The 56,785-nt window shown below is 67.7% G+C and carries 56 protein-coding genes and 3 tRNA genes (1 of these 59 cut by a window edge); 33 read left to right on the top strand and 26 right to left on the bottom strand.

Going from position 1 to position 56,785, the window contains the following annotated elements:
* Together CXY79_RS06090 and CXY79_RS06085 are read left to right on the top strand one after the other, a co-directional pair.
* A protein-coding gene (locus tag CXY79_RS06090) for a UPF0182 family protein (protein ID WP_174776120.1) crosses the window boundary here: on the top strand, window positions 1-802 show its final stretch. Its footprint begins 2,114 nt before the window's first position; the window shows 802 of its 2,916 coding nt (coding positions 2,115-2,916); its start codon lies beyond the left edge, outside the window; it ends in the stop codon at window positions 800-802.
* Window positions 803-967: 165 nt separating this feature from the next.
* Window positions 968-1,044 (top strand) — tRNA-Met (locus CXY79_RS06085).
* Between the two features lie 181 nt (window positions 1,045-1,225).
* Here the strand turns inward: CXY79_RS06085 and CXY79_RS06080 are convergent.
* The 3 genes from CXY79_RS06080 to CXY79_RS15920 form a co-directional block, all read right to left on the bottom strand.
* Window positions 1,226-1,960 (bottom strand): galactose oxidase-like domain-containing protein, encoded by a 735-nt coding sequence (locus CXY79_RS06080; protein WP_104100249.1) that lies wholly within the window; start codon window positions 1,958-1,960, stop codon window positions 1,226-1,228.
* 345 nt (window positions 1,961-2,305) lie between these two features.
* On the bottom strand, window positions 2,306-2,962 hold the full coding sequence (locus CXY79_RS06075; RefSeq protein ID WP_158250235.1) for a discoidin domain-containing protein: 657 nt from the start codon (window positions 2,960-2,962) through the stop codon (window positions 2,306-2,308).
* A 74-nt stretch (window positions 2,963-3,036) separates the two neighbouring features.
* On the bottom strand, window positions 3,037-3,432 hold the full coding sequence (locus tag CXY79_RS15920) for a discoidin domain-containing protein (RefSeq protein WP_158250234.1): 396 nt from the start codon (window positions 3,430-3,432) through the stop codon (window positions 3,037-3,039).
* Between the two features lie 404 nt (window positions 3,433-3,836).
* Between CXY79_RS15920 and CXY79_RS06065 the strand changes: the two genes are divergently transcribed.
* From CXY79_RS06065 to CXY79_RS06035, 6 genes are all read left to right on the top strand, one after another.
* A tRNA-Met gene (locus CXY79_RS06065) sits at window positions 3,837-3,913 on the top strand.
* A 215-nt stretch (window positions 3,914-4,128) separates the two neighbouring features.
* Window positions 4,129-5,091, top strand: coding sequence for a sugar ABC transporter substrate-binding protein (locus CXY79_RS06060; protein WP_104100246.1), 963 nt, complete (start codon window positions 4,129-4,131; stop codon window positions 5,089-5,091).
* Window positions 5,088-6,128, top strand: coding sequence for an ABC transporter permease (locus CXY79_RS06055; RefSeq protein ID WP_104100245.1), 1,041 nt, complete (start codon window positions 5,088-5,090; stop codon window positions 6,126-6,128). The genes CXY79_RS06060 and CXY79_RS06055 overlap by 4 nt, the downstream gene beginning before the upstream one ends.
* The gene (locus tag CXY79_RS06050; RefSeq protein WP_104100244.1) at window positions 6,125-6,919 is read left to right on the top strand and encodes an ATP-binding cassette domain-containing protein; all 795 of its coding nucleotides are present in this window, start codon (window positions 6,125-6,127) and stop codon (window positions 6,917-6,919) included. Before CXY79_RS06055 ends, CXY79_RS06050 begins: the two co-directional genes overlap by 4 nt.
* Window positions 6,920-7,443: 524 nt before the next feature.
* A complete protein-coding gene (locus CXY79_RS06040) occupies window positions 7,444-8,103 on the top strand; it encodes an HNH endonuclease signature motif containing protein (protein WP_104100242.1) in 660 nt (219 codons plus the stop codon).
* Window positions 8,104-8,221: 118 nt separating this feature from the next.
* On the top strand, window positions 8,222-8,953 hold the full coding sequence (locus tag CXY79_RS06035) for a maleylpyruvate isomerase family mycothiol-dependent enzyme (protein ID WP_104100241.1): 732 nt from the start codon (window positions 8,222-8,224) through the stop codon (window positions 8,951-8,953).
* A gap of 105 nt (window positions 8,954-9,058) precedes the next feature.
* Here CXY79_RS06035 and adhE read toward each other — a convergent pair whose 3' ends face one another.
* From adhE to CXY79_RS05995, 8 genes are all read right to left on the bottom strand, one after another.
* Window positions 9,059-11,782, bottom strand: coding sequence for a bifunctional acetaldehyde-CoA/alcohol dehydrogenase (gene adhE / locus CXY79_RS06030; RefSeq protein WP_104100240.1), 2,724 nt, complete (start codon window positions 11,780-11,782; stop codon window positions 9,059-9,061).
* Between the two features lie 264 nt (window positions 11,783-12,046).
* Complete coding sequence (locus CXY79_RS06025; protein ID WP_104100239.1) at window positions 12,047-13,192, bottom strand: cysteine desulfurase family protein; 1,146 nt, start codon at window positions 13,190-13,192, stop codon at window positions 12,047-12,049.
* An 11-nt stretch (window positions 13,193-13,203) separates the two neighbouring features.
* A complete protein-coding gene (gene nadC, locus CXY79_RS06020; RefSeq protein ID WP_104100238.1) occupies window positions 13,204-14,064 on the bottom strand; it encodes a carboxylating nicotinate-nucleotide diphosphorylase in 861 nt (286 codons plus the stop codon).
* Window positions 14,058-15,698 carry an L-aspartate oxidase gene (nadB, locus tag CXY79_RS06015; RefSeq protein ID WP_104100237.1) on the bottom strand — a complete coding sequence of 547 codons (1,641 nt, stop codon included), beginning with the start codon at window positions 15,696-15,698 and terminating at the stop codon, window positions 14,058-14,060. The genes nadC and nadB overlap by 7 nt, the downstream gene beginning before the upstream one ends.
* Window positions 15,699-15,700: 2 nt before the next feature.
* Window positions 15,701-17,011, bottom strand: coding sequence for a quinolinate synthase NadA (nadA, locus tag CXY79_RS06010; RefSeq protein ID WP_104100236.1), 1,311 nt, complete (start codon window positions 17,009-17,011; stop codon window positions 15,701-15,703).
* An 82-nt stretch (window positions 17,012-17,093) separates the two neighbouring features.
* Window positions 17,094-17,798, bottom strand: coding sequence for an NUDIX domain-containing protein (locus CXY79_RS06005; RefSeq protein ID WP_104100235.1), 705 nt, complete (start codon window positions 17,796-17,798; stop codon window positions 17,094-17,096).
* A 103-nt stretch (window positions 17,799-17,901) separates the two neighbouring features.
* The gene (locus CXY79_RS06000) at window positions 17,902-18,657 is read right to left on the bottom strand and encodes a polyprenol monophosphomannose synthase (RefSeq protein ID WP_104100234.1); all 756 of its coding nucleotides are present in this window, start codon (window positions 18,655-18,657) and stop codon (window positions 17,902-17,904) included.
* Between the two features lie 4 nt (window positions 18,658-18,661).
* Entirely contained in the window at window positions 18,662-20,197 is a 1,536-nt protein-coding gene (locus tag CXY79_RS05995) for a glycosyltransferase family 39 protein (protein ID WP_104100233.1), read from the bottom strand.
* 111 nt (window positions 20,198-20,308) lie between these two features.
* On the opposite strand from CXY79_RS05995, the gene CXY79_RS05990 reads away from it, so the two are divergent.
* On the top strand, window positions 20,309-21,184 hold the full coding sequence (locus CXY79_RS05990; RefSeq protein ID WP_104100232.1) for a carbon-nitrogen hydrolase family protein: 876 nt from the start codon (window positions 20,309-20,311) through the stop codon (window positions 21,182-21,184).
* A gap of 13 nt (window positions 21,185-21,197) precedes the next feature.
* On the opposite strand, the gene CXY79_RS05985 is transcribed toward CXY79_RS05990, so the two are convergent.
* Window positions 21,198-21,602 (bottom strand): ATP-dependent DNA ligase, encoded by a 405-nt coding sequence (locus CXY79_RS05985; RefSeq protein WP_233191304.1) that lies wholly within the window; start codon window positions 21,600-21,602, stop codon window positions 21,198-21,200.
* A 147-nt stretch (window positions 21,603-21,749) separates the two neighbouring features.
* Window positions 21,750-22,781: an alpha/beta fold hydrolase gene (locus tag CXY79_RS05980; protein WP_158250232.1), complete on the bottom strand. Its 1,032-nt coding sequence runs from the start codon at window positions 22,779-22,781 to the stop codon at window positions 21,750-21,752.
* A 163-nt stretch (window positions 22,782-22,944) separates the two neighbouring features.
* Between CXY79_RS05980 and CXY79_RS05975 the strand changes: the two genes are divergently transcribed.
* Entirely contained in the window at window positions 22,945-24,018 is a 1,074-nt protein-coding gene (locus CXY79_RS05975; protein WP_104100230.1) for an alkene reductase, read from the top strand.
* Window positions 24,019-24,058: 40 nt separating this feature from the next.
* Here CXY79_RS05975 and CXY79_RS05970 read toward each other — a convergent pair whose 3' ends face one another.
* Entirely contained in the window at window positions 24,059-25,258 is a 1,200-nt protein-coding gene (locus CXY79_RS05970) for an aminotransferase class I/II-fold pyridoxal phosphate-dependent enzyme (RefSeq protein ID WP_104100229.1), read from the bottom strand.
* Between the two features lie 78 nt (window positions 25,259-25,336).
* On the opposite strand from CXY79_RS05970, the gene CXY79_RS05965 reads away from it, so the two are divergent.
* The 7 genes from CXY79_RS05965 to CXY79_RS05935 all read left to right on the top strand — a co-directional run bounded on the left by CXY79_RS05965 (window position 25,337) and on the right by CXY79_RS05935 (window position 32,714).
* Window positions 25,337-25,912 (top strand): hypothetical protein, encoded by a 576-nt coding sequence (locus tag CXY79_RS05965; RefSeq protein ID WP_104100228.1) that lies wholly within the window; start codon window positions 25,337-25,339, stop codon window positions 25,910-25,912.
* A gap of 296 nt (window positions 25,913-26,208) precedes the next feature.
* Window positions 26,209-26,748, top strand: coding sequence for a hypothetical protein (locus tag CXY79_RS05960; RefSeq protein ID WP_146068094.1), 540 nt, complete (start codon window positions 26,209-26,211; stop codon window positions 26,746-26,748).
* 119 nt (window positions 26,749-26,867) lie between these two features.
* A complete protein-coding gene (locus tag CXY79_RS05955; protein WP_104100226.1) occupies window positions 26,868-28,448 on the top strand; it encodes a S1C family serine protease in 1,581 nt (526 codons plus the stop codon).
* 134 nt (window positions 28,449-28,582) lie between these two features.
* Window positions 28,583-29,644 carry a glycosyltransferase family 2 protein gene (locus tag CXY79_RS05950; protein WP_233191302.1) on the top strand — a complete coding sequence of 354 codons (1,062 nt, stop codon included), beginning with the start codon at window positions 28,583-28,585 and terminating at the stop codon, window positions 29,642-29,644.
* Window positions 29,641-30,453 (top strand): CDP-alcohol phosphatidyltransferase family protein, encoded by an 813-nt coding sequence (locus CXY79_RS05945; RefSeq protein WP_104100225.1) that lies wholly within the window; start codon window positions 29,641-29,643, stop codon window positions 30,451-30,453. The genes CXY79_RS05950 and CXY79_RS05945 overlap by 4 nt, the downstream gene beginning before the upstream one ends.
* Window positions 30,440-31,339: a glycosyltransferase family 2 protein gene (locus CXY79_RS05940; protein ID WP_104100224.1), complete on the top strand. Its 900-nt coding sequence runs from the start codon at window positions 30,440-30,442 to the stop codon at window positions 31,337-31,339. The genes CXY79_RS05945 and CXY79_RS05940 overlap by 14 nt, the downstream gene beginning before the upstream one ends.
* Before the next feature lie 73 nt (window positions 31,340-31,412).
* Complete coding sequence (locus CXY79_RS05935; RefSeq protein WP_104100223.1) at window positions 31,413-32,714, top strand: hypothetical protein; 1,302 nt, start codon at window positions 31,413-31,415, stop codon at window positions 32,712-32,714.
* Here CXY79_RS05935 and CXY79_RS05930 read toward each other — a convergent pair.
* The gene (locus CXY79_RS05930; RefSeq protein WP_233191299.1) at window positions 32,711-33,598 is read right to left on the bottom strand and encodes a hypothetical protein; all 888 of its coding nucleotides are present in this window, start codon (window positions 33,596-33,598) and stop codon (window positions 32,711-32,713) included. The two genes, CXY79_RS05935 and CXY79_RS05930, sit on opposite strands and share 4 nt — an antisense overlap.
* Window positions 33,599-33,688: 90 nt before the next feature.
* On the opposite strand from CXY79_RS05930, the gene CXY79_RS05925 reads away from it, so the two are divergent.
* Window positions 33,689-33,982 (top strand): helix-turn-helix domain-containing protein, encoded by a 294-nt coding sequence (locus tag CXY79_RS05925; protein WP_104100222.1) that lies wholly within the window; start codon window positions 33,689-33,691, stop codon window positions 33,980-33,982.
* On the opposite strand, the gene CXY79_RS05920 is transcribed toward CXY79_RS05925, so the two are convergent.
* The 3 genes from CXY79_RS05920 to CXY79_RS05910 are packed head-to-tail and all read right to left on the bottom strand — an operon-like array spanning window position 33,979 to window position 36,264.
* Entirely contained in the window at window positions 33,979-34,725 is a 747-nt protein-coding gene (locus tag CXY79_RS05920) for an ABC transporter ATP-binding protein (RefSeq protein WP_104100221.1), read from the bottom strand. The two genes, CXY79_RS05925 and CXY79_RS05920, sit on opposite strands and share 4 nt — an antisense overlap.
* A complete protein-coding gene (locus tag CXY79_RS05915; RefSeq protein WP_233191298.1) occupies window positions 34,725-35,525 on the bottom strand; it encodes an ABC transporter permease in 801 nt (266 codons plus the stop codon). Before CXY79_RS05915 ends, CXY79_RS05920 begins: the two co-directional genes overlap by 1 nt.
* A gap of 46 nt (window positions 35,526-35,571) precedes the next feature.
* A complete protein-coding gene (locus CXY79_RS05910) occupies window positions 35,572-36,264 on the bottom strand; it encodes an NTP transferase domain-containing protein (protein ID WP_104100219.1) in 693 nt (230 codons plus the stop codon).
* 804 nt (window positions 36,265-37,068) lie between these two features.
* On the opposite strand from CXY79_RS05910, the gene CXY79_RS16420 reads away from it, so the two are divergent.
* The 3 genes from CXY79_RS16420 (at window position 37,069) to CXY79_RS05895 (ending at window position 40,256) form a co-directional block, all read left to right on the top strand.
* Window positions 37,069-38,238 (top strand): ABC transporter ATP-binding protein, encoded by a 1,170-nt coding sequence (locus CXY79_RS16420; RefSeq protein WP_233191296.1) that lies wholly within the window; start codon window positions 37,069-37,071, stop codon window positions 38,236-38,238.
* Window positions 38,214-39,788 (top strand): PAM68 family protein, encoded by a 1,575-nt coding sequence (locus tag CXY79_RS05900; RefSeq protein WP_233191295.1) that lies wholly within the window; start codon window positions 38,214-38,216, stop codon window positions 39,786-39,788. The genes CXY79_RS16420 and CXY79_RS05900 overlap by 25 nt, the downstream gene beginning before the upstream one ends.
* Before the next feature lie 177 nt (window positions 39,789-39,965).
* A complete protein-coding gene (locus CXY79_RS05895) occupies window positions 39,966-40,256 on the top strand; it encodes a DUF3039 domain-containing protein (protein WP_104100218.1) in 291 nt (96 codons plus the stop codon).
* Between the two features lie 15 nt (window positions 40,257-40,271).
* On the opposite strand, the gene CXY79_RS05890 is transcribed toward CXY79_RS05895, so the two are convergent.
* Both CXY79_RS05890 and CXY79_RS05885 read right to left on the bottom strand, forming a co-directional pair.
* Window positions 40,272-41,594, bottom strand: a complete 1,323-nt coding sequence (locus CXY79_RS05890; RefSeq protein WP_104100217.1) for a nicotinate phosphoribosyltransferase — start codon at window positions 41,592-41,594, stop codon at window positions 40,272-40,274.
* Between the two features lie 52 nt (window positions 41,595-41,646).
* On the bottom strand, window positions 41,647-42,879 hold the full coding sequence (locus CXY79_RS05885; RefSeq protein WP_198411977.1) for a beta-ketoacyl synthase: 1,233 nt from the start codon (window positions 42,877-42,879) through the stop codon (window positions 41,647-41,649).
* A 243-nt stretch (window positions 42,880-43,122) separates the two neighbouring features.
* On the opposite strand from CXY79_RS05885, the gene murI reads away from it, so the two are divergent.
* The 4 genes from murI (at window position 43,123) to CXY79_RS05865 (ending at window position 46,316) form a co-directional block, all read left to right on the top strand.
* Entirely contained in the window at window positions 43,123-43,986 is an 864-nt protein-coding gene (gene murI / locus CXY79_RS05880) for a glutamate racemase (RefSeq protein ID WP_104100215.1), read from the top strand.
* On the top strand, window positions 43,983-44,717 hold the full coding sequence (gene rph, locus CXY79_RS05875) for a ribonuclease PH (protein WP_104100214.1): 735 nt from the start codon (window positions 43,983-43,985) through the stop codon (window positions 44,715-44,717). The genes murI and rph overlap by 4 nt, the downstream gene beginning before the upstream one ends.
* Before the next feature lie 4 nt (window positions 44,718-44,721).
* A complete protein-coding gene (gene rdgB, locus CXY79_RS05870) occupies window positions 44,722-45,312 on the top strand; it encodes an RdgB/HAM1 family non-canonical purine NTP pyrophosphatase (protein WP_104100213.1) in 591 nt (196 codons plus the stop codon).
* A gap of 92 nt (window positions 45,313-45,404) precedes the next feature.
* On the top strand, window positions 45,405-46,316 hold the full coding sequence (locus tag CXY79_RS05865; protein ID WP_104100212.1) for a cation diffusion facilitator family transporter: 912 nt from the start codon (window positions 45,405-45,407) through the stop codon (window positions 46,314-46,316).
* A 67-nt stretch (window positions 46,317-46,383) separates the two neighbouring features.
* On the opposite strand, the gene CXY79_RS05860 is transcribed toward CXY79_RS05865, so the two are convergent.
* From CXY79_RS05860 to CXY79_RS05850, 3 genes are all read right to left on the bottom strand, one after another.
* Window positions 46,384-47,163, bottom strand: coding sequence for a DedA family protein (locus CXY79_RS05860; protein WP_369827944.1), 780 nt, complete (start codon window positions 47,161-47,163; stop codon window positions 46,384-46,386).
* A 109-nt stretch (window positions 47,164-47,272) separates the two neighbouring features.
* Window positions 47,273-47,956, bottom strand: coding sequence for a DedA family protein (locus tag CXY79_RS05855; RefSeq protein WP_104100211.1), 684 nt, complete (start codon window positions 47,954-47,956; stop codon window positions 47,273-47,275).
* 1 nt (window position 47,957) lies between these two features.
* Window positions 47,958-48,039 (bottom strand) — tRNA-Leu (locus CXY79_RS05850).
* Between the two features lie 186 nt (window positions 48,040-48,225).
* Between CXY79_RS05850 and CXY79_RS05845 the strand changes: the two genes are divergently transcribed.
* The 8 genes from CXY79_RS05845 (at window position 48,226) to CXY79_RS05810 (ending at window position 53,909) form a co-directional block, all read left to right on the top strand.
* Window positions 48,226-49,458 carry a CpaF family protein gene (locus CXY79_RS05845; protein ID WP_104100210.1) on the top strand — a complete coding sequence of 411 codons (1,233 nt, stop codon included), beginning with the start codon at window positions 48,226-48,228 and terminating at the stop codon, window positions 49,456-49,458.
* Window positions 49,455-50,312, top strand: a complete 858-nt coding sequence (locus tag CXY79_RS05840; protein ID WP_104100209.1) for a type II secretion system F family protein — start codon at window positions 49,455-49,457, stop codon at window positions 50,310-50,312. Before CXY79_RS05845 ends, CXY79_RS05840 begins: the two co-directional genes overlap by 4 nt.
* Window positions 50,309-51,247, top strand: coding sequence for a type II secretion system F family protein (locus CXY79_RS05835; protein ID WP_104100208.1), 939 nt, complete (start codon window positions 50,309-50,311; stop codon window positions 51,245-51,247). Before CXY79_RS05840 ends, CXY79_RS05835 begins: the two co-directional genes overlap by 4 nt.
* A gap of 124 nt (window positions 51,248-51,371) precedes the next feature.
* The gene (locus CXY79_RS05830) at window positions 51,372-51,560 is read left to right on the top strand and encodes a hypothetical protein (RefSeq protein WP_104100207.1); all 189 of its coding nucleotides are present in this window, start codon (window positions 51,372-51,374) and stop codon (window positions 51,558-51,560) included.
* Window positions 51,561-51,566: 6 nt separating this feature from the next.
* The gene (locus CXY79_RS05825; protein WP_233191293.1) at window positions 51,567-51,977 is read left to right on the top strand and encodes a TadE family protein; all 411 of its coding nucleotides are present in this window, start codon (window positions 51,567-51,569) and stop codon (window positions 51,975-51,977) included.
* A gap of 25 nt (window positions 51,978-52,002) precedes the next feature.
* Entirely contained in the window at window positions 52,003-52,446 is a 444-nt protein-coding gene (locus CXY79_RS05820; RefSeq protein ID WP_104100206.1) for a hypothetical protein, read from the top strand.
* Complete coding sequence (locus tag CXY79_RS05815; RefSeq protein ID WP_104100205.1) at window positions 52,443-52,982, top strand: pilus assembly protein TadG-related protein; 540 nt, start codon at window positions 52,443-52,445, stop codon at window positions 52,980-52,982. Before CXY79_RS05820 ends, CXY79_RS05815 begins: the two co-directional genes overlap by 4 nt.
* A gap of 42 nt (window positions 52,983-53,024) precedes the next feature.
* Window positions 53,025-53,909: a DMT family transporter gene (locus CXY79_RS05810; protein ID WP_104100204.1), complete on the top strand. Its 885-nt coding sequence runs from the start codon at window positions 53,025-53,027 to the stop codon at window positions 53,907-53,909.
* 209 nt (window positions 53,910-54,118) lie between these two features.
* On the opposite strand, the gene CXY79_RS05805 is transcribed toward CXY79_RS05810, so the two are convergent.
* From CXY79_RS05805 to CXY79_RS05795, 3 genes are all read right to left on the bottom strand, one after another.
* Complete coding sequence (locus tag CXY79_RS05805; RefSeq protein ID WP_233191292.1) at window positions 54,119-54,775, bottom strand: pentapeptide repeat-containing protein; 657 nt, start codon at window positions 54,773-54,775, stop codon at window positions 54,119-54,121.
* A gap of 2 nt (window positions 54,776-54,777) precedes the next feature.
* Window positions 54,778-55,278, bottom strand: coding sequence for a nitroreductase family deazaflavin-dependent oxidoreductase (locus CXY79_RS05800; protein ID WP_104100203.1), 501 nt, complete (start codon window positions 55,276-55,278; stop codon window positions 54,778-54,780).
* A 68-nt stretch (window positions 55,279-55,346) separates the two neighbouring features.
* Complete coding sequence (locus CXY79_RS05795) at window positions 55,347-56,618, bottom strand: MFS transporter (protein WP_104100202.1); 1,272 nt, start codon at window positions 56,616-56,618, stop codon at window positions 55,347-55,349.
* Between the last annotated feature and the right edge of the window lie 167 nt (window positions 56,619-56,785).

Raw genomic sequence — 56,785 nt, 5'->3', positions numbered from 1 at the left:
GACGACGCCGAACGACCCGGTGTCGCCGTCGACGAACACGACCCTACAGCCGCCCTACTACCTGACCATGCAGGTTCCAGGCCAGGAGAAGCCATCCTTCTCGCTGTACACCACGTTCATCCCGGACGCGAGCGGCGCGACGAGCCGGAACGTTCTGACCGGCTACCTCGCGGTCGACGCGGATGCCGGTTCGACCGACGGGGTGCGGGCGGAAGGCTACGGGAAGCTCCGCCTGCTCAACCTGCCGGAGGACGTGACCGTGCCTGGCCCCGGCCAGGTGCAGGCCAAGTTCAACGCGGACCCGACCGTCTCACAACAGTTGAACCTGCTGAAGCAGGGCCAGTCGAAGGTGCTCAACGGGAACCTGCTCACCGTGCCTGTGGGTGGCGGCCTGCTCTACGTGCAGCCGGTTTACGTGCAGTCCACGGGTGAGACCAGCTACCCGCTGCTGCAGAAGGTGCTCGTCGCCTTCGGAGATCAGATCGCGTTCGAGGACACGCTGGACAAGGCGCTTGACGTGCTCTTCGGAGGCGACTCCGGCGCCAGCGCCGGAGACACCGATGTGCCGCCGTCCGAGACGCCCGTGGAGGGGGAGGCCCCTGCCGAGGGCGAAACCACCCCATCGACGTCGACCGGTGACCCGGCGACGGATGCTCAACTGAAGTCGCTCCTCGCCGTGGCCAAGCTGGCCGTCACCGAGAAGCAGGCGGCCCTGACGACCGGTGACTTCACCGCCTATGGAATAGCCGACAAGAAGCTGAGCGATGCGATCGCCGAAATGCTGGTGCTGCTCGACCAGTAGCGAGTCGTTCGCCGCTTCATCCGCTGCGCGGGTGCTGCGCCGTTTAGCCGGGGGCACGCCTCCCGCGGAACGGCGCGGCATCCGCGTTCCGCGGGCCGGGACGGCCGGTTCCGCAGCCCGTGTGGTCGGACCGCGCCGGAGGCTGTGGTAAATTTATCGTTGTAGCGCGGGGTGGAGCAGTTCGGTAGCTCGCTGGGCTCATAACCCAGAGGTCGTAGGTTCAAATCCTGCCCCCGCAACCAAGGGCGTTTCAGGCAATGCCACCGTGATTTTCATCACGTACACAGAAGGGCCGGTTCAGCAGAAATGCTGCACCGGTCTTTCTGCTTTAACTCACAGGAGCCAGTGAATGTCCGGACTTTTCAGAGAAAGTGTCGGGGAGGCCATCGCCCTGACTCCACATTCATCACGGCCGTAGTCCGACTACCCGATCCGGATCGTCTGGGCGACGCTCGGCACCCCGTTAACGTCCATGGCGAACAGGAGATAATGCCCGGGGACCACGACTCCCGGATCGGACGGAATCGTCAGGGATGCGACATTACCGGTTACGCCGGTGGGCGTGAGTGGGATGCGACGCTGGTCAGTGTTGATCGAGTGGGTGACCGTGCTCATGCGGATGAGGGGGAACGCTGGTGTGGGCCCGGACGTCGTTATGTGGATGGTGGAACCCCGCACCGCAGCGGTAGGCGCCGTGGTGATCGATGGACGAGGGCGGGCGGTGCCGTCGGCGTTGAACAGGTAGGGCGGGGTGAATATCTGCCCGTCCGGGTGGTTGGTCGTGCAGGTGCCGCAGAGGCCGCCAACGCCGACGAAGACCCGGGCATCAGGCAGCAGTAGCCCCACGCTGTGACACGTGCGTGGCGCAGTCATCGGCGCGAGCGCGGTGAACTTACCTGTCGCCGGGTTCCAAACCTCAGGCGCCATGGCGGCCGGTGCGTCCGAGAACTGCTTCGCGTACGCCTGACCGCCCAATGCCAGAACCTGTCCGTCGGGCAGCACGACAGAGTTCAAGAAAGCCCGTCGCGCCGCCATGTCGCCGGTTCGCGTCACCTTGACACCATTGTTGATGTCGATTGCATAGGCCCGCGCGGTCGCGTCACTGTCCTGGTACGCGGGCGAGCCACCGAGGGTGAGTATCTTGCCGACGTCGTACATGACCGCATTCCGTTCATCGCGTCACCACTGTCGGCCCGGAGACCAAGATCCTGAACAGCGCTGGTGCTGCTGGTCGTGTACATGTTCATCCGACGGCTCGGGCCGCATGGAACACCTTCCCGTCGGCCACCGCGAACAGCCACGCGTGGTTGTCGGATCGGAACACCCCTTGCGGGTCGTTCGTCAGGATCGGTGCGACAGGCGCGTTGGCCAGCCCGCGCCACCCGGCGCTAGTCGATCAGATTTCACCGTTCTTACCGCCCTGGCCGCCCGCCCAGGAACCGCCGAGAAGGAACACTTGCCTATTGCAGAGCGTGACGTTCGACTGATAGGCGCGCGGGATGTTCATGGGTGTGGCGGCTGACCACGTGTGGTCGCCGGGTCGTAGATCGTCGACGAGGCGGCGTTGCTCCCCCCGCTGATCAGGATCCTGCCGTCCGGGAGGATCGACACTCCGGGGCAGAACATGTCGTGCCCCGTATTAGCGACAGTAAGCGGGGTGACCACGCCGGTGTTCAGAGCGAGGATGGCGGTCTGGGTCTTGCCGTTGGCCCCGCCGAAGGTCGTGTTGGAGTACGAGAACCAGGTGAGCACTTTGTTGCCGGGCAGGAGGGCTGCCGCCGTGGTCCACTGTCCGCGATTGCCGGCCTCGGTCGTCGCGGTCAGGCGAACGTATCGCGCCTGAACAGCCGGGAACGTGAGGGCCTTCGCCTGGCTGTTGTCAGCCCAGATTCCGCTGGCGACCGGTGCACTCCAGCTCGTTCCGTCGGAGCTCACGGCGATGGCGTATTGGCCGATGGCGCCGTTCCGGGACGTGCCGGACCTCGGGGTGTAGGTGAAGCCGGAGACCTCGTTGATCGCCCGCACGTCGAGAACAATGCTGTGCGGAAACGGGATCAATGTGGGGGAGTACTGGGAGTGCCAGATCGTGGTGAGGTTGCCGTCGAGCATGTTCGCGGCGCCGCCGCTTTCGCGGGTTGTCTCTTGCTCGCTCGCCGTCACTATCCAGCCGGTCCGGGTGAGCGCCGTCGGCGCTGGCGCGGGTGGGGGCGGCTGGGTGGTGCCTGTTTCTGCGATCAGATGGAGTTCGGCGGCGCTGGTCCAGGGCCGCGGCTACCTGCCTCCGTGATCGCGGTCAGCCGGATGAAACGTGTCGCCACAGGGGTGAATCCCGTCGTCTTCTCCAACGCGTTCTCGGCCCAGGTTCCTGTTGCGACGGCGGCACCCCAGTTCGTGCCATCCGGGCTGGCATGGATCTCGAAACGGCCGATTCGTCCATTCGAACTGCATGTGCGCGGCAGGTACTTCAGGGCTGCGACGGTGTCGGTTTTGTACATGTCGATGGTGATCGAATGGGGCAGCGGCACCGCGGTTCCGCTCCACTCACTGTGCCAGTAGGTCGAGGCGTTGCCGTCGAGCACATTAACGGCTGCGCCGTTCTCACCTGTGGTTTCCTGGTCACTCGCGGTCACGGTCCACCCTGTGCGCGGCAGCGGAGTGGACGAGAAGCCGGGCAGCAGTCGGGTTGCGGCGCATGCGGAATACTCGTTGGGTACTGGGGGAAGGTGCAGGCACTGTCGATAGAAACCCAGATCCACCGTCAATGGAAGGGTGTGGGGAGAGCAATTCGACGAACGTCGACATCCCCGGCACAGCGTCGCGCGCGGCCGCCCAGGACGTCCGGAATCAGTTTCCGGACTTGTCGCCGAAGCCGTCGGCATAAGCGGCGGTGTCGGACAGGACTTCTGTGAGAACGGTCACGGGTGAATCTCTTTCTATCGAAAGCGGTTTCAGGAGTACCCAGAGCGTGGCCATCACCTCTGAGGTCTGACCATGCGTTTCACAACCCGAGGCTGTGGTAAGTTTGTATTTGCAGCGCGGGGTGGAGCAGTTCGGTAGCTCGCTGGGCTCATAACCCAGAGGTCGTAGGTTCAAATCCTGCCCCCGCAACCATCAGCCCCCGGAACCACACGGTTCCGGGGGCTTTTTTGTGTCAGGCACACGTGGCTGTGCGCCGAACGAATCGTCACGAAGGAGTCACTCATGCCACTGGTTCGAATCGATCTGAATCGAGCGGGCCCCCGGTCCAGTAAGTTCGATATGCATCAGGTCACCGGCGAAACCTCGCTGTTTCAGGCCGCCGCACGACAGTCGGGAACAGTTCAGATATGAAGCTCAAGATCAGCCTGCTGGCCGTTTTCGGTGTCGCGTCGCTGGCGCTGACGGGGTGCACCGCCACGGGAACGGATGCTGACGGGGGAGCGGCAGGGGAGCCGGTCACCATCGCCGTGGTCACTCACGGCACCGCGGGCGATTCCTTCTGGGACGTCGTCAAGAGCGGCGCCGAGCAGGCAGGCACCGACCTCGGAGCCACGGTCACGTATCAGGGCGACGGCGACCCGGTCAAGCAGAGCCAGCTGATCGAAGCGGCCATCGCGGCCCAGCCCGACGGGCTCATCATCTCGATGGCGAACCCCGACGGCGTGAAGAGCGCCGTCGAGAAAGCCGTTGCCGCCGGCATCCCAGTGATCACCATCAACTCGGGCCTGGAGAAGTCCGTCGAATTCGGCGCCCAGACCCACGTCGGCCAGAGCGAGTTCATCGCGGGCCAGGGAGCCGGTGAACAGCTGGCCGCCGCCGACGTGACCAACGTGATCTGCATCATCCACGAGGCCGGCAACTCGGGGCTCGAAGAACGCTGCACGGGTGCCGCCGACACGGTCGGCGCGGACGTCAGCAACGTGCAGGTCGACGTCGCCAACCTCGCGGATGCCCAGAACACCATCAAGAGCAAACTCCTGGCCGACCCGTCCATCGACGCCGTCCTCACCCTGCAGACCGGGGTCGCCGTGGCCGCGAGCCAGGCCATCGACGAGGCGAAAAGCCCAGCCACGCTGGCCACGTTCGACGTGTCCGCCGACGTGACCCGGCTCATCCAGGGCGGCAAGATACTGTTCGCGGTCGACCAGCAGCCGTACTCCCAGGGCTACCTGCCCGTGACCTTCCTCACCCTGCAGAAGCGCAACGGCGACGTCGTCGGCGGCGGGCTGCCGGTCTATTCAGGCCCGGGCTTCGTGACGAAGGACAACGCGGCCCAGGTCGCGAAGTTCGCGGAGAACGGCACGAGATGACCGTCGCTGTGGGCGCGGGGATCGATGAACGGCCGACGAGGGCGCATCCGCTGCCCACCCTGCTGCGCAGGCCTGAGGTCGGCGCACTCGTGGCGACCCTGGCGATCTTCCTCTTCTTCTCGCTCTCCACGCAGGCGTTCCTGACTCCCGCGGGCATCTCCACCTGGCTCTACTCGGCCTCCCTGTTCGGCATCATGGCCGTGGCCGTCGCCCTGCTCATGATCGGCGGGGAGTTCGACCTCTCGGCGGGCGCGATGACGGGCACCACGGGGCTCATCGTCGGCGTGGTCACCACTCAGTGGGAGCTGAACATCTGGTTCGCCCTCGTGCTGGCCCTCGCGGTGGCCCTCCTGATCGGCGCCGGGAACGCCTGGGTCGTCATGAAGACCGGCCTGCCGAGCTTCATCGTGACCCTCGCGGCCTTCTTCATCCTGCAGGGCTGCAACCTGGCGTTGACGAAACTCTTCACGGGCAGCGTCGCCATTCAGGGGATGGGGGCGGTGCCCGGGTTCGACCAGGTCAAGGTCTTCTTCGGCTCCTCGTTCCCGTTCCTGGGCATGGACGTCAAGATCTCGATCGTCTGGTGGATCGCGTTCACCGCGCTGGCCACCTGGGTGCTGCTGCGCACCCGGCCCGGCAACTGGATCTTCGCCGTCGGCGGCCAGGTCACGAGCTCCCGGCAGGTCGGCGTTCCCGTGTTCAAGGTCAAGCTCGGGCTGTTCATGACCACGGCCGGTGCCGGCTGGCTCGTCGGCATGCTTCAGCTCTTCGACGTGTCGACCGTGCAGGCCACGACCGGGGTCGGTCAGGAATTCATCTACATCATCTGTGCCGTCGTGGGCGGATGCCTGCTCACCGGCGGTTACGGATCGGCGATTGGCGCGGCCCTCGGAGCCCTGATCTACGGGATGACCCTGCAGGGCATCGTGTTCGCCCAGTGGGACAACAATTGGCTCAAGGCATTTCTCGGCGGGATGCTGCTGCTCGCCGTGCTTGTAAACCTGCTCGTTCGCCGCCAGTCCGGGGTGCGCGCATGACGCCGGCCCCGATCCGTCCGGAGCCGATTCTCGAGGTGCATGACATCGGGAAGTCCTACGGTTCGGTGCGGGCGTTGGCGGGCGTGTCGGCATCCGTCGGCGCCGGGGAAGTGCTCTGCGTGCTGGGCGACAACGGCGCGGGCAAGTCAACGTTCATCAAGATCCTCTCCGGTGCCCACCAGCACTCGGAGGGCAGCCTGCGCGTCTTCGGGGTGGAGCGCCGATTCGCGCATCCGCGGGAGGCGCTCTCCCTCGGCATCGCCACCGCCTACCAGGACCTGGCCGTGGTGCCGTTGATGCCGGTGTGGCGCAACTTCTTCCTCGGTTCCGAGCTCACCCGAGGCCGAGGCCCGCTGCGGCGCCTCGATGTCACCGGCATGCGGGCCACGACCAAAAACGAGCTCGCCCGGATGGGCATCAACCTACGCGACGTGGACCAGCCGATCGGAACGCTTTCCGGCGGGGAACGGCAATCCGTCGCCATCGCACGCGCCGTGCATTTCGGGGCGAAGGTCGTCATTCTCGACGAACCCACGTCGGCCCTGGGGGTCAAGCAGGCCGGGGTGGTGCTCTCGTACATCGCCCGGGCCAGGGACCGCGGGCTCGGCGTCGTCTTTATCACGCACAATCCGCACCACGCCTATCCGGTCGGCGACCGTTTCCTGCTGCTGCAGCGCGGCACCAGTATGGGTGATTTCGCCAAGAGTGAGATCACGATCGAAGAGATGACCGCGCTGATGGCGGGAGGGGCCGAACTTGAGGCGCTGGCCCACGAACTGGAGCGTGCGTAGGGCCTGAGATGGCCGCCCCGTCGCCGCGCGGGCGGTGGAAAGGCGCTGATTCATTCGTATACATCTACTAGACTAGTTTGCGTTATTGGTGAGTCACTCTGAATTTCAGGTTCTAGTCAGGGTAAAATTATCCCGTGACCAACCTCCTGGAACAGCCCGAAGCGGATGCCGCGCACGGCCTGTCCGCGGCGGCTCGGGCGGTCGCGGGGCTGCCGCACCGCCGGAGAACTACTCGAGCGTCTGACGCTCGTCTCCGGGCCGACCGCGGGGCGACGGACGCGGTTGGGCACGCAGCTGCGCACCGGCCGCTCCCCGGGGTGGCGAACCGCTGCCGCCCACCTTCCCCGCCACGGCCATCGGCCTGGCCGCCGGGGCGATCGGCGTCGACACGGCCGACGCGATTCTCACCGCGTTGACGCCGACGCTGCGGTACACCGACCTGGACTCGGTGCAGGCAGCCGAGAGCGAGCTGGTCGCCTCGGCCACCGGCACCAGCTCCGAGACCCCGGTGCCGGCGTCGGCGGATGAGATCCGGTTGCAGGGTGCGGTCTGGAGGGCCGTGCTCGCGCCCGACGGGTTCCGACCAGCGGCGCCACGACGTGCTCGCCGTGATCCTCGAGGTCGTCTCCCGGGCCGGGGAGGCCCCGACCATCGGCGGCGCCCCGGCCATGGTTCTGGTCAGTGTGCGGGAACAGGACCTGAACGCGGACTTCGGTCAGGGCCGCGGCGTCGGCTGGATCGACGGCGTCGAAACCCCGATCTCGATCAGCGCCGTCACGGACCTGATCAGCAACGGCGGTCAGCAGAAAGTCGTCATCACCGACGAGGGACGCATCATCGCCCTCGGCTCACCCGAACGCTGCTTCACCGCCGCGCAACGCCGGGCGATTCAGCTCCGCGACGGCACCTGCGTCATCCCGGGCTGCAAAATCCCGGCCGGGATGACCGAGATCCACCACGTGATCCCGCACTCCGAGGGCGGACCGACGCACACCGACAACGGCGTCTGTTTGTGCTGGTGGCATCACCGCTACCTCGCCGCCTCCGGCTGGGCAATCCGGATGGTCCGCGGCGCCGTGCAGATCATGGCACCACCCTGGCTGGAGACCGGGGCCCTCAAATGGCGGAATGAGACCAAGTCCCGCCCCCGGATGACGGACGCGGTCGAACGGGGAAACGGATAGGGGGTCCCTGGTCACGGTCTCGGTCTCGACAGGCTCGACCATCGTCGAGGGAACGTTGGGGAGGGTGGGTCGCCGGGTAGCGTGGGGACCATACGCGTTGACTCGAGAAAGGGGCCCCATGAGCGCACCCCACGATCCGTTTGAGCTTTCTGCACGCCGGTTGACGCTGGACCTCGCCCGGCGGGGCACGGAATTCTTCGGTCGCGAACTGCAGGGGCTCACAGACGATGAACTCGACGGGGACTCCCTGCTGCCGGGCTGGACCCGGCGCCAGGTCGTCGCGCACGTCGCGTCCAACACCCGTGCGATCGGACGGCTGGCACAGTGGGCCGACACCGGAGCCGAGACGGTGATGTTTGCCTCGATGGAGGCGCGGAATGCGGAGATCGTCGCGGGCAGCATCCTCAGTTCCGATGCGGTCCGTGAATCCTGGGCGGACTCGGCCGCCGACCTGGACCGACGCTGGCTGGCGCTGGCGGACGACCGCTGGGTCGTTCCGGTCAGGAACGGGCAGGGTGCCATGGTGCCGCTGCGGGACACGATCTGGATGCGCACCCGCGAACTCTGGATCCACGCCGTCGACCTCAACCACGGTGCCGGCTTCCGGGACCTGCCGGAGGAGGCATTCGACCGGCTTCTCGGCGAGATCGTCGGTGCCTGGGCCTCCCGGGGGGACGCGGGCCGCCGGCTCACCGCGACGGATTCGACGCACACAGGCTACGGCGATCCGGATGCCGCCGACCAGGTCACGGGGTCGCTCGCCGACCTGGCCGCCTGGGCCGCCGGCCGTGCCCGATCGGGCGTTACTTCCGATGCGGGGGAGACCCCCGTGGCAGCGCGCTGGCTCTGAACCGACTGTGACCAGGCTCGCTCCTGCCACAGGGTGGGCCGTACACGAGAACGGCCCCGCACCAACAGGTGCGGGGCCGTTCCCCAGTCAATCAGGCGGTGACGGCTACTTGCCTGCCTTGCGGGCCGACTTCTTTTCTTCGGCCGGTGCCACTGCTTCGACGGCCGCGCGAGCGGCGCGGACCTCGTTGAAAGAGGTGCCGTAGTACGCGGCCTCCATGATGGTGTGCATGTCGTCGAGCATCGGCATGCGCGGGTTGGCCGGTGCGCACTGGTCACCGTAAGCACCCATGGCCAGGCTGTCGAGGCGGCTGATGAAGTCCTCTTCCGGCACACCCTGCGCCTGGAAGGACGGCTTGATGCCGGCCAGGTCGCGCAGCTTCTCCACGGCCAGGGCGTAGGACTCGACGCCCTCCGCCGGGGTCGACGCCGGGAGGCCGAGGTGCTTCGCGATCTGCTGGAAGCGCTCCGGGGCGATGTAGCTCTCGTACTTGGGCCAGCTGGTGAGCTTGGTGGGGATGAGGCCGTTGTAACGGATCACGTGCGGCAGGTAGGTCGCGTTGACCCGGCCGTGGATCAGGTGGAGCTGCGCGCCGGTGACGTGAGCCATCGCGTGACAAATACCCAGGAACGCGTTGCCGAACGCCATCCCGGCGATCGACGAGGCGTTGTGCATCTTCTCGCGGGCCTTGATGACCTCACCGTCGGTGCTGGCGGTGGTGCCGTTGACGCTGGTCACGATGTTCTCGAAGATCAGCTTGATCGCGTGCAGGCAGAGGCCGTCGGTGAAGTCGTTCGCGTAGACGGACACGTAGGCCTCGGTGGCGTGTGTGAGAGCGTCGAAACCCGAGTCAGCAACCAGGAACGACGGCATCATGGCCGTGAGCACGGGGTCGATGATCGCGACGGTCGGCAGGAGGGCGTAGTCCGCGAGCGGGTACTTGACTCCGGTGACTTCGTCGGTGATCACGGCGAACGGGGTCATTTCCGAACCGGTGCCCGAAGTGGTGGGGATGCAGACGAGCTTGGCCAGTTCGCCGAGGTCGGGGAACTTGAACGCGCGCTTGCGCACGTCGAAGAACTTTTCCTTCATGTCGGAGAATTCGATTTCGGGGTGTTCGTACAGCAGCCACATGACCTTCGCGGCGTCCATCGGCGAGCCGCCGCCGAGGGCGATGATGGTGTCAGGCTTGAAGGCCCGCATTTCGGCGGCACCCTTTTCGACCGCTGAGACGGTCGGTTCGGGCAGCACGTTGTCGATGATCTGCAGTGCGACGCGGCCCTCGCGCCGGTTCAGGATGTCGAGGATCTTGTCGACGAAACCGAGGCGGGTCATGGTCGAGTCGGTCACGATCGTGACACGTTCGACGTTGCGCATGTCCGCCAGGTAACGGATGGCGTTCGGCTCGAAGTACGTCTTGGCGGGGACCTTGAACCACTGCAAGTTGTTGTTCCTTCTGCCGATGCGCTTGACGTTGATGAGGTTGATCGCGGAGACGTTGTTCGAGACGGAGTTGTGTCCGTACGAGCCACAGCCGAGTGTCAATGACGGGATGAACGCGTTGTAGATGTCACCGATACCACCGAGCGAGCTGGGAGCGTTGGTGATGATCCGGACCGCCTTGACGCGGGTTCCGAACTCTTCGATGATGGCCGGGTTTTCGCTGTGGATGGAGCCCGAGTGGCCGAGGCCGTCGAATTCAACCATCTGCTCGGAGAGCGAAATGCCCTCTTCAGCGTCCTTGGCATGCAGCACGGCGAGAACGGGTGCCAGCTTTTCGCGGGTCATCGGCTCGTTCGGTCCCACTCCGGCGACCTCGACCAGGATGATCGATGTGTCGGCCGGGATGGTGAATCCGGCCTGCTGGGCGATCCAGACCGGCGACTTGCCGACGACGGCGGCGTTGAGCTTGGCCTCGCCACAGTTGGTCGAGTTGGCCTGGACTCCGAAGATGTAGTCCTCGAGGAGAAGCTTCTCGGCCGGGGTGACCAGGTAGGTGTGCAGGATCTTGAACTCGGCCATGGCTTCTGCGTAGAGCGGCTCTTCGATGATGACGGCCTGCTCCGACGCGCAGATCATGCCGTAGTCGAAAGACTTGGAGAGCACGACGTCGTTGATGGCACGCTTGAGCTTGGCGCTTTTCTCGATGAAGGCGGGAACGTTGCCCGCTCCGACGCCGAGGGCGGGCTTGCCGCAGGAGTACGCGGCCCGGACCATGGCGTTGCCACCGGTGGCGAGGATGGTTGCGACGCCCGGGTGGTTCATCAGCAGGCTGGTGGCCTCGAGGGACGGCGTTTCAACCCACTGGATGCAGTTTGCCGGTGCACCGGCGAGGATGGCGGCGTCGCGCACGACGCGCGCTGCGGCCACAGAGGACTGCTGGGCGCCCGGGTGGAAACCGAAAACAATCGGGTTGCGGGTCTTCAGTGCGATGAGCGACTTGAAGATCGCGGTCGAGGTGGGGTTCGTAACGGGGGTCACACCGCAAATCACGCCGACCGGCTCAGCGATCTCAGTAATGCCGGTAATGTCGTCTCGGCTGATAACGCCGACGGTCTTAAGGTTTTGCATCGAGTTCGTAACGTGTTCGCATGCGAAAAGATTTTTAACGGCCTTATCTTCGAATACGCCACGGCCGGTTTCGGCTACGGCGTGAACGGCAAGCTCGGCGTGTTTGCTGAGAGCAGCCACCGAGGCTTTCTTAACGATGTGGTCGATTTGTTCCTGCGTGAAGTTCGCGTAATCCAGAAGCGCGACCTGAGCGGCTTTAACCAGAGAGTCAATTTGAGTGGCAAGTGACTCGGTGACTGGTTTGTCGATTATTGTCATTGTGTCCCTTTTTGGCGGCCCACCTTGGGCTTATCGCCTCTTACTTATAACCTTAGGGCGCTGGCCAGACGGCCGCACGTCGAGGGACGTGCAGTCAGCGGTCCAGGGTCGGTCACCGTCAGCAGATTAGCTGATCGGGGGCATCTTCGCCGCGAGGAACGAAACCTTCGGAAATTGTCTGACAACTCGCAGTAAGTTCGGTTTCAGGCGCGCGCGTGCACGCGCGCGTCACGCGCGCGAAGCCGGGCCTGAAGCGCCGGCAGGTCAGCCTCGGCCGAGACTGCGGACGGTGCCCACGGCGGCCTGAACGGATGCGGCCGCTTCAGACGCATCCGCTGCTGTGGTCGTCGATGCCAGCGTGAACCGCACGGCGGTCTGGGCGACCTCAGCCGGGATGCCCAGAGCGGTCAGCACGTGGGACGGTTCGTCACTGTCGGCCGCGCAGGCCGACCCGCTCGAGCAGACGATGCCGCGCTGTTCCAGCTCGAGCAACACCGCCTCGCCGCTCGTGCCCGGGAAGACGAACGAGGCGGTGCCCGGCAGACGCTCCGTCGGGTGGCCGGTGAGCCGGGCCGACGGTGTGCCGCTCAGAACCGTGGTGATGAAGGCATCCCGCAGCGCGGTGATGCGGGGCGCTGCCTCCGTGCGTTCCGCCTCGGCGAGGCGCAGTGCGGTCGCCAGCGCCAGCGCCCCGGGCACGTTCTCCGTTCCGCTGCGGCGCCCGCGCTCCTGACCGCCGCCGTGCAGCACCGGTTCGACCGCGATGCGGCGGCGCAGGAAAAGCACCCCGATGCCGGGAGGTGCGCCGAGTTTGTGGCCCGACAGGCTCAGGGCATCGACGCCGAGAGCCCCCACGTCGACCGAAAGCCAGCCGGCCGCCTGCACGGCGTCGGTGTGGAGCGGCACGCGGGCGCCCTGGGCGATGGCTGACAGTTCCGCGAGCCGCTGAACGGTGCCGACCTCGTTGTTGGCGTATTGCACCGAGACGAGGGTGGTATCCGGGCGGATCACGGCGCGGAGCTGTTCCGGATCCACCCGGCCGGAGGCATCCGGGTCCAGGAGCGTCACCTCGAAGCCGTGCAGGCGGCGCAGATAGTCGCAGGATTCGAGTACCGCCTCGTGCTCGATCGGCGTCGTGATGAGGTGACGGCCGCGTGGAGCGCCCAGGGCGATGCCCTTGATCGCGAGGTTGTCGGACTCGGTGCCGCCGGTCGTGAACACAACGTCGGCCGACCGACACCCGAGCACGCCCGCGACCATGGCCCGCGCCTCGGCCAGCGCGGCGGCCGCGGCCTCACCCACTCGGTGGTGGCTCGACGGGTTGCCGAACCGGCCCGCGAGCTGCTGCCAGAGCACCTCGAGAACTTCCCGTCGCACCGGGGTGGTCGCGGCGTTGTCGAGATAGATCATGGCCGGACCGGTCAGCCCTCGGTGAGGATGACGACGTCGAGGCCGAGGTCGAGGGAGCGCACGCTGTGCGTGATAGCCCCGACCGAGATGATGTCGACGCCGGTCTCGGCGATGCCGCGCACGGTCAGCAGAGAGACGCCGCCGCTGGCCTCCACGCGTGCTCGGCCGCCCGTGAGGCGTACGCCCTCGCGCAGGTCGTCGGGGCTGAAGTTGTCGAGCATGATCGTGTCGACGCCGGCGGCAAGCACAAGCTCGATTTGGTCGATCCGGTCCACCTCCACCTCGAGGTGCGTGGTGTGGGAGATGCGGTCGCGCACCTGCCGGAGCGCCTCGGTGAGGTTCAGGCCGCCCGCGGTTAGCACGGCCAGGTGGTTATCCTTGGCCATGATCGCGTCGGAGAGGCTGAAGCGGTGGTTGTGGCCGCCGCCGTCGCGCACCGCGGCACGTTCCAGCACACGCAGGCCCGGGGTGGTCTTGCGGGTGTCGACGATGCGGGCGCGGGTGCCGGCCGTCTCGGCCACGTAGAGCGCTGTCAGTGTGGCGATCCCGCTCATGCGCTGCACGAAGTTCAAGCCGATGCGCTCCGCCTGCAGAATGCCGCGGGCGGACCCCGACACTTCCGCCAGGGTGTCACCGGCGTCGAAGACGGTGCCGTCGGCCACGAGCATCCGAACGACGATGCGCGCGTCGGTCAGTCGGAAGGCCGCCGCGAACACGGCACCACCGCTGAAGACGCCGGATTCCCGGGCGACCAGCTGCGCGGTCGCGGCGGCGTCGGCGGGGATCAGCACCTGTGAGGTGAGGTCACCCCAGGGGGCGTCCTCCTCGAGCGCGGCGCGCACGACGGTGTCGATGGCGTTCATGGTCAGCATGCAATGGCCTCCTCGGCCTCAGTGGGGTGGTCCAGATTCAGGGTGCTCCGCATGCCGTCGGCTGTGTCCGGGGCTGTGCCGCGGGTCCAGGCGACGGTGCGGGCGAACTCGGGCCGGCCGTCGGGGTAGTCGGAGCGGTGATGTGCGCCGCGCGATTCCTCCCGGGCCAGGGCGGAAGCCACGGTGACCCGCGCCAGGTCGAGCAGGTTGGTGTCTTCATATGCCCGAACCCGCATATTAGGTGCAGTGGTTTCGTCCGGGCCCGTCGGGCGGGTGGCCCAGTCGGCCAGGGTGACGGATGCCTCGGCGAGTTTCTCCCCACTCCGCAGCACTCCCGCGCACTCCCACATCAGCTGCTGTACCGCGTCACGGTCGACGCCGGCAGGCAACCCCCCGGTGGTCGAGCCGGTCACGACCGAGACCCCCGCCGACACCCGAACCGGCAGGCGCAGCGCGCGCACGGACCGGTCGGCGAACACGGCCGCCTCGAGCAGAGAGTTGGAGGCCAACCGGTTGGCGCCGTGGGCGCCGGTGCGGGCCACTTCCCCCACGGCGAACAGGCCGGGCAGGCTGGTGCGGCCCCAGATATCCGTGAGCACCCCGCCCATCCAGTAGTGCGCCGCCGGGGCGACCGGGATCGATTCGACGGCCCAGTCCAGGTCGGCAGCACGGCAGGCCGCGGTGATGGTCGGGAAGCGTCGCTCGAGAAGTTCGCGGCCGAGACCGGTGGCGTCCAGTCGCACCGGTTCGCCGCCCTGGCTGGTCATTTCTCGGGCGATGCCTCTGGCCACGATGTCGCGCGGGGCGAGTTCCGCATCGGGGTGCAGGTCGAGCATGAAGCGGTGGCCCGACGCATTTCGCAGCACGGCGCCTTCCCCGCGCACCGCCTCGGAGACCAGCGGGGTACCGGGAACGGCGAGTGCGGTCGGGTGGAACTGGTAGAACTCGAGGTCGGCGACGGATGCCCCCGCGCGCCACGCGGCGGCCACGCCGTCGCCCGTCGCCAGAGCCGGGTTCGTGGTGTGCGGGAAGAGCTCGCCGGCACCGCCGGTCGCCAGGATCACCGTGTCGGCCAGGATCGTGCGGAGTGCTTCGTCGGGCCCGAGGAGGACAGCCCCGGTCACGCGACCGTCCTGCACGGTCAGATCAACCAGCATTGTGTGTTCCTGCACGCGCAGGCGGGCGCCCACGCCCCGCAGCGAGCGGGCGGCCCGTTCACGCACCGTCGCCACGAGGGCAGCCTCGATGGCTGCGCCCGTGGCGTCCCCGCCGGCGTGCAGCACCCGCGAGCGGGAGTGGGCAGCCTCCAGTCCGCGGGTCACCCCGGACTCGTCGCGGTCGAAGTCCACACCGAACCGGATCAGGTCCCGCACCCGAGCCGGTCCCTCGGAACAGAGCACGTGCACTGCGACCGGGTCGCAGAGTCCGGCCCCGGCTCGCAGGGTGTCCTGTACGTGTGACTTGACCGAGTCGTCGGGGAACATGGCCGCGGCGATCCCGCCCTGGGCCCAGCGGGTGTTGCTGTCGGGCAGGGCCGCTTTCGTGACGAGGGTGACCTGGTGGCCGGCATCCGTCGCACGCACCGCGGCGATGAGTCCGGCCAGCCCACTGCCGACGACGAGCACGCGGGTCACGGTCAGGCCTCGATGGAGACGGGCGGCTTGGCGGAAAGCATCCGTTCGAGGGCGACGCGGGCGTTGCCGGCAACCTCGCCCGATACCTGGATGCGATTGAGCACCTCGGGCGCGCGGTCCGCGGTGCCGACCAGCGCTTCGAGCACCCAGGCCAGGTAGCCCGAGTGGATGCGGTACATGGTGGAGCAGGGGCAGACCACCGGGTCGAGGCAGAAGATGGTGTGCTCGGGGTGCTGTGCGGCGAGCCGCTGCACCAGGTTGATCTCGGTGCCGATGGCGAACGTGGACCCGGCCGGGGCTGCCTCGATGGCCTTCTTGATGAAGTCGGTCGAGCCGTAGGAATCGGCGGCGTCGACGACGCCCATCGGGCACTCCGGGTGCACGACCACGCGCACGTCCGGGTGCGACTGGCGGGCCGCGGTGATCTGGTCCACCGTGAAGCGCTTATGCACGCTGCAGAACCCGTGCCAGAGCACGACCTGGGCGGCCTCGAGCTCCTCGGCCGTGTTGCCGCCGAGGGCCTTGCGCGGGTTCCACATCGGCATCCGCTCGAGGGGCACCCCCATCGCCTTGGCGGTGTTGCGGCCGAGGTGCTGGTCGGGGAAGAAGAGAACGCGGCTGCCGCGGGCGAAGGCCCACTCGAGCACGGTCTCGGCGTTGGAGGAGGTGCAGACGATGCCGCCGTGCTCGCCGCAGAACGCCTTCAGCGCGGCCGAGGAATTCATGTAGGTGACCGGGATCACGGGCACGCGGCCGTCGACGCCCTGCTCGCTGCCGTAGAGGTCCTCCAGCTGTTCCCAGCAATCGGTGACGGAGTCGATATCGGCCATATCGGCCATCGAGCAGCCGGCGGCGAGGTTGGGTAGTATGACCGCCTGCTCCGGCGTGGAAAGCAAGTCGGCGGTTTCGGCCATGAAGTGCACTCCGCAGAAGACGATCGCCTCGGCATCCGGACGGCTCTTCGTGGCCTGCGCCAGCTGGAAGGAGTCGCCCACGAAGTCCGCGTGCGCCAACACCTCCTCGCGCTGGTAAAAGTGCCCGAGGACCACGACCCGGTCGCCGAGCGTGGCCTTGGCGGTACGGATGCGGTCGCCGAGTTCCTCCGTCGACGCGCGACGGTAGACCTCGGGCAGCTCACCCTGCCGCGGTGACCCGGTGGGGATGACATCGCCCATCGACGACCCCGGGCCATAGCCCGGCGTGCCGGAATCAAACTCCCACGGAGCGGTGAGCAGGTCGGGGCTGCACGTGCTGCCGGTGGCAGCTCCCGTGCTGATGAGTCGAATGGTCTGGTCGACCGATGCGATGGTCATGCGGTTACTCCTTGATATTCATACAAAGCGACAGTCGGACAAGCGGTGGCCAGCAGGAGGGTGCTGGGAGGAAGAGTCAGGCTCAGCCGATGGCCGGCTCGAGCGCACCCGGAGTGGTGGCATGAACGGAATCGTTGTAGCGGTAGAGGCGGGGCGGCCGATGCGGTACGCCGGCTACGCGCTGGCCGGTGTCGACCACGGTGCCTGACCCCTCGATCGTGCGGCGGAAGTTGGCCGGGTCGAGGGCCTTCTGCAGCACGGCCTCATGCACCTCGCGCAGCTGCGCGAGCGTGAAGGTCTCGCCGAGGAACGCGTGCGCGATGCGGGAGTACTCCACCTTGGTGCGCAGGCGCCAGAGGGCGTATTCCACGATGAGGTTGTGGTCGAAGGCGAGCGGCGACAGGTGGTCGGCCGGAAACCACCGCACGTTCTCGTCCTCGACGGCCAGCGCCGCCTCACCGGACTCGACGAGCGCCCAGTAGACGACCGAGACGACCCGGCCGCCGGGGGAACGCCCCGGATCCCCGAAGGTGTAGAGCTGCTCGAGGTACTTGGGGGTCAGGCCCGTGGTCTCGCGCAGGGCGCGCGCGGCCGCGCCGGCCAGGCGCTCATCGGCCCGCAGGCCGCCGCCGGGCAACGCCCACTGACCGAGGTAGGGTTCCCGGGTGCGGCGTACAAGCGGCAGCCACAGGGTCGAGTGGCCGGATTCCGGATCCGGCCGCAGGGCGAAAATGACTGTCGACACGGCGAGGGCCGCCTCAAGCTGGGTGTTTATTCGCGCATTCACTGTTATTCACCAAGTAAAGGTCATTGTGACTCTAACTGAATGGATTCATCTTATAGTCACTCTGACCAGAAGTCACGCCCTATGGGGCGGCCTGCGGGTCCGGTCAGCGGGCACGCGGCAGGGATGTCGGTGCAGACGCGGCAACGCGGCGAGCGTTCCTGCCGGTGAGACCCCAGATCGTGACACGGGCCATCGCCTCGGCCACGATCGCGGCACTCATCTTCGAGGAACCGACGGTGCGCTCCACGAACGTGATCGGCTTCTCGACAACGCTGAGCCCGGCCCGAACCGCATGCAGCAGCATGTCGATCTGGAAGCAGTAGCCCAGGCTCTCGACGCCGGAGAGGTCCATTCGCCGGAGGGCATGCGCCGTGAAGACGCGGTAACCGCCGGTGACGTCTCGCTGGGGCAGCCGGAGCAGCACGCGCGAGTAGACCGATCCGCCCCGCGACAGCAGACGCCGGTGCCACGGCCAGTTCCGCACCATTCCGCCCGGGACCCAGCGGGAGCCCAACACCACATCCGCCGTCTCCGCGGCCTCGAGCAGGGTCGGCAGTTGCTCTGGCAGGTGCGATCCGTCAGCGTCGAGCTGCACCAGTCGGTCGAAGCCGCGGGAGAGCCCCCAGGCGAAGGCCTCGAGATAGGCGGCTCCGAGGCCGCTCTTCCGGGAGCGGTGCAGGGCGTGCACCTGGGAATCGGTGGCGGCCAGCGCGTCAGCCAACTGCCCCGTGCCGTCCGGGGAGGAATCATCGACGACCAGAACGTCGGCCGCCGGCACGCTCGCGCGCACCCGGGACACGATCGACGCGACGTTGCCCTGCTCGTTGTAGGTCGGGATGATGATCAGAGTCCGAGCCATGGGGCTACCTTGTCATTTCGATGATCTGCGTGCGGTTCAGCATGGTCGACTCGGCGACCGTGAACCCGAGTTGTTGCAGGATGCGGATGTTGTCCCCCCGCCTATTCTCACCGCTGGCCTGGTTCAGCAGCACCCAGACCCGGTTCGTGCCGGAAAGTCGGTCGGTCACCTGCTCCAGCGGCACAGCCACGTCCCACAAGTCGTTGGTGGCGTCGAACGGTACCGCGAGGGTGACGTCCCGCAGGCCCTCGAACGCGGCCGGGTAGAGCCGCAGGGCGAGACGGGGCTTGCGGGAGGGCCGCACGCTCTCGTCGAAAACGACCGCGTCTCCGGGCTGCGCGCCGGCCCGCACGACCTCGGACGCCTGGCGCAGGTCACTGCCGTAGTTCTTGCCGAACTCGCCGCGCTGGTCGAGATAGGTGGGCAGCATGAGAGCCGTGATCAGGCCCAGCGCGGCGGCCTGCGGCCAGAGCGGCCGGAGGCAGGCGATCCCCATGGCGATCGCGATCGCCGCCGCCGGCGTACCCACCGACAGGTACCGCAGCGAGTACATCGGCGTGACGAGGTGCGTGCCGATCAGGAGCGCTGCGCTCGGCACGATCAGCCAAGCCAGCATGACCGCCAGGGCCGCCCTGTTTGCTGTTGGTGCGGCCCGCCGCCCGCGCACGGCGAAGACCATCACCACCGCCAGCAGGATCAGACCCCACGCCAGAACGGCCAGCGGTACGTTGCCGAACCACTGGTGCACTGCGGCGGTGAGCACGGCGATCGGCGGGCGCCGCCCGATGAAGGCGATCTGATCGCGCTGCTGAAGGCTGGCCGCCATCACGGGGGCAGCCAGGGCGAGCCCGGAGGCCGTGGCCAGGGTCCAGGCGCGAATGCCCGCCCACCTGTCGCCCTCCGGCGGTATCAGCAGCACGGCGAGGCCGAGCACCGGGATCAGCAGCAGCACGAAGAGGAAGAAGTAGATTCCCAGGGCCAGGAGCGCGGTGTAAGCCGCCCAGAGCGCGAAGCGGGTGGCGCGATCCTGATAGCGGCTCCGCAGCAGGTGCACCAGCAGAACGGTCAGCCACACCACAACGGCCGTGGCGACGGCGGCCGAACGGGCTTCGGCGCCCATGTAGGTGACCCGGGGGAGCAGCGCGAAGACGATGGCCGCGAGCACGCCGACCCGGTGGGAGATCAGGGTGCGTGCCAGCACGAAGGTGCCGGCCGTCGCGAAGCCGACGAAGAGGGCGCTCAGCCCGCGAGTCGCCAGCTCCGAAGAGCCGAAGAGGCCGATCCAGACGTGCAGCAGCAGATAATAGGCGCCGTGCACCGCGTCGACGTTGTCCAGAAGTCGGAAGAGCCCCGGCAGGGAACGTTCCGCCGACATCACGCTGGCCGCCTCGTCGCCCCAATACGAGGGCCGCCACGATCCTGCCGCCGAGACGAGGAGGCCGAGCAGCCCGAGGATCGCTGCCAGTCCTTCGGTTCGGCGCAGGGGCAGGGTCAGCGCCTCGGGGCGAACCAGGCGGGAGACCAGCGGAGGGGGAGACACGCATATACGTTAGGCCACCCCGCTGAACCCTGGAACCCAGGACCGGTACGGACCGAGGGCTACGGATGCCGCGACCCCGGCCGACGCGTTGCCGGCGGCTAGGCTGACGCCATGATCGATCCCCTCGAGACGCGCGATCCTGCTCCCGCTGCAGCTGCAGCTGCCGGCGCTGGCTCCTGCCCTGTGGCTGCCCTGGGGGTTGCGGTGGCCCAGTTCGCCCCCGGCCGCGAGCCGGCCGTGAATCTCGCCGCCATGCGTGCCCTCGCCGAGACGGCCGTCGGCCGCGGAGCCCGGCTGGTCGTCTTCCCCGAGTACTCCTCTTTCTTCGAACCGGTCCTGGGGCCCTCTTTCGCCGCCGCGGCCGAACCTGTGGACGGCCCCTTCGTGGCCGCCCTCGCCGCGCTCGCGGTAGAACTCGGCGTGCATGTCGTGGCCGGCATGCTGGAGGCCACGGATGACCCGAGCCGCTTCTTCAACACCCTCGTCGCGGTGGATCCGGCCGGCGAACTCGTCGCGAAGTACCGCAAGCTGCACCTCTACGACGCTTTCGGCGACCGTGAATCGGACTGGGTGCGGCCTGGCGCCGTGGAGGAACCCGAGACGTTCGAGGTGGCGGGACTGCGGGTGGGACTGCAGACCTGCTACGACATCCGTTTCCCGGAGGTGACGCGCCGCCTGGTCGACGCGGGGGCCGAACTGGTGCTGGTGCCCGCCGAGTGGGTGCGGGGACCGTTGAAGGAACAGCACTGGCGCACGCTGCTGACAGCGCGCGCCCTGGAGAACACGGTCTACGTGGCGGCCGCCGACCACGCCCCGCCAGTGGGCGTCGGCAACAGCATGGTGGTCGACCCGATGGGCGTGGAACTGGTCACCATCGGCGAGACAACGGATGTCGCCGTCGCCTGGGTGCTGTCGGAGCGCCTCACAGCCGTGCGCGCCCGCAATCCATCGCTGGCCCTGCGTCGCTTCGCGGTCGTGCCCCGCTGAGCGTGCAGCCAGCTCAGAGTTCGGTGGCGATGGTGTCCTGCGAGGCGGGCGCCGCGCGCACCGTGAACTTCTGATCCGGGCGATGACCGCGGTCGGTGCGCTCCGGATGTTCGGGTTCACCCATCGCCCGCTCCTCGCCGGTGGCCACCAGACCCTGGGAACTGTTAGCGGAACGGGTGAGCTGGGCGAGCCATAGCGGGTTGATGCTCGGCGGCTGACCGCCGGAGAACTTGAAATACAGGGGAATGGCCGGGTGCAGCCACGCGGAACTGCGACCGTTTCCGGCTTCGGCGGCGTTTCGCCACGAGAGCAGGAAGCTTTCGCCCCGGCGGAGTTTCTGTACGATCACGATCTGGAGATGCGCCAATATCCGGTCGTCGAATTCGACCGTGACCCTGTCATACGTCAACGAACCCATGGGGAGCCGCTTTCAATCGGTGGGGCTGTTCAGAGGCCGGCCGCACAGGGTGACCAGATCTCAGGACTGCTCCTCAGTTTGGTCGCTATGAACTCGCTTGACAAGGGAAACAGCCGTGCCGCGGGATCGTCCAGGACACAGCGACTACTACTGCGGGAACACGCCTGACCGGGGCAGGCATCCGTTCGGCAACAGGTGAAGCAGCGTCTCATACGGTTTCTCCACGTGCGCGAAATGCCCGGTGCCCGGCACCGTGACCAGATCGAAGCCGCGGATGACCGCGCGGAGCCTGGCCGCATCCGTCGCCGCCACGAAAATGTCGGCGTCACCCTGGGTTGCGTGCACGGCGCACTCGATCCGGGCCCAGCGGTTGGCGTCGTAGGTTCCGGCGAGGTCGGATGCCACGGCGAACGCCTGCGGGCGCAGCTCGGTCGCAAGGGCCCCGATGACGCTCTCGTGCAGCAGCTCCGGTCGGCGGAACAACGGCGCCGCCAGCGTGCGCAGCAGCCCGGTGCGGTGGAGCAGGCGGATCAGACCGTGGCCGGCGCGCCCGGCCCGGGCGACGGCCCGCAGTACCGGCAGCAGGGCGCTGTACCCCGGCAGCGCGGCGAACCGGGCGACCGGGTGCCGCACGGTGTCGATCACCGAGAACGTCGTGGCCGAGACGAGGCCGACGAACGCGGTCGACCGGGTCTCGCTTGCGGCAAGTTCGAGTGCCACGAAGCCGCCGAGGGAGTGGCCGATCACGGTCCAGGAGCGGTAGCCGAGCGCCCAGGCGATCTCGGCCACCACCGCAGCGGTTGCCTCGATGGAACGAGAGGGTCCCGCCGCCGGAAGCGGCGAGTCCCCCCAGCCGGGCAGGTCGGGGATGATCAGGTCGGTCAGGCCGAGACCGGAGGCTTCGGCCGCGGCCAGCAGCGGCGTCCAGGTCGTCCAGGATCCCGCGGCGCCGTGCAGCAGGATGGTCGCGGTTTCGCTCCCGGTACGGCGGCCGTGCCGCACCGAAACCGTTGCCTGGCGCAGCCGCATGGAGCTCGTGGTCAGTCCGAAGGCCCGGGCGTCGGACGACAGAGGGAACGGGCAGTATCCGGTGCGGTCCGGGTCCTCCCGGGTCGGTGCATCCGGGGTCGGGAAGCTCCGTGGCGACGTCGTCGGCCGGGTCTCGGCGATGGTGCTCATAATGTTGGTTCGGTGCGTCGGCTCCTGTGGATTGCCCGACCGTGACGGGTGAGGGGAATGCGCGGGAGAGCAGGGCCGTTGGCCCCAGGGGGAAGCTTCTTCCCCTGTCCGAGACGGCGCACGCTTCGTCCGGCGACACCCTGACCCACAGAAAGAGCTATTCGTGAATCTTTTCTCCCCGTTGTCCCTCGGCGACCTGGAACTGCCCAACCGGCTCGTCATGGCGCCGCTGACCCGGGTTCGGTCCGGAATCGAGGGCGTTCCCGGCCCCCTCGTCGTCGAGCACTATAAGCAGCGTGCTTCGCTCGGCTTGATCGTGACCGAGGGCACCTACCCCAGCCACGCCGGTCAGGGCTTCCCCGGCCAGCCAGGGCTGGTCACCCCCGAGCAGATCGTCGGCTGGACCAACGTCGCCGACGCCGTGCACTCCGCCGGCGGGCGCCTGGTCGCCCAGGTAATGCACGCGGGCCGCGTCACCCACGAGGGCACCAACGGCGGCCACGAGGTCGTGGCTCCCAGCGCCATCGCCATCCAGGGCGATACCCGCACCTACGCGGGAAAGGCTGCCTACCCGGTACCGCACGCCCTCACACTCGACGAACTCCCCGGCGTGATCGCGGACTTCGTGCAGGCCTCCCGTAACGCCATCGCCGCGGGACTCGACGGCGTCGAGATTCACTCCGCGAACGGTTACCTCCTGCACGAGTTCCTCTCGCCGGCCTCCAACCAGCGCGACGACATCTACGGCGGCTCCCCGCAGAACCGGGCCCGTTTCGTCGTCGAGGTCGTCACCGCGGTGGCCGAGGCGATCGGCGCCGGCCGCGTCGGCATCCGGGTCTCGCCGGAGCACAACATCCAGGATGCCCTCGAAACAGATGCCGCCGACCTTATGGCCACCTATGGCGCGCTCGCCGACGCACTCGCTCCGCAGGGCCTTGCGTACCTGAGCATCCTGCACCGCGAGCCGGCCGGCGAACTGGTGCAGCAGCTGCGTGCCCGTTTCGCTGGGCCGCTCCTGGTGAACAGTGGCTTCGGCGAGGTCACCGACCGGGACGAGGCGATGGCCATCATCGCCGACGAACTGGCGGATGCGGTCGTCGTGGGCCGTGCCGTGATCGCCAACCCCGACCTCGTGTCGCGCTGGCTCAAGGACCTGCCGCTGAACACTCCCGACCCTCTTACCTTCTACGGTGCCGGAGCCGAGGGCTACACGGACTACCCGGCACTGGCGCACTAGAACCCCTGTCGGCACCTCCAAAGCGGCGGCTGCCGGGCTGCTAACGGGCGATGATGCCGGCCAGCTGGGCGGCGGCGCGCTCAAGCACGTCCACCTTTTTACAGTAGGCGAATCGCACCAGCGAGGCATACTCGGACCGGTGCCGGGCGGAGCAGAACGCGCCGATCGGAACCGCGACCACCCCGGCGAGATCGGGCAGCACCCGGCAGAACTCGGCGCCGTCAGGGTAGCCGAGCGGCGCGGCATCCGCCACGATGAAATACGACCCCTGAGGTCGACTGACCGTGAACCCCGCTTCGATCAGGCCGCTCTCGAGAACATCACGCTTGGCCTGCAGGTCGGCGGCGACACCAGCGTAGAAGGTGTCCGGCAGGTCGAGGCCCCGCGCGATCGCCGGCTGGAACGGCGCGCCGTTCACATAGGTGAGGAACTGCTTCACGGCCAGGATTGCGGTGACAAGAGCGGATGGGGCGGTAAGCCAGCCGATCTTCCAGCCGGTGGTGTTGAACGTCTTCCCACCGGAGGAGATCGTGATGGTGCGCTCGCTCGCGCCCGGAATCGTCGCGACGGGCACGTGGGCGACACCGAAGGTGAGGTGCTCGTAGACCTCGTCGGTCACGATGAGCGCGTCGTGACGGTGTGCGAGGGACACGATGAGTTCCAGGGTCTCGCGCGGCAGCACGGCCCCAGTGGGGTTGTGCGGATTGTTCACGATAATCAGTCGGGTGCGGTCCGTGATGGCGGCGCGCAGTTCGTCGGGGTCCGGCTGGAAATCGGGCGCCCGCAGGCGCACCGTGCGATGGATGCCCCCGCCCAGCGCGATCAGGCCCCCGTAGGCGTCGTAGAACGGCTCCAGCGTGACAACCTCGTCGCCGGGGTCGAGCAGTGCGAGAATGGTTGCCGCCAGCGCCTCGGTGGCACCCGCCGTCACCAGGACCTCGGTATCCGGATCGACGGACAGGCCGTAGAACCGGTGCTGATGCCGAGCGATGGCGCCTCGCAGCACGGGCAAGCCGCGCCCCGGCGGGTACTGGTTCGCACCGTCGGAGATCGCCTGGCGTGCGGCTTCGAGAACCTCGGTAGGGCCGTCCTCGTCGGGGAATCCCTGGCCGAGGTTGATGGCGCCGGTGCGCAGGGCGAGGGCACTCATCTCCGCGAAAATGCTCGCGGCGACGGTGCCGTCCGCGGCGAGCAGGCCGGCCCCACGGGCCGTGCGTCGCCAGGCCCCGGAGATTGTCATGATGTCACCTGCATGGCTCCAAACTACGACATGTGGAAAGTTCGAGCGGGGCTGCGCCGGATGCCCTAGGTTGGCCGCATGCGGACCGTGCAGCGCGACCTCCTCGTTCTGGGCCCGCTGCTGCTGCTCGGCACACTCGCGCTGACCGGTTGCACGCCCGAACCGGTGCCCCAAGCGCCCCAGGCGTCCGAGACGACCGCGCCGACGGATGCCCCCGTCTTCGCGTCCGATGAGGAAGCTCTGGCTGCGGCCACCGAAGCCTATGCGGCGTATCTTCGAACGAGCGATGAGATATCTGCCGCTGGTGGGGTGGGTTCGGAAAGAATGGAGCCGCTGGTTTCTTCAGGCCTCTTGCAGTCTGAACTGGAGGGCTTCCAAGGCTTTGTGGACGCAAACGCTCGAAGTGTCGGTGCGACGACCTTCATCGTTCACGGCATGCAGTCGGCGGCATATCTGAGACCGGAGCAAACGACCATTTCGCTCTATGTTTGCGAAAACGTGACCGGCCTCGACGTGATTGATCCGGTCGGAAATTCGTTGGTTTTAGCCTCGCGCCAACCCATCACCCCGTTCGAAGTTCAATTTAAAATGGATGCGGGCCTTCGTTTAATTCTCGAGTATCGGTCGGCTTGGCGAGGCGAGAACTTTTGTTGATAAAGCGACGAGTCTGGATTTTCGCGATAATTACAGTGGCTTCGGTGGGACTAATCCCGTTAGCTCCAAATCCAAGCTTTGCAGATCCAACTTGCGGAAAATTCGAACAGTCGACCAAAAGCTGCCCGGAGGCTAACGGGGCCATCAACAACGGCGGGGTGGACCTTTCTGCGGGGTACGAGACCGGCGGGGGACAGGGGTCCGGGAACGAAGCCGGTGGCGGAGCGGGATCCGGGGCGGGCGGGTCCGGTGGCGGCCAAGTCGGTGCAGCACCCGTCGTCGATCCGCTGGCGTTCGTGCGCGACGACTTCACGGTCAACTGCATTCCGGGGTCGCCGTGCGACCCGAACCTCGTGGTGAGGGTTAGTGATCTGGTCAACTTCCAGCCCGCGGCGCCGTCCCAGACGATGGAACCGCGCGGCTGGAGCGTGGCGGGTTTGCCCGCGAACTTCATCGCGTCGGCATCCGAGCACTCCCGTACCGGCGCCTTGCTGGGATATCCGGCGGAGGTTCATTTCACCCCGGTCGGCTACCGCTGGTCCTACGGCGACGGTGCCCAGGCAAGCACGAACTCGGGCGGCGCGACCTGGGCGGCACTGGGCCTCCCGGAATTCTCCGACACCGCCACCAGCCACGCGTTCGCCAGTCCGGGAAGCTATGCCGTGGTCGTCGCGGTGGTGTACTCGGCCGAGTATCGCTTCGCGGGCCTTGCCTGGCGGCCGGTGCAGGGTACGCTGTCGACCTCGGCCAGCCCGCTTGGCGTGATCGTGGGGGATGCCCAGACGGTGCTCGTCAACCGCGAGTGCACGACAAACCCGGCCGGTCCGGGTTGCTAACTGTGTTGATCGACCCGGCACCGCTCAAGTCGTGGCGTCGTCATTGAATGCTCCCAGGCTGCACAGATCATTCGTTCAGGTTCAGGAGTCAAGGTGGAAACGCTTGGAAGGAGCACACCATGACCGACAATCCGCAGGCACCCGGCACCACTCCCGATCCCGACGACGCAGTCCCATTCGAAGTCAATGCGGCCGGCGAGGCTTCCGCCACGGCCCAGCCCTCTGCGGATCACTCCTCCGGCGACGCCCCCGGCGACGAGAAGCCGACCGAGGTCATCCCCGACACAGTTTCCGCCTCTGAGCAGTCGCCGGCCCAGCCGACCGCGGCCCAGCCCGCCTCCGCCTCGGCCGGGCCCGCGCGCGCGCACGCTACGGATTCCTTCGGTCGCCCGGTCGCGGAAAACACCACCTCGAATCCCTACGCGCCGAATACCCAGCCGCAGTCCTCCGCCCGTCAGAACGGGTACGCCGCCGACCGGCCCGGCGGCCCGCGCACGCAGCCCCGCCGCTCGGGTAATATCGCCCTGATCGCGGCCCTCGCCATCGGCGCTCTCGTCGGAGGGGCATCCGGCGCCGGCGTCACGGCCTTCGTGGTCACCAACCAGACCGCCGGAATCCCGACCAGCCAGGCCGACGGCCCCAGCACGGTCGTGGTCAACAACACCGACAGCGTCAACCAGATCACGGCGGTCGCCGCCAAGGCCACGCCCAGTGTCGTCACCATCGCCGCCTCCGACGGCAGCTCCGGCGGAACCGGTTCCGGCGTCATCCTGTCCGAAGACGGCTACATTCTCACGAACACGCACGTCGTCACCCTCGACGGCGCCGCCGCCGACGCCAGCATTCAGGTCACCGCCAGTGACGGCAAGCTCTACGCCGCCACCATTGTCGGCACCGACCCGGTTTCCGACCTCGCCGTGATCAAGCTGGACGGTGCGAGCGGCCTGACGCCGATCAAATGGGCCGATTCCGGCAAGCTCAACGTCGGCGACAGCGCCATCGCGATCGGCGCACCGCTCGGCCTCTCCGGCAGCGTCACCGACGGCATCGTCAGTGCACTGAACCGCAGCATCTCCATCGCCTCCTCGGCTGCCCCGTCGACACCCGAGAACTCCGCACCCGACGAAGAGCAGAGCCCGTTCTTTTTCGACCTTCCCGACCAGAACGGCGGCGCGGCCCAGGCTCCCTCCACCGGCAGCATCTCACTCTCGGTCATCCAGACGGATGCCGCGATCAACCCCGGCAACTCCGGCGGAGCCCTGCTCAACGCCAAGGGCGAGCTGATCGGCATCAACGTCGCCATCGCCAGCGCGGGCGGCGACTCGGCGGCCGCCGGCAGCATCGGCGTGGGCTTCTCCATCCCGTCGAACCTGGCCAAGCGTATCTCCGACGAACTGATCGCCACCGGCACGGCCAGCCACGGTCTGCTCGGCGCCAGTGTCACCAGCGCTGCCGGCAGCCCGGAGAGCGCCACCGTCGGCGCCCTGATCAGCGAGGTCTCGGCGGGCGGTGCAGCGGAAAAGGCCGGACTCCGAAAGGGCGACATCGTCACCAACCTCAACGATCTACCCATCACCGACGCGAACGACCTCACCGCCCAGGTGCGCGCTCTCGCGGCCGGCGAGACGGCCGACCTCACCTTTGTGCGCGATGGAAAGTCGGCCACGGTATCCGTCACGGTCGGCGCACTCTCCAGCTGACCACTCGCTCCTTCCAGAGAACAACAGCTGCGCCGCCGGTGATCCACCGGCGGCGCAGCTGTCGTTTGCGGCCCCGATGCAGGCAGGAAACACCCGGCTGGTAGGCTCTTACATCCCGCCAGAAGAATGGAACTATGACCAGCCAGGATCCCTCTTCCGGAGCCGCATCCCTGCTCGGGGTTTCCTATGTGATGCCGGTGCTGAATGACGTCACCCATGTGCGCGCCGCCGTGACCAGTCTGCTCCGCCAGGACTACTCGGGGCCCTTCGAGGTCACCCTGGCCCTCGGCCCGAGCATCGACGGCACAACCGAACTGGTTGAGGAGATGGCCGCGGTCGATCCGCGCATCCGCATCGTGGCGAACGAGATCGGCTCCACTCCGGCAGGCCTCAACACGGCTATCCGTGCCTCGCAGTACGCGTTCGTCATTCGCGTCGACGCCCATTCGGTGCTGCCGCCGGACTACGCCCGCATCGCCGTGGAGACCCTTGAGAGCACCGGCGCCGACAATGTCGGCGGCGTCATGGACGCCCAGGGCGAGAGCCCGTTCCAGAAAGCCGTCGCGCGCGCTTATGGCACGAAGATCGGCCTCGGCGGCACTCCCCTGCACATCGGCGGCCCGGAGGGCCCCGCGGAAACCGTCTACCTGGGCTGTTTTCGGATGGACAGCATCGTGCGCGTCGGCCTCTTCGACGAGGGCATCAAGCGCGGCCAGGACTGGGAACTCAACCGCCGTCTGCGCGACCAGGGCGGCATCGTCTGGTTCACACCTCGGCTCCGGGTCGTCTATCGGCCCCGGCCGAGTCTGGCCCGGCTGGCCCGGCAGATGGTGTCCACCGGCCTCTGGCGAGGGGAACTCGCCCGCCGATATCCCGAGGACAACGGCATCCGTTACTTCGCCCCGCCCGTCATGGTCCTGGGTGTCACTGTCGGCACTCTGGCCGGGCTGGCCGGCCTGGTTCAGCTCCTCACCGGGGCGAACCCGTGGTTGCTGCTCGGTTTTCTGATTCCCGCCGCCTACCTGGGGCTCGTCGCCGTGGCCACGGCCCTGGTGACCCGGCCGGACGGGTTTCGTGCCGGGCTGTGGTTTCTCGTAGTCTTGCCCTGCATTCACTTCTGCTGGGGGATCGGCTTCCTGCTCGGGTTTCTGAAATTCACCACCAACATCACGGCCCATACCGGAAGGCACCAATGACGTCAGCGAATCCCGCGGCGACTCGACCCTCCTCAATCGCCGAGCTGCGCCACGTGGCCCAGCCGCCGGAAGTTCGGCTGCGGGCGAACGCCGAGCACTGGACGGCGTCGCTCTACCTGCGCGACATCTCCCCGTATCTGACCTGGATGCTTCTGAAGACCTCCATCTCGGCGAACGGCGTCACCGGCCTGATGATCCTGGTCGGCTGGTCCACGGCGGCCGCGCTGCTCATTCCCGGCATCTGGGGCGCGATGCTCGCCCTCCTGCTTGGGCAGCTGCAGATGTTGGTCGACTGCTCCGACGGCGAGGTCGCCCGCTGGCGCCGGCAGTCCTCCCCGGCCGGCGTGTTCCTCGACAAGGTTGGGCACTACACGACAGAGGCCCTCATCCCGATCGCGTTCGGGATCCGGTGCGCCTTCTACCCGTTCGAGGCCCCCGCCGACTTCCTGTGGACCACGCTCGCACTGCTGCTCGCCCTCGTCATCGTGCTGAACAAGGCCCTCAACGACATGGTGCACGTGGCCCGCGCGAACGCCGGCCTGACCAAACTCGCCGATCGCAAGCACGAGCAGACCCCGACGTCGAGCTTCATCGCCCGCGCCCGCCGCCTGGCCCGGTTCCTCCCGTTCCACCGGCTGTACCACTCGGTCGAACTGACCATGCTGATCTTCGTCGCCGCGGTCGTCGGCAGCTTCCTCGGCGAGCCGGCGGTCGACCGGTTCGTGCTGATCGTGCTCGTCCCGCTGGCCTTCCTCTCACTGGTGGGCCACTTCGTGGCCATCATGGCGTCCAAGCGTGTCCGGTCCTAGCGCTTCACCGGTCGGGCCCGCCCTGCCGACAGTGGGGGTCGTGCTGCTCACCCAGGGCACCCGTCCCGACGACCTTGCCCGCGGCATCCGCAGTCTGCTGGCCCAGCAGGGAGTTCTCCTGGACATCGTGTGCGTGGGCAATGGCTGGCAGCCGACCGGGCTGCCGGACCAGGTGAAGACGCTCGGCCTGCCCGAGAACCTGGGCATTCCGGCCGGCCGCAACCGCGGGGTCTCCCGCGTCGCGGGAGAGTTTCTCTTCTTCCTCGACGACGACGCCAGCATCCCGGACCCGCACTTTCTGCGAGATGCCATCGGCGTGCTTCGGGCGGATTCGACCATCGGCCTTCTGCAGCCCCGAGTGGTCGACCCGGCCGGGATCGTGTCGCCGAGACGCTGGATTCCGCGCATCCGCAAGGGCGAAGCCACCCACTCCAGCAACGTCTTCTCGGTCTGGGAGGGTGCCGTGCTGCTACCCCGGGCCGCCTTCGACGCCACCGGGGGCTGGGCCGAGCCGTTCTTCTACGCCCATGAGGGCATCGAGCTGGCCTGGCGTGTTTGGGACCTGGGCCTGCGCGCCTGGTACGCCGGCGAGCTGGAAGCGAATCATCCCGTGATCGCGCCCACCCGGCACGCCGACTACTACCGATTGAACGCCCGCAACCGGGTCTGGCTGGCCCGCCGCAACCTTCCGGTCCTGCTCGTGCCCGTCTACGCCGGGTCCTGGCTTCTGATCCAGGTACTGCGCTGGGCTCGAAATCCGGGCGCGCTGCGCGCCTGGCTCACCGGTTTCCGCGAGGGGTGGACCACCGACCCGGGGGAGCGGCGTCCCCTCAGGGCGCGCACGGTGTGGCGGATGACGCTGGCCGGACGGCCGCCCATCGTCTAACGATTCCGTCGTCACGTCCCCTTCGGGGGGCCAGAGGCGCTCGGTCGAGTGGCATCGTCGGTACTCTTGATGGGTGGGTATTCAACGAGACGTCAGGCTTGGGCTCAAGCTGGTCAGGGACGTCACGGCGTCCCGCAAGGCACAGCGGCTGCTGAACGGGCGGCTGTCCACGCGTGAGCCGCTGCCCCGGAATCACTTCAAGATCGCGGTCTACTTCGCCGACGGCGACGTCAATCTGTACCAGATGCGGCAGTGGTACAAGCCGCTCGCGAAGCTCGCCGAGACCTGGCCCGTCCTGGTGTTGAGCCGCAGTGGGGCAGGTGCCCTGCCGCTGATCGATGAGTCCCCGCTCCCGGTTGCCTACGTTCGCCGGGTCGTCGACCTCGAGCAGGTGCTGGCCCAGCAGGACATCCGGATCGTGTTCTACGTGAACCAGAACACCCGCAACTTCCAAATGATGCGCTACGGGGGCCGCTGGCACGTTTTCATCAACCACGGTGAGAGCGACAAAATGTACATGGTCACGAACCAGATCAAGGCCTACGACTACGCCTTCGTCGCCGGCGATGCCGCGATCGCCCGTCTCGACAAGGTGCTCTGGGACTACGACTTCGACAAGCGCGCCCTGAAGATCGGCCGCCCCCAGGCCGACTTCTACTCCGGCGCGACGCCGTTTGCCCCGGACGAGCGCCAGGTCATCCTCTACGCTCCGACCTGGGAAGGCGACCGGCCAGCCGCCGCCTACGGCTCGATCGCGTCCCACGGCGTTGCCCTGGTGACGTCACTGCTGGCCTCGGGCCGGCACCGCGTGATCTACCGCCCGCACCCCCGCAGCGGCGTGGTGAGCAGCGAGTACGGCGCGGCGAACAAGACCATCATCGCGGCCATCGCGACGGCGAATGCGCGCGATGCCTCGGCCCGGCACATCTACGACGCGAGCCCCGACCTGGGCTGGCAGTTGTCGGCAGCGGATGTCGCCATCGTCGACATCTCGGCGATGGTCTACGACCGTCTGGCCTCAGGCAAGGCCCTGATGGTGACCCGCCCGGTCGACCCGGCCGCTCAGATCGACTCAGGAGGCTATCTCTCCGACTGCGAGTGGCTGAACGTCGACGATGCGGGAAGTATCCTCGGCGTGCTCGACGATCTCACCCATGACAGCGAGGCCCATGACCGGCTCAAGATCTGGGTCGAGCGTTACTTCGGCGACACCGGTCCCGGAGTCGCCACGGAGCGTTTCCACGCCGCTGTGGCGCACCTGATGGACGAGTGGGAGCGCTTCGACACATCCCACCCGCAGGCCGTGAGCCTGGAAGTGGTCGAACCAGCCATCGACGCTCCGACGGACGAGGTCAGCGACGTCGAGAAGCTCTAGTCTGCACGGGGCGGTGTCGGCGTTGTCGGGTGCGGTGCTCCGGGCATCCGTCGCCGGGGGGACAGCCGGCCGGACAGGCCGGTCAGGGACAGCCGGGTGATCCCCGGGATGCGGCGGGCCGGCGATTCCCGAACGACGATCCGCACCCGGGGGTCCAGTTCCTCGCGGAAACCGACCGGCGGCTGGCCGAACGCGAGCCGCGACGAGTGAACGACCCGCGAGCCCAGGATGTGGTTGCCCGCACCCCCGATGATGGCGCCCACACCGAACGGCAGGGCCTTGCCGATGAAGCTGGCGCCGCCCCTGGCGGCGAACTGCCGGATGAAGCTGCTCTTCAGCCGATCGGTCAGCGGTCCCATGATGGCCCGGGGAATGCTGGTCGTGATGAGTTCGCCCCAGTAAGCGGCGCGCGGGACGCCGGAGCCGGAGACCTGGCCGGCCAGCTGGCGCACCAGGTCTGAGCCTTCGCGGCCGAGCATCATCGTCATCACCAGAGCGCGTGCCCGCTCGGGGTCCTCGACCGTGATGCCGTGCACCTCGCTCACAGACTGCGTGAACAGGGCGGTGGCCTCGAGGAACCCGGCCGTCTCCACGCCGGAGATGGCCAGGGTGACGGCGGTGCCGACCCCCGGGATGACCGCCGTCGCGCCGACCGCGGCACCCCCGGTGGTGACGGCGGCGAGGTAGCGCCGCTCCAGGATCCGGATGATCTCCACGGGCGACGCCTGTGGGGAACGGCGGCGCACGGAACGGATGTGCGCGAGCACGGCAGGACGGTGAATCGCCATCACGCGGTCGAAGCCCGTGACGATCCCGGTGGGGAGCTGGCCGCCTTTCGGCAGGCCACCCGTCTCGGAAATAATCGGCTTGGTTTTTTTGGCCATCAGAGTGCCCTCCGTCAGTGTCCCGATGAGTTTACGTGCCCCGGCTGGGTGCCACTGGCGGAAAACTCGGTGCGCGCCTATACAAGGAGAATGCCTGAGCCGAAGTCAGAAGCATCCCGAATCCTCGGTGTTCGTCTGCGTCGTCGGCGGCGCCAGCTGTCCCTCAATCAGGAGGCCGTCGCCCACCTGGCCGGCCTCAACGTGTCCAACTACGCGCGGATCGACCGGGGACTTGGCAACCCCACTTTCCATACCCTGATCCGGCTTGCCACAGTGCTCGGCATTGAGCCGGGCGATCTGATGACCGGGTTCAATTCCGCTCAACTGCCGCCCTCCCGGGACGGCCTGGAAGATCCGGATGCCGTGATGGCCTCGGCCCGTTAGGCCGGCTTGATCCCGTATTGCGAGTTGTAGAGCGCCAGCACCTCGGTGATGGGGGCATCCAGAACCAGCGCACCCTTGTCAAGGTAGAGGCCTCGGGTGCAGAAGCGCTTGAGGTCCCGCTCGTTGTGGGACACGAAGAACAGAGTTCGCCCACCGGCGAGCAGTTCCTCGATCCGCCGGTAGCACTTCTCCCGGAACGCCTTGTCGCCGACGGCGAGCACCTCGTCCACGAGCAGGATGGGCTCCTCGAGCCGGGAAATCACGGCGAACGCGATGCGCACCTTCATACCACTGGACAGGTGCTTGTAGGGCGTGTCGACGAAGTCGGCGATCTCCGCGAAGGCGATGATCTCGTCGAAGCGCGCCGCGATCTGCTTCTTCGTCATCCCGTGCAGGCCCGCGGTCAGGTAGACGTTCTCGCGCACAGTGAGGTCGTCCACGAAGCCACCCGTGATCTCGATCAGCGGGGCCACACCCTCGGTCACGCGCACCGAGCCCTCGTCGGGCAGCACGACGCCGGTGACCAGCTTCAACAGGGTCGACTTGCCCTGCCCGTTGCGACCGACCACGCCGATCGCCTCGCCGCGCTGCACCGTGAACGCAACGTTCCGCAGCGCCCAGAATTCGTTCGGGCGGATGCGCCGCCTCCGGGCGGCGAACAGGTCCTTGAACGAGCGCCGACCGCGTCGATTGCGGCGGAAACGGATGCCGACACCCGTGAGGGTGATCACCGGTGCCGACACTAGATCTCCTTCAGGACGGCGCGCTCGGTGCGCGTGAAGACAACCAGGCCGGCGACAAGAAAGAGGACCGACATCAGCGCGCTGATCAGCACGAGATTCCAATCGAGCTGCTCGGGGAAGAACGCGGCCCGGTACAGGCTGAACAGGCCGCTGAGCGGATTGAAGCCGGCCCAGAACTGCAGTTCCGTGGGCAGGTCCGCGGTGCCATAGATGATCGGCGATGCGTAGAACAGGAAGCGGAGGATGAGCTTCACGGCCCGCTCAAGGTCGCGGAAGAAGACCACGAGGGGAGCGACGATCAGCCCGATCCCTGCGGTCAGGATCGTCTGAAGCAGGATCGCGAGGGCGAAGAGGGCCGCACCCGCGCTGAGTTCAGCCCCGGAGATGAGTGCGAACAGCAGAAGCACCGGGATGGACGCCACAAACTCGATGCCCTTGGACAGCACGAGCCGGTTCACCCAGATCGTGCGGGGTATTCGGGTGGACCGAATCAGCTTCGCTTCGCGCAGGAACGCGCGCGTGCAGTCGGACACGGTGCCGTTGAACCACATCCACGGCAGCAGCGCCGACAGCAGGAAGACGATATACGGTTCGTTGCCCACCGTGCGCTGGAAAACCTGGGTGAAGACGAACCAGTAGATACCGGCCATGACCAGAGGGTCGAGAATCGACCAGAAGTAACCGAGCAGCGACGTCGAGTAGCGCACCCGCAGATCCCGCTGCGTGAGCAACCAGAGGGAATGACGGTACCTGGCGAAAGACGTGCGCTGCTCAGGGCGCACTTCCGCATATCTACTCACGCGCTCTATCGTAGGGGCGCGGCGCGCGCCCCCGCGAAAGGCGCCGCTAGACGAAGAGGTTCGCCCGTTCGAGATCCTCGGCGAAGTCGACCTCGACCGCGTAGAAATCGGAGATGTCGAGAGGCTCGACCAACAGGTTGTTCTTCTCGATCGCGAGTTCGATGCCGCGCTCGAAGTAGTCCTGGTCGGCGACCTTCGTCAGGTGGTGGACCAGTACAGCCTTGTACGCGCTGGAAATGTAGTTGATGCCCACTGCCTCGCCCAACCCGCCCTTGACAGTCTTGGAGAGTTCTTTGATGTAGCCCTCGGCGCTGGTCGTGTACTTGACCTCCTCGTCGGACACCTTGGAGGTGTTGACGGTGACGAAGGACTGGTCGCGAGCGACCATCGCGGCAGCGCGGTCGAGAATGGCCGGGTCGAAGACGACGTCACCGTTCATCCAGAGCACACCGCCGGTGGTGGACGCCTGGAGAGCGCGCAGAAGGCTCTTCGAGGTGTTGGTCTGGTCATACTCTTCGTTGTAAACGAAGGATGCCTGCGGGAAGGCCTCGATGATGTGCTCGAGCTTGTAACCGACCACGATGGTAACTTTCGCCTTCTTGCCGAAGGCGTGCGCGATGTTGTCGAACTGCTGCTGCATGATTGTTCGACCGTCGTTGAGTTCGGTGAGCGGCTTCGGAAGCGAACGTCCGAGTCTGCTGCCCATACCTGCTGCCAAAATGACTACCTGGGTGGTCACGATTGTCTCCTCAGAAAAGAATTCGAGTGACCGAGACTCCCTCAGATTCAGATCGAGTTTGTCTAGGGTTCACTTGTACGTTCACGTATAGACACACCGTTATGCCAACTCGAGAGTACCCTACGCCCTCGGTTGGGGGGAAGAGCGGACTCCTTTCCGTGTTGCTTTCGTGACCCGGGCGCCCGTGGCTGGGCAGCGCCTGACTGTGTTTCCGGGTGACCCCCGAAGCCTGCGATGTCAGACGGTCCTTGGTAGGTTAGCGAGGTGACTCCAGCGCCCCCGACATCCGAGCCCGACGAGCAGAAGGTGCCCTCTTCTGCGCTAGATTCTGCTGAAACACAGGCCACGACGCCGGCTGTTGTGCGCACCGTCCCGGTGCGCAAGGCCCCTGTCCCCAAGGCGCCGCCGCGCACGAAGGCTACCCCCCGTGTGGCCGCCGGGCGACCGAGTACGGCCCGCGAAAAAGCGGCTGCAGAGGCGAGGGAGGGCACCCCCAGGGCGCCCCTTCCGAAGAAACCCGCGGCCAGGGCCAGCCCAAAGCCCGCACCGAGACCGGCTCCGAAAAGGCCCGTCGCAGCGCCGGAGTCTGACTCTGAAGGCACGTCGCCGACGGCCGACGCCCCGACACTCGCCACTCCTCCCATCACCGCGGCTCGCACGACGTCGGCTCGCACGACGTCAGTACGGGCCACGGCCGCGCGCACGGCAGCGGCGAAATCTGAGTCCGTCGCGAAAACCGGCGCGGCCCGGTCCAGTGCGGCCAAGGCCAGCGCAGCGCGGGCTGCGGCCATCCGGGCGGCGACCTTGGCTGCGGCCGCGGCCGCCGTCGCCGAACCTGACGCGAGGTCAGTCGAACCTGTCTCTGAGCCTCTCACTACTGACTCTGAGAGTGTCGAACCTGACGCGGAGCCCGCCACGCAGGTTCTGCCGGAGTTCATCCCGTCGCCGGGCGAGGAGGCCGAGCCGGTCCTGGTCGCCGCGCTGTCCGTGCCCCGGCCATTCGCTGCCGACGCATCCGGTGCCGACGCATCCGGTGCCGACGCATCCGTGTCGGCAGGCATCGAACTGGTGCCCGTACCGGTGCAGCTGCCTGGGTCCGCCGAAACGGAGCTGCTGCCTGCCGCCGCCCCCGCTGCCGCGGAACCGCCCGTCGTGAAACGGGCCTCCCGCAAGCGCGCCCCGGTGATTGCGCCGACTGCGCTCGATCTCGCCCCGCCGGTTGTGCTCGCGGTCAGCGGTCTGCACAAGAGCTTCGGCCGGACCGTGGCGGTATCGGGCATCGACCTCGAGGTTCGCGCGGGGTCGTTCTTCGGGATCGTCGGGCCCAACGGCGCCGGCAAGACCACGACGCTCTCCATGGTCACCGGGCTGCTCCGGCCGGATGCGGGCACCGTCACGGTGAACGGCATCGACGTCTGGGGGAGCCCGATGGCCGCCAAGCGCATCATCGGCGTTCTGCCTGATCGACTGCGCCTGTTCGACCGCCTGACCGGAGCCCAGCTGCTCTATTACTCCGGGGTGCTCCGGGGTCTCGACGACGTCACCGTGCGGCAGCGCGCGGCCGACCTGGCAACCGCCTTCGGCCTCGAAGACGCGCTTAATCGCCTCGTCGCCGACTACTCGGCCGGCATGACGAAAAAGATCGCACTCGCCTGCGCGATGATCCATTCGCCGCGACTGCTCGTGCTCGATGAGCCGTTCGAGTCCGTCGACCCGGTCTCCGCCGTCAACGTCACGGAGATCCTGCAGAAATACGTCGCCAGCGGTGGAACGGTCGTGCTGTCGAGCCACGGAATGGATCTGATCCAGCGCGTCTGCGATCGTGTCGCCATCATCGTGGAGGGTGCGGTGCTGGCCTCCGGCACCATCGACGAGGTTCGCGGCGAGAAAACGCTCGAGGAACGGTTCATCGAGCTGGCCGGTGGACGCAAGGTGGCGGAGGGCATGGAGTGGTTGCACAGTTTCTCGGACTGAAAGTCCGCCTGCTCGCCAATCTGTTCCGGCGCAGCCCCTGGCAGGTCGCCGGCATCGTGATCGGCCTGCTCTACGGCCTCGCCCTGGCCGTCGGCCTCTTCGTAGTGCTCGTCGGGCTGCGCTTCACGGGAGATCCCGTCGCCATTCGCGACGGCCTGGTCGTCGCTGGATCACTCGTCGTGCTCGGCTTCCTGCTGTTCCCGCTGGTCTTCGGGATCGACGACACCATGGACCCGCGCAAATTCGCGACCATGGGCATCCCTAGCCGGAGGCTTTCGCTCGGTCTGGCGCTGTCCTCTCTGGTCGGGGTGCCCGCGTTCGTGCTCTCGGTCGTGCTGCTCGGCACGGTCGTGACCTGGTCCCGCGGCCTCTTAGTGACGGTGCTCGCCCTCGCCTCCGCCACCCTGCTGCTGGCCACCTGCATGCTCGTGTCCCGGGTGAGCACGTCGCTGGGGGCGTTCCTGCTGGCAACGCGTCGATCCCGGGAATTCACCGGAATCATCGGGGTGCTTCTTCTGGTGATGATCGCCCCCGTCGTGCTTCTGGCGCTCAACTTCGATTGGGGTCGCTACGGCCTCGACCTGATCGGCGGGCTGGCGGGCATCCTCGGCTGGACGCCCCTCGGTGCGGCCTGGGCCGTTCCCGGGGATGCCTCCACCGGGCTCTGGGGTGCGGCCGTGCTCAAGCTCTCGATGGCCGCGGCAACGACGTACCTGCTGTGGCTGGCCTGGCAGGGACTGGTGGCACGGATGCTCGTCACGCCCGGCCGCGAGGCTCAGGCCCGCCAGTACGGCGGGCTCGGGTGGTTCGACAGCATGCCGCACACTCCGATGGGTGCGATTGCGGCCCGTAGCCTCACCTACTGGCGCCGCGACTCCCGGTACTGGATGTCGGTGATCGTCATCCCGGTCATTCCTCTGATCGTCATCTTGCCGCTGTCGTTCGCGGGGTTGCCGATCTCCTACCTCGCTCTTCTGGCGGTGCCGTTGATGAGTGTGTTCCTGGGCTGGACCCTGCACAACGACGTCGCCCTGGACCACACCGCGGTCTGGCTGCACGTGGCCTCCGGCACCCGCGGATTCGAGGACCGGATGGGCCGGTTGGTTCCCGCACTCTTCGTGGGGATCCCGATGATCGCGGCGGGGTCGGCGATCAGCGTGTCGGTCTACGGCGACTGGGCGGTGATGCCGTCCATCCTGGGGGTGAGCACCAGCATCCTGCTGACCGGGCTCGGGCTCTCGAGTTATTCATCGGCGCGCTTCCCCTATCCGGCTACCAAGCCGGGAGACAGCCCTTTCGCTCAGCCTCAGGCGTCGGACACGGCGGCCGCGCTGATCCAGTCGTTCACCTTTGCGGGGTCGATCCTGCTTTCGCTCCCGGCTCTCGCCTGCGCGCTGCTCGGCGTCTTCGTCGACCCGGTCTGGAACATTCCGGCGCTCGTGCTGGGCGTCGCCAGCGGACTGATCACGCTCGTGGGCGGGGTCTTTCTGGGTTCGCTCGCGTTCGAACGGCGCGGGCCGGAGATGATCGCCTCCGCCGTGCGGGCCTAGGCGTCCTGACGTTCGCGTGGCGCGCGTGCTGCGCCGCTGCGCCGCTGCGCCGCCGGCACGCCACGCGCGGAGGGGCGCAGCTCCCGCGCGACTCGCTCGCGGTATCCTCCGGGCTCCGGCTCGCGGGCAGGATCGGCAGGCCTGCCGGTGTGCCCGCGGGTTGTTTAGACTGAGTGCATGACTGATCACTTTCGCGCGAGCATCGCAGAACCCGGAAACCCCGGCAGCGGCGGCGGCACCTCGACGCTCGACCGTGAGCTCGAGCAACTCCTCAACCAGGAGCACATCGAGCCGGGCGACCACGAGCGTTTTTCGCATTACGTGCCCAAAGACAAGATTCTCGAATCGGCTATTTCCGGCAAGCCGGTGCGCGCCCTCTGCGGCAAGAAGTGGCTGCCCGGACGCGACCCGGAGAAGTTCCCGGTCTGCCCGGCCTGCAAGGCCATCTACGAGAAGATGAAGGCCTGACCTGCCGGTTGAGCGCTACCGGTACAGGGTCGGGATGACGGGGTCGCCGCGCCCGAGGCGGAAGGCCTCGATCGGCAATTCCTGCATGACGGCTGCGTGGTGCGCGCGGGCGCGGGTCGTGCCGGCCGCCCCGAGGTAACTTTCGTCGATCACGCCGTCGGTGATCAGAGGCACCAGCAGCACGCGGTCCCGGCCCGAAGGCTCTGCGGGCGGAGTGGAGTCGGCCGGATCCTCGCCGATCAGGACGACCTCGGCGCGCGCGATCCCGGCGGAGTCGAGCCGGCGCACGGCCCGCTTTCGGCCGCCGACCGAGCTCTTCGCGGGTGAGGTCTTGGCGACGGGCACCCAGTCTCCGGCGTCGTCGCGGTGCGCGACGAGTTTGTAGACCATCCCGGCGGCGGGGGAGCCCGAACCGGTCACCACCGATGTGCCCACGCCGAAGGCGTCCACGGGCGACGCGGACAGGGCGGCGATGGAGAACTCGTCGAGGTCGCTGGTGACGGTGATGTGCGTGTTGACGGCACCGAGCGAGTCCAGTTGGCTGCGGGCCTCCGCCACCCTGGTCGGCAGGTCGCCGGAGTCGATCCGGATCGACCCGAGCGCCGGTCCGGCCACCCTGACGGCCAGTTCGATGCCCGCGGCGACGTCGAAGGTGTCCACGAGCAGAGTGGTGGCCGGTCCGAAGGCCGCGATCTGGGCACGGAAGGCGTCTTCCTCGCTGTCGTGCAGGAGAGTGAAGGAGTGGGCGGCGGTGCCCATGGTGGGCACGCCCCAGCTGCGGCCGGCCTCCAGGTTGCTGGTCGAGGCGAAACCGGCTATGTAGGCGGCCCGGGCGGCGGCGACCCCGGAGTACTCGCCAGTGCGGCGCGAACCCATTTCGGCGAGGGGGCGGCCCAGGCTGACCGAGACCATCCGTGCGGCCGCGCTGGCGACGGAGCTGTCGTAGTTGAGCACGCTGAGAATCAGGGTTTCGAGGATGACGCATTCGGCGAAGGTGCCGTCCACCGTGATCAGGGGCGAGCCCGGGAAGTAGGCCTCGCCTTCCCGGTAGCCCCAGATGGTGCCGCGGAAGGCGTAGTCGGCGAGCCAGGCGATGGTGGGCTCGCGCACCACACGGTTGTCTCTCAGCCAGGTGAGTTCGGCATCCGTGAACCGGAAGGCCCGGATGAGATCGAGCAGCCGCCCGGTGCCGGCCACGATGCCGTAGCGGCGGCCGGAGGGGAGGTGCCGGGCGAAGGCCTCGAACTGGCACTCTCGTGCGGCGGTTCCACTTTGGATCGCGGCGTCCACCATGGTGAGTTCGTACCGGTCGGTGCGGAATGCTGAGGTTTCGGTCACCCGGAAAGCTTATCCGCCCGGCCCGATACGTGTTCTTGTCGGAGCAGAAGGCCTACAGCGCCCCGAAGGCGACGATGCAGTTCTGCCCGCCGAAGCCGAACGCATTCGCCAGGGCGAACTTCACCGGCTTCTCCCGGGCGACCCGCGGCACGTAGTCGAGCGTGCAATCCGGGTCCGGGGTCGTGTAGTTGATGGTGGGCGGGATGATGCCGGTTCGGACCGACAGGGCGCAGAGCAGGCCGGAGAGGGCACCCGCGGCGCCGATCATGTGGCCGGTCATCGACTTGGGGGCGGTGACGGCGATGGAATCGGCAGCGTGCCCGAGTGCCTGGCGTATCGCCGAGGTCTCGGCCCGGTCGTTGGCTTGGGTGGACGTGCCGTGGGCGCAGATCATGTCGATGTCGCTCGGGTTCAACTTCGACTTGATGAGTGCGCGGGTCATGGCCAGGCTCGCGAACTTGCCGGTGGGTTCGGGCGCGACGATGCTGTGGCCGTCGCTGGTGAGGGCGCCGCCCAGCACCTCCGCGTAGATCTGGGCGCCGCGGGCTCGGGCGTGGGAGAGCAGCTCCATCACGAAGATGACCGCTCCCTCACCGAAGACGAGTCCGTTGCGGTCGGCGTCGAACGGCCGAGAGGCCTCGGCCGGGGAATCGTTGTTCTTGGAGGCCGCGTGCATGGCGTTCAGGCCCGCGAACATGACGGGCGTGATCGCAGCCTCGACCCCGCCGGCGATGACGACGTCGGCGTCACCCATGACGAGCATGGTGCGTGCCTCGAGGAGTGCGTAGGCCCCGCTGGCGCAGGCAAGGGCACTCGCGTTGACCGGTCCGTGGACGCCGAGGTCGATCGCGATCTCGCAGGCGGCCATGTTCAACAGGGCGGAGGGCACGAAGCGCGGCGGGATGCGCCGGGAGTCGCCGGAGTTGACGAGCTCGGTGGCTTCCTGGATCTCCGCGAAGCCGCTCACGGCGCTGTTGACGACGACCGCCGTGTCGATGCCTTCCATGGAGGCGCCGAAACCGGCGTCAGCCACCGCCTCGCGGGCTGCGGCGATCGCGAGCTGCGAGGCTCGGGATGCGCGCTTAACCTGCTTCACGGTCATCCGCTCGGCCGGAATGAAGTTCTTCACCTCGCCGGCGATCTGCGTCGGCAGACCGGCGGGATCGAATTGGGTGATCCGGGCTACGCCGCTGCGGCCGCCGGTGAGACCCGACCACGTGTCGCGCCAATTGTTGCCCAGGGGCGTCAAGGCGCCCAGCCCGGTGATTACGACTCGATCATTCACGGCGATCATCTCCTCAAACAACGAATGTGACGTCATTCTGTTGCGGCGTCCGTCGGTTGGCGGGAGCCATATTCCGAGTGTAGTTACGGCCATATTCCCCGAATGGAACGTGCTGACGCTACCGGGGCGAGACTGGGAACATGCCGTCAATCTTCCTGTCCGAGAGGTGATCTCCGGCCGCGCCGGACCGGGTGCCGCGCGTACACGGGTGGGGGTCAGGGATTCCGACTAGGCTCAACTGTCGTGACGGATGCACCGATTGGAATCTTTGATTCCGGAGTGGGCGGCCTGACTGTCGCCCGGGCAATCAAGGATCAACTGCCGAATGAATCGATCCTCTATATCGGAGACACTGCGCATTCTCCGTATGGCCCGAAGAGGATCGCGGATGTGCGCGGTTTCGCCCTTGACGTTCTCGACGACCTGATTGCCCAAGATGTGAAGATGCTGGTCATCGCCTGCAATACTGCTTCGGCCGCGATGCTCCGGGATGCCCGTGAGCGCTACAGCGTTCCCGTGGTCGAGGTCATCCAACCGGCTGTGCGCCGTGCCGTGCGCACCACCCGCAACAACCGGGTCGGCGTGATCGGAACACTGGGCACAGTCAAATCGCGCGCCTACGACGACGCGTTCGCCGCGGCCACCGACATCCAGCTCCTGACGCAGGCCTGCCCACGGTTCGTCGAATTCGTCGAGGCGGGAATCACCACGGGCGACGAACTACTGTCGGTCGCCGAAGGCTATCTCGCCCCGCTGCGGGCCGCGGAAGTCGACACGCTCGTTCTCGGATGCACGCACTACCCCTTCCTGCGCGGTGCCATCTCCTACGTGATGGGGGACACCGTGACCCTCGTCTCCAGCGACACTGAGACGGCCAACGACGTGTACCGGCTGCTGGTGAGCCAGGGCCTGGAACGCACCGAGCAGGCGCCGCCCAGCTACCGGTACGAGGCTACCGGCGACAGCGCCGACGATTTTCTGCACCTGGCTCACCGGCTGATCGGGCCGGAAATCGGTCGTGTCGACCTGGTCGAGACCGGGTCCTTCAGTTTGAGCGAGCTTGCCGAGTTCGCCGCATCGCATCCCAACCCCAAGGAGACCCCGTGACCGACACCGTGCGCGTAGACGGACGAACGAACGACCAGCTGCGCCCCGTCACGATCGAGCGCGGTTGGAGCGACCAGGCCGAAGGGTCGGCCCTGATCTCGTTCGGGCGCACCAAGGTGCTCTGCACGGCCTCGTTCACCAACGGCGTACCCCGCTGGATGGCCGGCAAGGGCAAGGGCTGGGTCACGGCCGAGTACTCCATGCTGCCGCGCTCCACCGACTCTCGAATGGACCGCGAATCGGTCAGGGGCCGCATCGGCGGGCGCACCCACGAGATCAGCCGCCTGGTCGGACGCAGCCTGCGCGCCGTGGTCGACATGAAAGCACTCGGCGAGAACACCATTGTGCTGGACTGCGACGTGCTCCAGGCCGATGGCGGCACCCGCACCGCGGCTATCACGGGAGCCTACGTGGCTCTGGCCGACGCCCTCGAGTGGGGCAGGGAGAAGAAGTTCCTCAGCCAGAAGGCCCAGCCTCTGATCGACAGCGTCGCGGCCATCTCCGTGGGCATCGTGGGCGGTGAGTCCATGCTCGACCTTGCCTACACCGAAGACTCCCGGGCCGAGACCGACATGAACGTGGTCGTAACCGGCCGCGGCCTTTTCGTGGAGGTGCAGGGCACGGCCGAGGCCGCGCCGTTCGACCGCACCGAACTTAATTCTCTGCTCGACCTGGCGCTGGCCGGGACGATCTCCCTGACCGAGTTCCAGACGACGGCGCTGGGGCGCTAGGGCCGTGCAGGTCGTTCTCGCCACCCACAACCAGCACAAGGTCGAGGAGCTGCGGCGCATCCTCGCCCCCCGGCTCCCCGACCTCGACGTGCTGGCCTACGACGGCCCCGAGCCGGTCGAAGACGGCGTCACCTTCGCCGAGAACGCTCTGATCAAGGCGCGCGCCGCCGCCGCGCACACCGGTCTGCCGGCCATCGCCGACGACTCCGGCATCTGCGTGAACGTCCTCGGCGGTTCGCCCGGCATCTTCTCGGCACGCTGGGCCGGGCCCGCCCGGGACTCCGACCAGAACCTGCAGCTGCTGCTCTGGCAGTTGGGCGATGTGGCCGCCGAGCACCGTGGCGGACACTTCACCTGCGTCGCCGCGCTGGCCATGCCCGACGGCACGGAGTGGCACGTGACCGGGGAATGGCTCGGGCAGATCCTGACCGAGCCGAGCGGCGCCGGCGGCTTCGGCTATGACCCGATCTTCCTGCCCGACGGCTATGCGATCTCCGCCGCCGAGCTGACCCCGAACGTGAAGAACGAGCACAGCCACCGGGCGAGGGCCTTCGGCAAGCTGATTCCGGTGCTGGAGACGCTGCTGGAAGCCTGACTGGCGCATCCGTCTCGACTGCTGAGAACGGCACTCATTCCGAACTGACGGCTGAACTGGCGGCCGGGTGCCCGCGGCCCTAGCGTGGAGGCATGGGCCATGATCACGCGCACACCTCGCAGACGAACCGTGCGCGTCTGTCGGTGGCGATCGGGATTGTCGCCGCGGTGCTCGTGGTGGAGGTCGTCGGCGCCTGGCTGACCGGTTCCCTGGCCCTGCTGGCGGATGCCGGCCACATGTTCTCCGACCTCGCGGGTCTGATCATCGCTCTGACGGCCACCGTGGTGGCCGCGCGGCCGGCTACCGACCGGCAGACGTTCGGTTACCAACGGGCCGAGGTGTTCGGTGCCCTGCTGAACGGGCTCATCCTGGTGGGGGTTGCCATCGCCGTCGTGATCGGCGCCGTCGGCCGACTGGTCGACGCCGGCGGCAGCGAGGTGCGGGCAACTCCCATGCTGGTCGTGGCCGTGATCGGCCTCTTGGCCAACGTTGCGGCCCTGCTCCTGCTGCGCCCGGCGGCCGAGTCGTCGATCAATATGCGCGGCGCTTACCTCGAGGTGCTCGGGGACACCCTGGGCTCAGTGGCGGTCATCGCCGCGGCCGGGGTCATCCTGGTGACGGGCTTTGTACAGGCCGATGCGATCGCGTCGCTGGTCATCGCCGGCATGATCGCGCCCCGAGCCCTCGTGCTGCTGCGCGACGTGGTGCGGGTGCTGAGCGAATCGGTGCCGGCCGCAACGGATGTCGCAGAGATCCGACGGCACCTGCTGGAAACGAACGGCGTGGTGGCGGTGCACGATGTGCACGTGTGGATGATCACCTCCGGAGCCCACGTCTTCAGTGCCCACGTCGTGGTCGAACCTGTGGTGCTCGGCTCGGGTGGCTCCGGCGCACTTCTCGATGAGCTTTCCGCGTGTCTGGCCGACCATTTCGATGTGGACCACTCGACGTTCCAGCTCGAGCCGGCCGAGCACGCGGCGCACGAGGAGAACCCGCACCGGTAGCGTGACCCGCCGGGAGCAGCCCGGACTGTGTTGAGCCCGGACTGTGTTGAGTCCGACTGCGTTGAGCTCAGAGGTCGTGCTTGTGCTCGTCGTGCGTGTGCTCGTCGTGCGTGTGCTTGTGGATGTCCTCGAAGGCGTCGGCGTCGAGGACGAGGCTTCCGGTTTGGATGGTCCGTCCGGTGCGTGCGTCCCGGCGGGCTCTGGACGCGGACTGTAGGTAGTGGAAAACGGTGGGGATGAGCGTGATGAAGACCGCGGCCAGCAAAATGATGTCGATGTAGTTCTGAACGAAATCTGCGACTGGCGGGATGTAGCCCAGGAAGAAGCCGAAGTAGGTGAGGCCGGTGCCCCAGAGGAGGGCGCCGATCAGGTTGTACAGCGAGTATTTGCGGTAGTCCATGTGGCCGACGCCGGCCGCGACCGGGGCGAAGGTGCGCACGATCGGCACGAAGCGGGCCACGATGACGGCCACGCCGCCGAAGCGAACGAAGAACGCGTTCGTGCGCTCGACGTTCTTGATGCTGAACAGACCGGATTCTTTGCGCTCGAAGACCCTGGGCCCGAACTTGTGCCCGATCAGATAGCCGACTTCTCCGCCGAAAAAGGCCGAGAATCCGATGGCCAGGGCCACCCACCAGATGTCGATCTGGATGACCCCGGCAAAGGTCAGCAGGCCGGTGATGACCAGCAGGGTGTCGCCGGGAAGCAAAAACCCCACCAGCAGGCCGGTCTCGGCGAAGACGATTGCACAGACGCCCAAGAGGGCCCAGGGCCCGAACCCGTTGATCAGGACTTCCGGGTCGAGCCAGGGGATGACTGCCGTGGGAAGCAGGGCTGTATGAATCACTAAGAAACTCCTGTGGGCGTCGGTCAGATCGGCCGGGCGGCGGGATCACTGTGTGCTCTGATATAGGCTAACGCGGTTTTCCGACAGTGCGCCGTGGGCTCGCAGTGGGTCAGGGGGCCTGGACCACTGTCGGGTCGTCGAGGAGCGCGCTGCGGGCATCCAGCCGGTTCTGGGCGCGATCCATCAGCAGGGTGCGCATGCCGAAGACGATTGAGGCGGTGATGAAGACCCCGGCGATGACATAGGCGGTGCTCTTCACGCCGGGGATGGCGGCCGCGTAGTAGCCGGTCAGGGTAAGACCCACGCCCCAGGCCAGGGCTCCGACCAGATTGCTGGTCAGGAACGTGTAGTAGTTCATGCGGCCGACGCCGGCGATCACGGGCACGAAGACGCGGCCCCATGGCATGAACCGGGCGATGACCACCGACCACCAGCCGTACTTGCGGTAGAAGGTCTCCGTCTTGGCGATGGCCGTGCGGGTGTGGCGGCCGCCGTGGCGGTCCAGGTAGGAGCGGCCGAAGTGGCGCCCGAGCAGGAAACCGACCTGGTCACCCAGGAACGCGGCGATGCCGGTTCCGACGGCCAGAACGGCGATGCTCAGGCTCGGTGTGGATGCAGCCACCAGGCCGGAGCCGAAAAGCAGGGAGTCGCCGGTGATGAACGGGATGAAGACCCCGAGGAACACCGCCGTTCCGGCGAAGACAAGGGCCCAAACGAGCAGGTAGAACAGCACGACGCTGGTACTCTCCAGCAGTTCGTTCAATTGGCCGTCCAGGGCCGAGATGTGACTCATGTGCGGGAGAGGGGACTTGAACCCCCACGCTCGAAAGCACAGGAACCTAAATCCTGCGTGTCTGCCAATTTCACCACTCCCGCGAAGTGCGCTTCCAGTGTACTTCGCGGGAGAGCCCCGCCCGTGAGCGTTGGCCACCTCTGTGGACCGGGCACCGGGGCCACCGCACTGCCGCATCGCCGCACGGGTCGGCCAGATCGGCACGTCTCCGGGCGCGTGGCTGTGGATAAGTCGGGCGTGGTCGGCGAGTGATGGGCGATCATGCAGGAATGAGCGAAGCCGTGCGCATCATCACCGAGCAGGTTCGCACTCGGGTGCGTCGCGACGGCGTCGACCTGGCGTCGAACTCCGGGCTCGCCGAGCAGTACGTGCGCGACGAGGTGCAGCGCTACGCCGAGCGGGCGCTCGGCAACTCCCTGCCGCTGATCGCCGACGAGCGCCAGGCGGCGCGCGAGGTCGTGGCCTCACTGACCGGGTTCGGGGCGCTGCAACCGTTCCTCGACGATCCCGGCATCGAGGAAATCTGGATCAACGCGCCCAGCCGGGTGTTCGTGGCCCGCGACGGGGTGCCCGAGCTGACCACCATGGTGCTCACCGCGCGGGAGGTGCGCGACCTGGTCGAGCGGATGCTGCAGGCCTCCGGCCGCCGCGTCGACCTCTCCTCCCCGTTCGTCGATGCCTCTCTGCCCGACGGGTCGCGGTTACACGTGGTCATCCCGGATATCACGCGCCAGCACTGGGCGGTCAATATTCGCAAGTTCACCCGGCGCATCCGCGACCTGAACCAGTTGGTCGGGCTCGGGTCGCTCACGCAGCAATCGTCCGAGTTTCTGCGCATGTGCGTGCTGGCCGGGCAGAACATCCTCGTCTCCGGTGCCACCCAGACCGGCAAGACCACCATGCTCAACGCCCTGCTCTCGGCCACGCGCAAGAACGAGCGCATCGTGACGGTGGAGGAGACGTTCGAACTCGACCTGGCCGCGCGCGACGTCGTGGCGATGCAGTGCCGCCAGCCGAGCCTCGAGGGAACCGGGGAGATCACCCTGCGCCGCCTGATCAAGGAGTCGCTGCGGATGCGCCCCGACCGGCTGATCGTCGGCGAGGTGCGCGAAGCCGAGAGTCTCGACCTGCTCATCGCCCTGAACAGCGGGCTGCCGGGCATGTGTTCGATCCATGCCAACAGTGCCCGGGATGCGCTCGGCAAACTGTCCACGCTGCCGCTTCTGGCGGGCCGCAACATCGACTCCTCGTTCGTGCTGCCGACCGTAGCCGGCTGCATCGACATCGTCGTGCACTGCGAGATCGACCGGCACGGACGGCGCCGGGTGACGGAGATCCTTGCGCCGAGCGGCCAACTGTCAGGGGCGATGATCGAGGCCAGCCCGATCTTCCTGGCCCAGCGGGGCGCCCTTGAGCCGACCGGGGGGTATCCGACGAAGCTGGCCAAGTTCCACGCGGCCGGACTCGACCCGGCCATCGTGCTGCGGGCCGGGGCCGTATGACGCTCGCACTCGGGGCTCTGCTCGGCACCGGGCTGCTCCTGGTCGCCGCGCCGTTCCTCTGGCCGCGCACCAGGGGCAAGGCCCGGTCCCGCACGCCGGGACGGCTGCGGGCGAACCTCGCCCAGGCCGGACTCGGCAGCCTGCCGCTGCCGGCCTTCGTCGCCCTCTCGGTGGTGCTGGGGCTGGCGGTGTCGGCGCTGAGCCAGGCCCTCCTGGGCATCGCTGCCCTGTCGATCGTCACCGCGCTCGCCGGGCTGTCGCTGCCGACGCTGATGGTCGTCTGGCGGGTGCGCGCCCGGCGGCGGGCGAACCGCGCCGTCTGGCCCGACGTCGTTGACCACCTGGTGTCAGCGGTGCGGTCGGGCCTGGCCCTGCCGGACAGCGTCGGCAGCCTGGCAGGGGCTGGCCCGCTGTCGACGCGGCCCGCCTTCGCCGAGTTCGCCCGGGAATATCAAGCGACCGGCAACTTCGGTTCCGCCGTCGACGGGCTCAAGGTCTCCCTGGGTGACCCGGTGGCCGACCGCATCCTGGAGACGCTGCGCATGGCCCGGGAGGTAGGCGGCAGCGACCTCACGGTCGTGCTGCGCAGCCTCGCGGCCTGGCTCCGGCAGGATGCCGCCATCCGCTCGGAGGTCGAGGCGCGCCAGTCCTGGATCGTCAACGCGGCGCGGCTGGGCGTGGCCGCGCCCTGGATCGTGCTGCTGCTCCTGGCCTCCCGGCCGGAGGCGGCGGTTGCCTACAACACCTCCGCCGGTGTCGTCGTGATCGTCGGCGGCCTCGGCGTCTCCGTGGTTGCCTACCGCCTGATGGTGGCGCTGGGACGGCTGCCCGAGGAACGCCGGTGGTTCAAATGAGCGCCGCGCAGGCCTGGGCGCTGTTCTGCGGCACCGCGTTGGGCGTGGGGCTCTGGTCGCTCGCCAGCTTGGTGCCTCGGCTGAGTCGGCCGCGCCTCGCGCAGAGGCTGGCGCCGTACATCCTCGACGTGTCGGCGGAGGCGCGGCTATTCGTGGGGCGCACGACGGTGCATCCGTTGCCGGTGCTCGGCACCCTGTTCGCGCCCGTGTTCGGCGCCCTCAAACGAGCGTTCGGCGCCGTTCTCGGCGGCACGGAGACGATCGCCCGACGGCTCCGGCAGTCGGGGTCGGTCCGCGGCACCGACGAGTATCGATCGGAGCAGGTGGTGTGGGCGCTCGCTGGACTCTTCGTCGGGGCAGGTGCGGTGGTTGCCCTGCCGGCGTTTCGGTCGATGCCGGTGCTGGTGCAGGTCGTTCTGTCGGTGGTCGCCGCGGCGGGCGGCGCGCTGGCCCGCGATTGGATGCTCGGCCGCGCCGCCACCGCCCGCCTCGCGCGCATGCAGAGCGAGTTTCCGACCGTCCTCGAGTTCATGACGCTGTCTCTGTCGGCGGGGGAGGGCATCCTGGATGCGCTCGCCCGGGTCTCGCGCACGAGCACGGGCGAATTGTCGCGGGAGCTGGCGGGGGTGGTGGCGGATGTGCGCACCGGGGTGCCGCTCGCCACCGCCCTGCACGCGTTGTCACGTCGGATCGCGCTGCCTGCGGTGACCCGGCTGGTCGATCAGGTCACGGGTGCGCTCGACCGGGGAACCCCGCTCGCGGAGGTGCTGCGCGCCCAGGCGCAGGATGCCCGCGACGAGGCCAAACGCGAACTGATCGAGGTGGCCGGCAAGAAAGAGGTGGCCATGCTCGTGCCGCTCGTTTTCCTGATTCTGCCCATGACGATCCTGTTCGCGATCTTCCCCGGCCTGTTCATCCTGCAGAGCGGATTCTGAACCACAGAACCACTGAACCACTGAACCACTGAACCACTGAACCACTGAACCACTGAACAACTGAACCACTGAACCACTGCCGCACGAGAGAACCACTGTCCCCACGAGAGAAAGTGAGTCAATCATGAAGACACTGCAGCGACGTGTGCGCGACCGTTGGAGCGATGCCGGGGGCGATGAACGAGGCGACGTTCCGGGATGGGTGCTCATCACCCTGATGACGGCCGGGCTGGTCATGATCATCTGGGGTCTGGCCGGTCCGGCGTTGAGCGGCGTGTTCCAACAGGCGATCGACCGGGTCAGCGGAATGTGACCGGCCGTGACGCGCACGCGGGGGAACCGAACCCGATCGCTCGGTGGTGAGGAGGGGTCGGCGGCCGCCGAATTCGTGATGGTCGGCGCACTGCTGACCGCGCTGACGCTCGGCGTCATGCAGCTGGGGCTGACCCTGCTCGTGCGCAACACCGTGCTTGACGCCGCCGCCGAGGGAGCCCGGTACGCCGCGCTCGCCGACAGCGGGCTGGGTGAGGGTGCGGCACGCACCCGCGAGCTGATCACGACGTCGATCGGGCCCGCGTATGCAACCGATGTGGAGGCCAGCTATGGGGACTATGGCGGGTTCCCGAGCGTGCAGGTGCGCGTCGTGGCGCCGCTGCCGCTGCTGGCCCTGTTCGGCGTCGATCGCGGGCTGGAGGTGGTCGGACATGCGGCGGTCGAGACCCTGCGGTAGTGGGGGCCGAGTCAGCCGTTGGCGTGTGTGGTCGGCGAACGGAGAGCAGGGTTCGGCCTCGCTGGAGTTCATCACGGCCGGCCTGATCCTGCTGGCGCCGCTCGTCTACCTGGTGTTGGCGATGGCGGCGCTGCAGGGCGGCGCCCTCGCCGTGGAGGGAGCAGCCCGCCAGGCCGCACGCGTCTACGTCCAGGCGCCCGATGAGGCCGCGGCGAACGCCCGCGCCGAGCGGGCCGTGCAGTTCGGGCTCACGGACTACGGCATCGACCCTGCGGGTGCCGAGGTAAACGTGGCCTGCGAGGCCGGTGTGAACGGATGCCTGACCCGGCAGAGCACAGTCACGGTCACCGTGCGCATCCGGGTGGCCTTGCCGCTGCTGCCGGACCTCCTCTCACTGCGCGAGTCGGCCAGTGTTCCCCTGGAGGCCCAGGCCACGCAGACGGTGTCCCGCTTCTGGCGGGCCGGATGAGCGGCGGCAGAGGCTCGGCGGTCGCCTGCGCGGCAGCGCTCGCGGGCACGCCATCGGGATCGCGGGCGGCGCGGTGGCGGCGCCGGCTGCCGATCCGGCCCGGAGGCGAGAAGGGATCGACGCTCATCCTCACGATCTTCTACGGCTTCCTCGCCCTGCTGCTGATCCTCGTCGTCGTGGCCGCGACCTCTCTGTACCTGGAGCGCAAACGCCTGCTGACCCTCGCGGACGGCGCTGCGCTCGCCGGGGCCGAGGCGTTCGACCTGGGCGCGATGGCCGTCACGGTCGACGGCTCGGGCGCGGAGTTGCGACCCTCCCTGTCGTCTGCTGGAGTACGGACGGCCGTGGAAGAGTTTCTCGCAGCCACCCCGGATGGCCGGATGGAGGGACTGAGGGTGAGCGGTGCGGCATCCGTCGACGGGCAAAGCGCCACGGTTTCACTGAGTGCCTATTGGCGTCCGCCGGTGCTGGCCGTGCTGCTGCCGGCCGGGGTGCCGCTGGAGGTCACGGCGGTGGCGCGCTCGGTGTTCCGCTAGCGTTAGCGAAACGCGCCTGACCCGGCGCAGGGGAGGAGAACCGTGACGGCCGAGCGCGACCGCCTGACCGGTGCCGGCGCCCAGGTCGTGACCGAGGTGAGCATCAACTTCGGGTCGTCCCTCGCCGGTCTGGCCATTCCGCTCGTCGGCTCGCCCGTCGTCGTCGCAGTGCGGCAGCTGGTGATGGCCGCCACGGTGCTGCCCTTTTACCGGCCAAAACTGGCCGGCCTCAGCTGGCGTCGGCTGTGGCCGGCGCTGGCGCTCGGTGTCGTGCTCGCGGTGATGAACCTCACCTTCTACGAGGCTGTCGACCTGCTCGGGCTCGGCATCGCGGCCACGATCGAGTTCCTCGGTCCGTTTGCTCTGGCGCTGGCCTCGTCGCGCCGCCTGCTCGACTTCGTCTACGCCACCGCGGCGGCCGGTGGGGTGTTCCTGCTCACCTGGTCTGACGGGGCACTCAATCTGCTCGGCATCCTCTTCGCCCTGACCGCGGCGGCGTCATGGGCGGCCTACATTCTGCTGACCCGCAAGGTGGCCGTGACCTTCCCCGGGCTTGAGGGCATTTCCGTGGCCAGCGTCGTCAGCCTGACTTTGCTGGTGCCGTTCGCGCTGCTCACGGTCGACTGGCCGAGCCTCAATTGGGGCGTGATCGGGCTGCTGCTCGCCATCGGCGTGCTTTCGTCGGCGTTCCCGTACACGCTGGACACCTTCATCTTGCGCCGCATCACCCCGCGCCTCTACGCGATCATCACCAGCTTCGGCCCCGTGATCGCGGCGCTGTTCGGCGCGCTGGTACTGGGGGAGACCTTCCTGGTGCAGCAGCAGATCGCCATCCTTGTGGTGTGCGTGGCGGCCGGCGCGGCCATCGCCAGCCAGCGCGAAACGTCGAAATCCGAACTCGAGATCATCGCGGGCGCGATTCCCTGATCGGGCGCGATTCCCCGGCCGGGCGCGATTCTCCGATCGGGCGCGTGCGGGCATCCGTCGCCGGCTGCCCGGCGTTGAACCAATTCGACGGAGATATTGTCTCAAAGGCCTGTTTTCAGCGGGTCTGGGGCTGATTTCGGCAAAATCTCCGTCGAATTCGTTAGGGGCGGGCTATCTGCGCAGCGCCCGCGGCTCGGGGACTGACTCGGCTAGGTGACGATGATGCCGAGGTGTGCGGCGAAAACGGGCGCAAGCAGGCTGAGCTGGGCGTCATCGATGGTGGCGCCGCGCAGCCCCTCAAGCCCGTGGATGGCACTGAAGTCGCTCGAGCGTAGGTCGGCGTCCTTGAGGGTGGCACGGGTCACATCGAGGGTGCCGACGCGGCAGTCGCGCATCTCGAAGCGCTGCACGGTGGCGCTTCCGAGGTCGAGCTCCTCGATGATGCAGTTGGAGAGCAGCACATCGGTCAGCGTCGCCCCGCGCAGGTTCACGAAGTCGAGCTTGGACTCGTCGATGTGCACCGAGCGCAGGGTGGCCTCGTAGAGCTCGAGCGACCCGAGCCGGGAGTGCTCCACCCTGACGTCCCGCCAGCTCGAGCGGGGCGCGCAGAAGACGGCCGCGTGCAGCTCGCCGGCCACGCAGTCGGCGACGGATGCCCCGCGCAGCTGCGTGTCGCTGAGGGAGACTCCGCGCAGCTCGCACTCCTGGAGGCCGATGCCGGTCAGGTCCCGGCCGGACAGGTCGCATGCGCTGAAGCGCTCGGCCTCCCGGCTGTCACCGGCGCGGAGGTCGCTGCCGTCGGAGTCGGTCAGGCCGGCCAACACGATTCGGTCGATTCGGGGACCGCGGGTATTCGCGCGTGCCACCGTCAGGAGACGGGAGCAGCCGCGGCGGCAGTAGTAGTGGCGGGAGCGCCGGCAGCGGGAGCGGCGGGGGGAACCGCTTCCAGCACGAACACCGGGATGACCCGGTCGGTCTTTTTTTCGTAGTCGGCGTAGTCGGGGAACGCGGCCACGGCCCGCTCCCACCACGCAGCGCGTTCGGTGCCGGTGACCTCGCGGGCCAGCAGGTCCTGACGGCTGGGGCCATCCTGCAGCTCGATGAGAGGGTGGGCCACCACATTGCCGTACCAGACGGGGTTCTTCGGGCTGCCGCCGAGGGAGGCGATGGCGGCGTAGGCACCCTCGTGCTCCACGCGCATCAGCGGGGTCTTGCGCAGCTTGCCCGACTTGGCCCCGAGGGTGGTGAGCACGATGACGGGCATCCCGCGCAGGGTGGTGCCTTCCGTGCCTCCGGAGCTTTCGTACAGGTCGACCTGGTCGCGCACCCACTGCTGGGTGCCGGGCTCGTATTCTCCGATGAGGGGCATACGACCATTAAACGCCCTCGGTCGGACTCCCATTCCCCCGGATTCAGCGCGTTGGGGCCGAGGCAGCGTCAGGGACGCATGCGCGGCCGGCGAGGCGCGTAGCGGGGGATGTAGCGGCCCAGAATCACGGCGCCGAACAGTCCGAACACTCCCATCACGACGCTGGCAATCGAGATGGTGGCGACCGCGGTCAGGCCGGCCACGGCCAGGGGGGCGACGGCCCCGCCCAGGTCGGCGGTGAAGCGCCATGCGCCCAGGAACGGTGCCGGGCTGTTGTTTTTCGGGGCCAGGTCGGCGCCGAGCGTCATCAGGAGGCCACTGCCGATGCCGTTGGCGAGCGACAGGATCATGGCCACGGCGACGAACCACTCCACGTTGCCGGGCAAGTCGTGTGTGAACGCGAGAATGAGGTGCCCGGCACCCAGGCCGATCATCGACGGGATGGCGGTCCACAGGCGGCCGAAACGGTCCATGATCTGGCCACTGACGTAGAAGAGGGCGAAGTCGACCGCGCCGGCGATGCCGATGATGAGGGCGATGTCGGGGACGCTGATGCCGATGCTGACCGCCCAGAGCGGGAGCAGCACCGTGCGGGAGGCGCGCATCGCCCCGATCAGGCCCGCGCCCGTGCCAAGGCGCAGGAGCACAGCTCGGTGGCCCCAGATGGTGCGGAACAGCCCCTGGGATTCCTCGGCCGCGAGCTCCCGCCCGGCCGGCATGACAGATCCGTCGGGCGCCTTCACCAGTTGCGGGCCACCGAAAGTGCTCTCGGGATCGGGCAGCAGGAGCAGCATCGCGGCCGCGCCGAGGCAACAGACCACGAACACCCAGAACACCGACTCGGTGCTGTCGGTGAGGCTGAGCAGGGCGGCGGCGATGAACGGGCCGATGAACCAGCCGGCGCGGAAGATGCCGCCGAGGGTCGACAGCGCCCGGGCCCGGTAGGCCAGAGGCACGTAGCTGGTCATGAACGCGTGGCGGGCCAGGGCGAACACGGCGGTGGCCAGGCCGATCAGGAAGATGCCGATGCCCAGCACGAGCGGGTTGGGAGCGACGATGCAGATCAGGACGGCGATGATCGTGAGCAAGGATGCCCAGATCATGGCGTTGCGCTCCCCGATGAGGGAGACCACCCAGCCGCTGGGGATGTCCCCGGCCAGTTCACCCACCATAATCATGGCGGCGATGAACCCTGCGATCGCGAGTGTGGCACCCAGGTCGTTGGCCACGATCGGGATCAGCGGGATGATCGCGCCCTCGCCGATCGAGAACAGGAGGGTCGGCAGGAACGCGGCGAGTGCGACGGAACGCATCTGGAAGGGGCGGTCGGCGTTACTCATGGCTTGTCGATGTTATCCCCGGGCGGGTGTTGGTGTTTCGAGTCCGCACCCTTACGGCAGCTTCGACCCGAACGAATTCGACGGAGATTCTGGCTCTCCTGCTGCTTCTGTGGGTTAATCCCGGCCGGGGAGCACTGGTTTGTGGCCGCCGAGGCTGAGCATGGCGA

Origin of the sequence: Cryobacterium sp. M96, assembly GCF_002929845.1 — a bacterium.
Lineage (GTDB): Bacteria > Actinomycetota > Actinomycetes > Actinomycetales > Microbacteriaceae > Cryobacterium > Cryobacterium sandaracinum.
Note: the sequence above shows the minus strand (reverse complement) of the source record. Positions and strands in the feature narration are given on the sequence as shown.

Coding starts and splice junctions, on each gene's coding strand:
- CXY79_RS05950 (WP_233191302.1), top strand. CDS start 28,583: ATGACCAGCCAGGATCCCTCTTCCGGAGCCGCATCCCTGCTCGGGGTT.
- CXY79_RS05815 (WP_104100205.1), top strand. CDS start 52,443: ATGAGCGGCGGCAGAGGCTCGGCGGTCGCCTGCGCGGCAGCGCTCGCG.
- CXY79_RS06040 (WP_104100242.1), top strand. CDS start 7,444: ATGAGATCCGGTTGCAGGGTGCGGTCTGGAGGGCCGTGCTCGCGCCCG.
- CXY79_RS05925 (WP_104100222.1), top strand. CDS start 33,689: ATGCCTGAGCCGAAGTCAGAAGCATCCCGAATCCTCGGTGTTCGTCTG.
- CXY79_RS05855 (WP_104100211.1), bottom strand. CDS start 47,956: ATGAGTCACATCTCGGCCCTGGACGGCCAATTGAACGAACTGCTGGAG.
- CXY79_RS05930 (WP_233191299.1), bottom strand. CDS start 33,598: ATGGCCAAAAAAACCAAGCCGATTATTTCCGAGACGGGTGGCCTGCCG.
- CXY79_RS05990 (WP_104100232.1), top strand. CDS start 20,309: ATGATCGATCCCCTCGAGACGCGCGATCCTGCTCCCGCTGCAGCTGCA.
- nadC (WP_104100238.1), bottom strand. CDS start 14,064: ATGCTGACCATGAACGCCATCGACACCGTCGTGCGCGCCGCGCTCGAG.
- CXY79_RS05800 (WP_104100203.1), bottom strand. CDS start 55,278: ATGCCCCTCATCGGAGAATACGAGCCCGGCACCCAGCAGTGGGTGCGC.
- CXY79_RS05895 (WP_104100218.1), top strand. CDS start 39,966: ATGACTGATCACTTTCGCGCGAGCATCGCAGAACCCGGAAACCCCGGC.
- CXY79_RS06080 (WP_104100249.1), bottom strand. CDS start 1,960: ATGTACGACGTCGGCAAGATACTCACCCTCGGTGGCTCGCCCGCGTAC.
- CXY79_RS06050 (WP_104100244.1), top strand. CDS start 6,125: ATGACGCCGGCCCCGATCCGTCCGGAGCCGATTCTCGAGGTGCATGAC.
- nadA (WP_104100236.1), bottom strand. CDS start 17,011: ATGACCATCGCATCGGTCGACCAGACCATTCGACTCATCAGCACGGGA.
- CXY79_RS06000 (WP_104100234.1), bottom strand. CDS start 18,657: ATGGCTCGGACTCTGATCATCATCCCGACCTACAACGAGCAGGGCAAC.
- CXY79_RS06035 (WP_104100241.1), top strand. CDS start 8,222: ATGAGCGCACCCCACGATCCGTTTGAGCTTTCTGCACGCCGGTTGACG.
- CXY79_RS05985 (WP_233191304.1), bottom strand. CDS start 21,602: ATGGGTTCGTTGACGTATGACAGGGTCACGGTCGAATTCGACGACCGG.
- CXY79_RS05980 (WP_158250232.1), bottom strand. CDS start 22,781: ATGAGCACCATCGCCGAGACCCGGCCGACGACGTCGCCACGGAGCTTC.
- CXY79_RS05865 (WP_104100212.1), top strand. CDS start 45,405: ATGGGCCATGATCACGCGCACACCTCGCAGACGAACCGTGCGCGTCTG.
- CXY79_RS06060 (WP_104100246.1), top strand. CDS start 4,129: ATGAAGCTCAAGATCAGCCTGCTGGCCGTTTTCGGTGTCGCGTCGCTG.
- CXY79_RS06055 (WP_104100245.1), top strand. CDS start 5,088: ATGACCGTCGCTGTGGGCGCGGGGATCGATGAACGGCCGACGAGGGCG.
- CXY79_RS05955 (WP_104100226.1), top strand. CDS start 26,868: ATGACCGACAATCCGCAGGCACCCGGCACCACTCCCGATCCCGACGAC.
- CXY79_RS05840 (WP_104100209.1), top strand. CDS start 49,455: ATGACGCTCGCACTCGGGGCTCTGCTCGGCACCGGGCTGCTCCTGGTC.
- CXY79_RS05795 (WP_104100202.1), bottom strand. CDS start 56,618: ATGAGTAACGCCGACCGCCCCTTCCAGATGCGTTCCGTCGCACTCGCC.
- CXY79_RS05835 (WP_104100208.1), top strand. CDS start 50,309: ATGAGCGCCGCGCAGGCCTGGGCGCTGTTCTGCGGCACCGCGTTGGGC.
- CXY79_RS05845 (WP_104100210.1), top strand. CDS start 48,226: ATGAGCGAAGCCGTGCGCATCATCACCGAGCAGGTTCGCACTCGGGTG.
- CXY79_RS05965 (WP_104100228.1), top strand. CDS start 25,337: ATGCGGACCGTGCAGCGCGACCTCCTCGTTCTGGGCCCGCTGCTGCTG.
- CXY79_RS05830 (WP_104100207.1), top strand. CDS start 51,372: ATGAAGACACTGCAGCGACGTGTGCGCGACCGTTGGAGCGATGCCGGG.
- CXY79_RS05945 (WP_104100225.1), top strand. CDS start 29,641: ATGACGTCAGCGAATCCCGCGGCGACTCGACCCTCCTCAATCGCCGAG.
- CXY79_RS05970 (WP_104100229.1), bottom strand. CDS start 25,258: ATGACAATCTCCGGGGCCTGGCGACGCACGGCCCGTGGGGCCGGCCTG.
- adhE (WP_104100240.1), bottom strand. CDS start 11,782: ATGACAATAATCGACAAACCAGTCACCGAGTCACTTGCCACTCAAATT.
- CXY79_RS06025 (WP_104100239.1), bottom strand. CDS start 13,192: ATGATCTATCTCGACAACGCCGCGACCACCCCGGTGCGACGGGAAGTT.